Origin of the sequence: Mycobacterium sp., assembly GCF_965277065.1 — a bacterium.
Classification (GTDB): Bacteria; Actinomycetota; Actinomycetes; order Mycobacteriales; family Mycobacteriaceae; genus Mycobacterium.
In genome coordinates this window covers 1-56096 of record NZ_CBDIBT010000013.1, presented here as the reverse complement: position 1 = coordinate 56096, position 56096 = coordinate 1, and the positions used below count along the sequence as shown (strand labels likewise).

Sequence of the window (56096 nt, the reverse complement as noted above, 5' to 3'; positions counted from 1 at the left end):
GTCGTCCTCGTAGGTCTGCCGCATCTGCTTGACCTGCTCTTTGCCTTCGTCGCTCAGCTCATGCGTCTCGGTCTTGCTGTCCTGGTTGTCGTTCTCGTCGTTCTCGTCGTTCTTGGTCTCGGTTTCGGTCTTTTCGTCCGCGCTCATGACTCTCCGTCCTTGTAGCGGCCTCTTTGGCGCTTTGCGGTGCCTACCCGATGACGCGAGGTCCAAACTGCGCGGGTGTCTGCGACACTTTTTGGGTGAGCCGCAGCCGAGTCACGAAGGTCATGTTGACCACTGCGATCGTGCTCGTCGTCGGATCCGCGGTCGGCTTCATCGCGACTCTTTTTCTCGGCGCATTCGTATTCGACAAATACGACGCTTACGGCGAGGTTCCGGTCCCGGGGACGGGCAAGCTGCATTTGCCCGCCGGCCAGATCACCGTCAGCTTCCACACCGTGACGGTCGGCAATTCCTCCGGCGGCGGACTGCCGGTGCCACACCTGGTGCTGGACATCGACCCGCCCGCGGGTGTCGCCGAACCGAAGGTCACCGAAAATATCGGCGGCTCGACGTCGGTCAACAACGACATCCACCGCCGGGTCTGGGTGGCCGACATTGTCGCTGAAGGTAACTACATCATCACTACCAGCGGGGAGACCAGCGGATTCATCAGTCCTCACTTGGCTTTCGGTCACGACAGCTCGAACAATGCGTGGCTCGGCATCTGCGCCGGCGTGTTCGTCATCGGTCTGGTCGGCACGGTCATCGCGTCGGTGCGGCTGTCCCGCGCCAAACGCACAGAGTCGACGCCGTGGCCAATGGCGCCGCCGGCGACACACGCCGAGGGGCCGATAGACGTGCCGACCGATCAGGGAGTCAAGATTGAGCAGCTCAAAACGCTTGCCGCACTGCGGGATTCCGGGGCCCTGACCGAGAAGGAATTCCAGGACGAAAAACGCAGGGTGCTCGACGGCGGCTAGCGGGCCCTCTAGTGCCCTCTGGCTACCCACTCGTCGTAATGCACGATCTCGTCGCCGATGCTGGTGGTGTCGCCGTGGCCGGTGTAGACGACGGTATCGCCGGGAAGGCCGCCGAGCCGGCCGGAAATCGATTCCAGGATCGTCGGGAAATCGGAGAACGATCGCCCGGTCGCGCCGGGCCCGCCGGAGAACAGGGTGTCGCCGCTGAACACGGCACCCAGCTCTGGGGCGTACCAGCACACCGAGCCCGGCGAGTGGCCGGGCGTATGCAGCGCGTGCAATTCGAGACCGGCGACGCCGATTGTCTCGTCGTCAGAGACCGTGCGAAAGCTCTTGTCCGGGTGCGTCATCCGCCACAGCATGTCGTCGGCGGGATGCAGCAGGACCGGCGCGTCGAGCGTCTCGCCGAGTTCAGGCGCAACGGTCACGTGATCGTTGTGGCCGTGCGTGCAGATCACCGCTACCACATTGCGGCCGCGGACAGCGGCGACGATCGGCTCCGCGCTGTGTGCGGCGTCGAAGACCACCACGTCGGATTCATCGCCGACCAGCCAGATGTTGTTGTCGACATCCCAACTGCCACCGTCGAGTTCGAAGGTGCCGGAAGTGACGATGCGCTCGATGTTCGGCATCTACAAGATCACCACCGAACGCAGCACCGTGCCGTCGTGCATCTTGTGGAACGCCTCTTCGATATCGTCCAGGCCGATGCGTTCGGAAACGAACTTCTCCAGGGGAAGGCGGCCCTGCAGGTAGAGGTCGATCAGGGTGGGGAAGTCGCGTTCGGGCAGGCAGTCGCCGTACCAGGACGACTTCAGCGAGCCGCCGTGGGAGAAGAAGTCGACCAGCGGCATGTCGAGTTGCATGTCCGGGGTCGGAACGCCTACGAGCACAACGGTTCCGGCGAGATCGCGGGCGTAGAAGGCCTGCTTCCAGGTTTCCGGGCGGCCCACGGCGTCGATGACCACGTTCGCGCCGAAGCCGTCGGTGAGGTCCTGAACGGCCATGACGACATCGAGTTCACCGGCGTTGACGGTGTGGGTGGCGCCGAACTTCCGGGCCCATTCCAACTTGGTGTTGTCGGTGTCGATCGCGATGATCCGCCTCGCGCCTACGAGCGCAGCGCCGGCGATCGCTGCGTCGCCGACGCCGCCGCAGCCGATGACCGCGACGGTGTCGTCGCGGGTGACCGCGCCGGTGTTGATCGCGGCGCCGAGACCGGCCATCACACCGCAGCCCAGCAGACCGGCGACCGCCGGGTCCGCTTCGGGGTTGACCAAGGTGGCCTGGCCGGCGGCCACCAGTGTCTTGTCCGCGAACGCGCCGATGCCCAGTGCCGGGGTGAGTTCGGTGCCGTCGGTAAGCGTCATCTTCTGCTCGGCGTTGGAGGTGTCGAAGCACAGATGCGGACGTCCGCGCTTGCAGGCGCGGCACTGACCGCAGACCGCGCGCCAGTTCAGTACGACGAAATCGCCTGGCTCGACCAGGGTTACGCCGTCACCAACGGCTTCCACGGTGCCGGCGGCCTCGTGGCCGAGCAGGAAGGGGAACTCGTCGTTGATGCCGCCGTCGCGGTAGGTCAGGTCGGTGTGGCAGACACCGCACGCAGTGATGTCGACGACGACCTCGCCGGCACCTGGGTCGGGAATGACGACGTCGACCACTTCGACGGGTTCGCCTTTTTTCCGCGAGATCACCCCGCGCACTGTCTGGCTCATGGGCTTCAACCTAGCGCTTGGTCAGTAGGCTGCTGCGCCATGGCCGTACTCGACGCAGTTGACGACTGGCCGGTGCCGAATGTGGCCGCTGCGGTGGTCGGGCCAACGAGCGTGCTGGCCACGCATGGCGACACTGAACGGCCGTTCGCGCTGGCGTCGGTGACCAAGCCTCTGGTGGCGCGGGCCGTGCAGGTCGCCATCGAGGAAGGCGCGGTGGAGTTGGACACCGCAGCCGGCCCGCCCGGATCGACCGTGCGCCACCTCCTAGCCCATACGTCCGGGCTGGCGATGCTCGACGGGCAGATCCTGGCCCGGCCGGGCACCCGCCGGATGTATTCGAACTACGGCTTCGCGGTGCTGGCCGAAACCATTCAGGAAGCGTCCGGCATCGAGTTCGCCCGCTACCTCGCCGAGGCGGTGCTGGAGCCGCTCGGGATGACCGCCACCCGCCTCGACGGCGGAGCGCAGACCGCCGGCTACGGGGCGACGTCAACGGTGGCTGATCTCGCGGCGTTCGCGATCGATCTGCTGTCACCCGCGACGGTGTCACCGGAGCTGCACGCTGAAGCGACCAGCGTTCAGTTTCCCGGCCTCGACGGTGTTCTACCTGGCTACGGAGTCCAGCGGCCCAACGATTGGGGCCTGGGATTCGAGATCCGGGACTCGAAAACACCGCACTGGACCGGCGCGCACAACTCGCCGGTCAGCTACGGTCATTTCGGCCAAACAGGCACGCTGATCTGGGCAGACCCGGTCGCGAGGCTGGCCCTGGTGGTGCTCACTGACCGCGATTTCGGCGACTGGGCCGTGCCGCTGTGGCCAGCAATTTCTGACAATGTGCTGAGCACCTACAACTCGGACTAGCGCAACATAGGCCTCACGGGGCACAATAGACACGCAAGGCACATCAATCGTTACACATCGCGTGCTTGTCGGATCTCTACAGGTCGTCGGGGAAGACGTCCCTCGTGGAGCCGAAGGAGCAACAAGATGCGTGCGTCGAATCAGTTCGCTGACGTGACGACAGGTGTGGTGTACCTCCACGCCTCACCCGCTGCGGTATGTCCGCATGTCGAGTGGGCGTTGTCGTCGACGCTGTCCTCCAAAGCCAACCTCAAGTGGACGCCGCAACCGGCCATGCCGGGACAACTGCGTGCCGTTACCAACTGGGTCGGGCCGGTGGGCACCGGCGCCCGGTTGGCCAACGCGCTGCGGTCCTGGTCGGTGCTGCGCTTCGAGGTCACCGAGGACCCCAGTGCGGGCGTCGACGGGCACCGGTTCTGCCACACGCCCCAGCTGGGCCTGTGGAACGGGGCGATGAGCGCCAACGGCGACGTGATGATTGGCGAGATGCGGTTGCGCACGATGATGGCCGCCGGCGCCGACGCGCTGGCCGCCGAGTTGGATTCGGCGCTCGGCACCGCCTGGGACGAAGCGCTCGAGGCCTACCGTGACGGTGGCGACGGCGCGGAAGTCTCCTGGCTCAACCGCGGGGTCGGCTAGGCCTCATCCGGCGAGCAGGCGCAGAATCGCACCGAAACTGCCGCCCTATTCGTGCGAGTCTGCATCTGCTCGCGGCGAAGCCGGCGCCCGCAGAACGTGCAGCGCGCCCGGCACCGCGGAGATCTGAGCGGGCAGCGTGCAGGCGAAATCGCCGTCGGCGTACGCGTTGATGCCCGGTGATTCGACGTCGACGGTTGTCACCCGGGCCGTCGTGACCTCGTCGAGACTGATGTGAGTGCCTTTGTAGACCGTCGGGAAAAGGCGGATAAGCCGGGTCCGCGACGCCGAATTCACCATGGTGATGTCGAGCAGGCCGTCGGTCGGATCGGCGTTGGGGCACACCAGCATTCCGCCGCCGTAGCTGCGGGTGTTGCCGAAGGCCGCGAGCGTGAGGTCGGTGACGATCTCGTCGCGGCCGTCGAGCACGAGTCGGAAGGGCAGCAGCCGCAACTGGGACAGTTCGGCGAGCATCGCGAGGTTGTAGCGCATCCGGCCACGCGGCCACTTCATCCGGTTGGCCCGGTCGGTGACCAGCGAATCGAATCCCGCCGCCGCCACCGTGCCGAACCACTTGGTGGTGCCGCCGCGGTCCCGAATGCGTCCCAGATCGATTGTCTCGGTACAGCCGTCGGCGATGATGTCGGCGGCGGCCACCGGATCTTTTGTCGGCAAACCGAATTCGCGCGCATGGTCGTTGCCGGTGCCAGCGGGGACGATACCCAGCGGAATGTCGGTGCCCGCCAGCGCTTGCAGGGCGTCGGCGATCACGCCGTCGCCGCCGACGACCACCAGCGCGTCGGTCCCGTTGTCGACCGCTGTGTACAGCAGGCGTCGCGCATGGTCGGCGTCGCTGCCGACAATGGCCACCACGTCGACGCCGCGCTGTTGCAGTCGAGTGATTGCCTTTCCGGCGGCGTGCGGGGCGTTGCCGTGTCCTGACGCCGGATTGGTCAAGACGGTCACTCGGCCAATCTGGCGCCGCTCCTCCTGGCCCTTACGGATCGCACTGCCCCGCTTATCGTCGCGACGCGTCACGGGATCAGCTTGCCCGGGTTGAGAATTCCCGCCGGATCCAGTGTCGCCTTGACCGCGCGCAACACCTGGACACCCAGGTCGCCGACCTCGTCGCTCATCCAGGGACGATGATCGGCGCCCACGGCGTGGTGGTGGGTGATCGTCGCGCCGGCAGCGACGATCGCGTCGCTCGCGGCGGTTTTGGCGGCGCGCCACTGCTCGATCGGGTTGCCGCGCTGCCCCGCGACGACGGTGAAGTACAGGCAGGCGCCGGTGGCATACACGTGCGAAATGTGGCACAGCACCAACGCCGGCGTCCCGGATTCGGCCAGTGCCGTCGTCAGCGCCTCGGTGACGGCGGCTTTCAGCGCGGGGATGTTCGACCAGTCGGTGGCCGTCTCGAGGGTCTCGCAGAGCGCGCCGTTGGCCAGCAGCGCGTCGCGCAGGTACGGCGCCCCGAATCGTCCGCGCTCCCATGCTCGGGCGGGGTCTTCGCCCAGCGATGTACCGCCCTGCGCGGTCATCAGCGCCCTGGTCTCGGCGTGCCTGCTCTCCGCGTGTGCCTGCGTGCCTTCGAACACCGTGATCGCCAGGCAGCCGCCCGTGGTCTGGGTGTCGCCGATGGATTCGGTGGTGGCCAGGTTGACCCCGGTTTCGGCCTCGTCGGAAAGCCGGATCACGGTCGGCCCGGCACCGGTCTGGGTGACCGTGCGCAACGCCGCAGCGCCGGTGGAGAAGTCGGGGAATGACCACGCTTCATAGCGGGTCGCCTGCGGTGCGGGGTGGACCGCCACCCGCACCCGGGTGATGATGCCGAACACGCCCTCCGAGCCGATGACCAGTTGCCGTAGATCCGGGCCGGCCGCCGACTGCGGTGCCCGGCCGAGATCCAGCACCCCGGCGGGCGTGATCACCCGCAGCCCGCGGATCATGTCGTCGAACCGCCCGTAACCCGAAGAGTCCTGCCCCGACGAGCGGGTCGCGGCGAAGCCCCCGAGGGTGGCGAACTCGAAACTCTGTGGAAAGTGGCCCAGCGAAAACCCTTGCGCACCAAGGAGTTCTTCGGCGCGCGGTCCGGTGACACCGGCACCGAACTCCGCCTCGCCGGACACCTCGTCGAAGTCCGACAGTTGGTCGAAGCGTCGTAGATCCAGCGACACGGCCGCGGCGAAGTCGCCGCGGATCGGATCGAGCCCGCCGACCACACTGGTGCCGCCGCCGAACGGGACGACGGCGATACCGTGCTGCGAGCAATACCGCAGGATCCCGGCCACCTCGTCGTCGGAGCCGGGCAGCAGCACCGCATCGGGAGCGTCTTGCGGGCCGGAGTCCCTGCGGCGCAACAGGTCCAGTGTGGACTTGCCGCCGGCGCGCAACAGGCGATCTCTGTCTTCGACGCGGACATGATCCGGCCCGACGATCGCGGCCAGCGCCTCGCGGTGGTCCGTCGCCAACTCGGACGGCCGCAGCCGCACCTGGTCGGCGTCGAGTTCGGGTTCGGCTGAGGCCGTGACGCCCAGAGCCTGGGTCAACAGTGAGCGGATGCCGTCGGAGAGCGGCTTGGCGTGATCGGGGTCGCCCCAGGCATTCCACTTCATCGGGGGGAGCAAGTCGGCAGACATGCGTTACAGTATTACACATGCTGTCAATCAGTAACGCACCGGTGCAGGATCGCATTCTGGCGGCCGCCGCAAGCTGCGTGGTCGATTTCGGCGTCGATCGTGTGACGCTGGCCGAGATCGCGCGGCGGGCGGGCGTGAGCCGCCCGACGGTGTATCGCCGCTGGCCGGACATCCGTTCAGTGCTAGCCGCGCTGCTGACCAGCCACATCACCGAGGCCGTGGCCGAAGTGCCGGTGCGCGGACGCGATCGTGCGGCCCTGGTCGAGCGGGTGGTCGCGGTGGCCGAGCGGCTCCGGGGTGACGACCTGGTGATGGCGGTGCTGGGCTCGGAGCTGGCGCTGGTCTACATCGCACGGCGGTTGGGCAGCAGTCAGCAGATGCTGATCGACGCGCTGGCCGAGGAGCTGTCGGTCGCCCAGCGCGCCGGCAGCGTGCGCGCCGGTGATCCTCGGCAATTGGCCGCGATGGTGCTGCTGATCACCCAGTCGACGATTCAGTCCGCCCAGATCGTCCGGCCGATTCTCGACGCCGATGCGCTGGCCGCCGAACTCGCCTACTCGCTGAACGGATACCTGTCGTGACGTCGACCGCCCTCAATGCCGCCCGTCGCAGCGCCGACCTCACCGCCCTGGCGGATGGCGCTCCCATCGACGTCGTCGTGATCGGCGGCGGCATCACCGGTGTGGGCATCGCATTGGACGCGGCATCGCGGCACCTGCGGGTGGCGCTGGTGGAAAAACACGACCTTGCCTTCGGGACCAGTCGATGGAGCTCCAAGCTGGTGCACGGCGGGCTGCGTTATCTGGCGACCGGCAATGTGGGAATCGCCCGGCGCAGCGCCGTCGAGCGCGGAATCCTGATGACCCGCAACGCCCCTCACCTGGCCCGAGCGATGCCGCAGCTGGTTCCGCTGCTTCCGTCGATGAGCCGGGCGAACCGGGCATTGGTGCGCGCCGGGTTCCTGGCCGGCGACGTGTTGCGCAGGACCGCGGGCACGCCCGGGTCCGTTTTGCCGGGCTCGCAACGTATTTCGGCGCAACGCGCGATCGACCTGGCCCCGGTCGTTCGGCGTGAGGGTCTCGACGGCGGTCTGCTGGCTTACGACGGACAGCTGATCGACGACGCCCGCCTGGTCGCCGCTATCGCGCGGACCGCGGCGCAGCGCGGTGCCCGGATTTTGACCTACACCGCCGCATCGCAGGCTACCGGCACCTCGGTTACGCTGACCGATCAGCGCACCGGCGAATCGTTCGACATATCCGCGCGCGCGGTGATCAATGCCACCGGGGTGTGGGCGGGGGAGATCGACTCGTCGCTGAAGCTGCGCCCCAGCCGCGGCACCCATCTCGTCTTCGACGCCGAGACTTTCAGGAATCCCATAGCGGCGCTGACCATTCCGATCCCCGGCGAGCTCAACCGGTTCGTCTTCGCCATGCCCGAACAGCTCGGACGGATCTACTTGGGCCTGACCGACGAAGAATCACCCGGGCCGATTCCCGATGTGCCACAACCGACATCGGGGGAGATCGCCTTTCTACTGGACGTGGTGAACACCGCGCTGGGCATCACGTTGGACCATGACGACATCATCGGCTCGTATGCGGGGCTGCGGCCGCTGATCGACACCGGCGCCGGCCACACCGCCGACATCTCGCGCGACCACGCCGTTGTCGAGTCGGCGTCCGGGTTGATCAGCGTGATCGGCGGCAAGCTCACCGAATACCGGCACATGGCCGAGGATGTCCTGGACCGCGCAATCGAATTGCGCAGTCTCGACGCCGGCGCGTGCCAGACACGAAACCTGCCGTTGGTGGGCGCGCCGAGCAACCCGGGGTCGACGACCGCGCCGATGGCCGGGCTGCCCGAGTCGCTGGTGCTTCGGTACGGCGCCGAGGCGGCGAACGTCCTCGCCCAGGCCACCTGCGAGCGTCCCGCCGACGCGGTGGCCGACGGCATCGACGTCACGCGCGCGGAATTCGAGTACGCCATCACCCACGAGGGTGCGCTGACCGTCGACGACATCGTCGACCGGCGCACCCGAATCGGGCTGGTGGCCGCCGATCGCGAAAGGGTCACCTGTACGGCCGAGGAGCTGCTGGGCCAGACGTAACCGTGCCGCAGGACCACGCGGTATCCCACGAACGTAACGCCACTGCGATTTGCCCCCTAGCATTTCGCAGTGGCGTTACGCTCGCGCGGAAAAACGTGCGGCTTACAGCGGGATGTTCTTGTGCCGTCCGCGCCGGGCCGGTGCTTCAGCCAGCGCTTCGGTGATCCGGCTGCGGGTGTGGGCGGGGTCGATCTTCTCGTCGACGACGCCGATCTCGATCGCGTTGTCCACACCACCGGCGATCCGCTCGTGCTCCGCGGCAAGCTCCTCGTGCAGCGCCTCGCGCTCGTGATCCTCGGCGGCGGCCAGCTTCTTCTTGTGCAGAATGCCGACAGCCGCCTTCGCGCCCATCACGGCGACTTCAGCGTCCGGCCAGGCGAACACCTTGGTAGCACCCAACGAACGCGAGTTCATCGCAATGTAGGCCCCGCCGTAGATCTTTCGGGTGACTAGCGTGACGCGCGGGACGGTGGCCTCACCGAACGCGTGTAGGAGCTTGGCCCCGCGGCGAACGACGCCGCCCCACTCCTGGTCCACGCCCGGCAGGTACCCGGGTACGTCGACGATGACGACCAGCGGGATGCCGAAGGCGTCGCAGAGCCGCACGAAACGTGCTGCCTTCTCGGCGCTTTCGGAGTTCAGGCAGCCGCCCAGGCGCAACGGGTTGTTAGCCAGCACGCCCACCGAGCGTCCCGACAAGCGGCCCAGGCCGACCACCATCGACGGGGCCCACTTGGCCTGGAACTCGTCGAACGGTGCATCGGCATCGAGCAGCGCGTTGACCAGCGGGTGCACGTCGTAGGCGCGTCGCGGTGACTCAGGCAGCAACGCGTGCAGGTCGGTCTCGTGCGCTTCGGCTTTGCTGCGGTCGAAATGCCCCTGCTGGCAGAACAATCCGATCAGCCGGCGACCACGCTGGTAGGCGTCGTCCTCGTCGTCGGCCACGATGTGGCACACGCCGGACTTCTTGTGGTGGGTGTCCGGGCCGCCGAGGGAGGCCATGTCGACGTCTTCACCGGTGACGCTGCGGACGACGTCCGGCCCGGTGACGAACACCCGGCCCTCCGGCGCCATGACGACGACGTCGGTCAGCGCCGGCCCGTAAGCGGCGCCACCGGCGGCGAAACCGACCACAACGGAGATCTGCGGGACGTACCCGGACGCCCGGATCATCGCCTCGAACACCAATCCGACTGCATGCAGGGCCTTTACGCCCTCAGCCAGCCGCGCCCCTCCGGAGTGCCAGATGCCCACGATCGGGCTCTGCTCCTCGATCGCGGTGTCGTAGGCGTTGACGATGTGGGTGCAGCCCTCGAGTCCCATGGCGCCGCCCATCACGGTGCCGTCGGTGGCAAATGCGATGGCGCGCAGGCCATTCACGGTTCCGCCTGCGGCGAGCACGCCGGAGCGGTCGCGCTCGTGCAGCAGTTCGATGCTGCCGTCGTCGAAAAACCTGCTCAGTCGCAGCAGCGGGTCGCGCGGGTCGAGCGATTCGTCGATTGCCTCAGGGGCCAGTGTCGTCATCGCAGGTCTCCTCGTGTCATTGCCGTTCGCGGATCCGGGATCAGTAACGGCCAAATGCCAACGCCACGTTGTGCCCGCCGAATCCGAACGAATTGTTGATCGCGTACTGGTAGTTGCCTTCTCGCGGCTTACCCGCCACCACGTCCAGGTCGACCTCGGGATCGAGGTTCACCAGGTTCAGGGTGGGCGGGATGATCTGTTCGCGTAGCGCCATCACAGTCAGGATCGACTCCACAGCGCCGACCGCTCCGACGGAGTGGCCGAGGGCTGACTTAGGTGCGTAGACCACGGCGTTGCCGCCGTGTGCACCCAGGGCCCGGTTGATGGCTTTGCCCTCAGCCAGGTCGCCGACCGAGGTGCCGGTGGCGTGGGCGTTGATGTGGTCGATGTCGCCCGGGGTGAGGCCGGCGAGCTGGATCGCCCGCGTGATCGCGTGCCCGGCGCGTTCGCCGTTGGGGTCAGGAGCCACCATGTGGAAGCCGTCGGAGGTGACGCTCGCCCCCATAATTCTTCCCAGGATCTTGGCTCCGCGCGCTTTGGCGTGCTCTTCGGTCTCGATCACCATCAACGCGCCGCCCTCCCCGAAGACAAAGCCGTTGCGGTCTTTGTCGAACGGTCGGCAAGCGCCGGCCGGGTCGTCGTTGTTCTTCGACAACACGATGCGCATTGCGGCGAACGACGCGATCGGCACCGCCTCGATCTTGGTCTCGACGCCACCGCACACGGCGATGTCGGCCTCACCGAGCACGATCTGCTGCCAGGCACGGGCGATGCCCTCCGAGCCGGAGGCACAGGCCGACACCGGTGTCATCACCCCGGCCTTGGCGTGGCGTTCCAGACCCACCGCCGCCGATGCGCCGTTCGGCATGTACATCTGCACGCCCAGCGGGTTGACACCTCTCATGCCGTGTTCGCGCATTTTGTCGTACCCGAGAACCAGCTCCTCGCTCGAGCCCATTCCGGTGCCGATGGACACCATCAACCGGTTGGTGTCCACCTCGGGCGAGCCCGCGTTTTCCCACACCCGCCGGTTCAGCACGGTGGCCATCCGCTGCAGGTAACCCAGCCGGCGGTTTTCGATCCGAGTCAGCTGGCTGTCGAATTCCTCGACGAGGTGCCCGCCGATGCGGACCGGTAGGTCAAAGGCCTCGACGAACGGGTCGTCGAGCGTACGAATCCCACTTTGTCCGTCCAGCAGCAGTTTCCACGTGGTTTCCGCGTCAGATGCGAGCGCAGTCGTCATGGCGAACCCGGTGACGACCACATTCGGGAAACCGTTCCCGGTAGTCAAACTTGACGATGTTGTCATGCGAGCTACGTCCGCATCCTTTCCTGCTTGTGTACTTGTCCGGCATCATCGCCGGACGCCGTGCTCAGTAACGCCCGAAGGCCAACGCGACGTTGTGTCCACCGAAGCCGAACGAGTTGTTGATGGCGTACTGGTAGTCGCCGTAACGTGGCTCGCCCGCAACAACATCGAGGTCGATTTCGGGGTCAGGCGTTTCGTAGTTAAGTGTCGGCGGGATCACGCCATCTCGCAGCGCAAGCACCGTCAGGATGGACTCCAGCGCACCCACCGAGCCGATGGAGTGACCAAGCGCGCCCTTGGGCGCATAGACCGCGGCATGCTCGACACCGGCGACCCGGATGGCGTTGGCCTCAGCGGTGTCGCCGATCGGTGTCGCAGTGGCGTGGGCGTTGATGTGGTCAACGTCCTTGGGAGACAAGCCCGCAAGCTCCAGCGAGCGGGACATCGCCCGTCCGGCGCGTACCCCATCGGCGGCCGGGGCCACCATGTGGAACGCGTCCGAGGTGATGCCGGCACCCATCAACCGGGCCAACGGCTTGGCGCCACGGGCCTTGGCGTGCTCCTCGGTTTCAAGGATCATCAACGCGCCGGCCTCGCCGAACACGAAGCCGTCACGGTTCTTGTCGAACGGCCGCGACGCCCTTTCGGGGTGTTCGTTATTGGTCGACATGGCCCGCATCATCGAGAACGCCGCGATGGGCAGCGCCTCGATGTTGCCCTCGACACCACCGCAGACCGCGAAGTCCGCGTCGCCCATGACGATCTGCCGCCATGCGTGCGCGATGGCCTCCGATCCGGACGAACATGCCGACACCGGCGTCATCACCCCGGCGCGAGCGCCGAGCTGCAGGCCGACGACGGCCGCAGCCCCGTTGGGCATGATCATCTGCACGGCGAGCGGGGACACCTTGCGGGGCCCGCCCTCGTTCATCAGGTCGTAGCTCTCGACGATCTTCTCGGCGCCACCGAGCCCGGTGCCGACCACGACCGTGAACCGATCGGGGTCGACCTCGGGGCTGCCGGCGCTCTCCCAGAGCTGACCGCTGAGGTGCTTGGCCAACCGTTGGACATACGACATACGTCGCAGGTCCAGCCGGCCCATGTGGTCGTCGATGGATTCCTTGAGGTGCCCGCCGATTCGCACCGACAGGTCCCACTTGGTGACGAACTCGTCTTCGAGGACGCGGATGCCGCTTTCGCCGGCCAACAGACCCTTCCACGTGCCTTCGACGTCCGGCGCGATTGAGGTTGTCGCCTCGACGGCGGTTACCACAACGTTGGGGTAGCCGCCGTTAGCAGTGGAAGGTTTGGTCACTTTTGGTCGACCGCCGCGGAGGAGTCCGTCTCGAACTTGGCGCGCAGTGCCTGAGCAGCTTCGGGGTTCTCTTCCTCGAGCTTCTGGATGTAGTTGACGACGTCACCGACGGTGCGCAGACCGGCGAGGTCTTCGTCGGGGATCTTCACGCCGTACTTGTCCTCGGTCTGCACGGCGATCTCCACCATCGACAGCGAGTCGATGTCCAGGTCGTCGACGAACGACTTCTCCGGGGTGATCTCCGAGGGCTCGATACCGGTGACCTCTTCGATGATCTCGGCGATACCGGCGATGATTTCCTGCTGGCTGACGGACACGTTGTGTTTCCCTTCGTAATGTGTTGAGTACTGCTTGTTGACGTGCTTTGTGCGGTTGTAACAGTGAACGGGTTCGTAGCTTCGGCCTGGTGGCCAACTTTTTGGGGGTTACAGCTCTCCCAAACCGTCGAGGTCTGCGGGGGTCTTGACGGCGTGCGTCGGTGTCCCGCGGAGTTCACGTTTGGCGATGCCGGATAGAGCCCCAGCCGGTGGGAACTCGACAATCGCCGTCACACTGCGCTGACGCAGCGTCTCGGAGCACAGGTCCCAGCGCACCGGCCGGGTCAGCTGTGCGACAAGCTTTTCCATCGCGTCGGCGGCCGAACTCACCGGCTGGCCGTCGCGGTTGGACAGGAGAATAGCGGTCGGCTCGGAGGTCGCGACATCATGCGCGGCCGCAGCGTAACCCTCGAGGGCCGAGCCCATGAACTCGGTGTGGAAGGCGCCGGCGACGCCCAGCGCGCGCACCCGGGCCTTCTCCGGTGGGTCTTCGGCGAGCTTGTCCAGCGCGCTCAGTCGGCCGGCGGCCACGATCTGGCCTGCCGCATTGCGGTTGGCCGCGACCAGGTCGAGTTGTTCGAGACGTGCCAGAACCTCGGCCTCGTCGCCGCCGAGAACCGCCGACATTCCGGTCGGCTCGTTGGCGCACGCCTTAGCCATCTCGGCACCGCGGGTGGCGGCCAGTGCCACGGCGTCGTCGGCGGACAGCACGCCCGCGATGGCATAAGCCGCGATTTCACCGACCGAGTGCCCGGCCACTACACGCTCTTGGTCGGCGAGCAGACCGCGCGTCGTCAGCTCCTGGTACGCGAGCAGCGTGGCGGCCACGATCAACGGCTGGGCGATCGCAGTGTTGGTGATTTCCTCAGTCGAGGCGGTGGTGCCGAGCCGCGCGAGATCCAGCCCGCTGGCCGTGGACCACGACGCCAGGCGGTCTGCGGCGCCGGGCAGTTCCAGCCACGGCGACAGCATCCCTTCGGTTTGCGACCCTTGTCCGGGCGCTAGCAACGCAATCACGTTATTAAGGGAACACTGTGAAGACGTCTTTGGGCCGTGTAACAGATTATGAACCTTGTCTTATGTTTTTGTGGAAACTCCACAAAACAGCACGCGATGCGACGTGTTCGATATCGCGCCGCAATCTGTCAACCGGCTTCGGCGGTATCCGTGGGCGTGATCAGGTCCTTCTCTGCCCGGCGCGTGACGGGAGTCACGATGGCACTCCCAGCGCTGGACTGCTGCGCCTGGTAAGTGAGGTGGCCGACGGTCGCTGCCACCCGCAGGACGTACGCGTCGCGCGGGATGGTCGGATCGCGGCCGGTGAAGTCGGCGATCCGGCGCAGTCGATAGCGCACCGTATTTGGATGAACGAACAACTTGCGAGCACACGACTCGATCGCCCCGCCGCAGTCGAGATAAGCGTCCAGGGTCTCGGTGAGAGTCGGGCCGGCGTCGGCGAGCGGTCGCATCACGTCGGTGTGCAACGCCGCGATGGCCGAGGGATCGCCCATCAGAGCCCGCTCCGGTAGCAGTTCGCGCGCCAGGACGGGCCGCGGCGCACCCCGCCAACCCGTCACGGCATTCATCCCGGAGATGGCCTCGCTGGCACTGTGGTACGCCGCGGTCAGCATCGGCGCTGTCGGGCCGATCACCACGGGTCCGTCGGAGAAGGCGTCCAGCAGGGCGCCGTGGACCTTCTCGGTCTGGGTCAGCTGTCCGGACACGATGGCCACCAAATACGTGCCGTGTACGTCGGTGAGTGCGGCGCGTCCGTGACTGGCTGCAATGTCGCGAACATCCTGGCTGGCTTGGCTTTCCCGGCCCGGCGGCGGGGTTCCCACCACCACGGTCGCCGGGGCGGTGGTGTCCCAGTTCAGTGCCGCGGCCCGGGACAGCAACTCCGGGCCGGTGTCGCCGCGCACCACGGCGTCGACGACGCTGGCCTCCATCCGGCTGTCCCAGTTCCCGCGGGCCTCGGCGGCGTCGGCGTAGGCCGTGGCGGCGCTGAACGCGAGATCCCGGCTGTATTTCAGGATCCCGACCGTCATCGCGGTCAATTGTTCTTCGGAGCGGGCCACCAGCGGAACCACTTCTTCGAAGAACTCCATCGTGACCCGCAGCATGTCGACCGAGTGCCGCAGCGCGATCTGCCGGGTCAGATCCTGCGGCATGAGCTCGAAGGCGCGCGCGGTGTAGTTGATGTTGCTGCCGGGATCGGCCATCCACTCCACGAAGTTGACGACCGCGGTCTGCACGACCAGCGCCAGGCTGGCCCGCTGGGAGGCTTCCAGCTCGGCGAAGAACGGCAACCGGTCCTGCATGGCGTTGACCGCTTCGGTCGACAGCCGCCCGGAGTACTGCTTCAGACTGCGCAACAGCGACTCGGGGACGCTGTCCAGCAGATCCAGCGTCGTGCGGGGCGTCGGGAACTGCTTGTCGCTCATCCCTAAAAGCTACGCCGCTTTTATGGATGATTCCGCTAAACGCGCCGCGTCAACCCGGCCTCAGGCCCCCGGACCGGGGTCGGAGGTCTGCGCGGGCGCGGCCTGCACGTCGTCGATACGGTACTGCCGCACAGCTGCCACCGGCACCGACGGGTCGATCTCGCCATCGCGGGCCAGCGCTTCCAGCACCGCCACGACCTGGGACTCGGCATCGGTATTGAAATAGCGGCGGGCGGCGGGCCGGGTGTCGGAGAAGCCGAACCCGTCGGTGCCGAGCGTGACGTACCTGCCCGGCACCCACGGCCGGATCTGCTCAGGGACAGCCCGCATCCAGTCCGAGACGGCGATAAACGGGCCGGTCGATGCTGACAACGCCTGTGTCACGTAGGGCTCGCCCGCCGGCTGATCGGGATGGCGTAGCCGCTGCGTCTGGATCGCGACGCCGTCACGGTTGAGTTCGCTCCAGCTCGTCACCGACCACACGTGGGCGGCGACATCCCATTCGGCGGCCAACATCTCGGCGGCCCGCAGCGCCGCCGGCATCGCCACCCCGGAGGCCAGGATGTTGGCGGTGCTGGTGCGGTGCTCGGTGGCCGGCCGGTAGCGATAGATGCCGCGCAGCACACCCTCGGGGTCGAAGTTCTCCGGCTCGGGCGGCTGCACGTAGGGCTCGTTGTAGATGGTCAGGTAGTAGAAGACGTTCTCGGCGTTCTCGCCGTACATACGGGCCAGCCCGGCTTCGATGATGTGGGCGATCTCGAAGGCGAACGCCGGGTCATAGGAGAGCACCGCCGGGTTGGTGGCGGCCAGCAGCAGCGACTGACCATCGGCATGCTGGAGGCCTTCGCCGGTCAGCGTGGTGCGCCCGGCGGTGGCCCCGAGCAGAAAGCCGCGGGCCATCTGGTCGGCGGCCGCCCACAGCCCGTCGCCGGTCCGCTGGAAACCGAACATCGAATAGAAGATGTAGATCGGGATCATCGGCTCGTTGTGGGTCGAATACGACGTGCCGGCGGCGGTGAATGAGGCGACCGACCCGGCTTCGTTGATGCCTTCGTGCAGGATCTGGCCGATCTCACTTTCCTTGTAGGCCAGCATGAGGTCGGCGTCGACCGCGGTGTACAGCTGGCCGTTGCGGTTGTAGATCTTCAGCGACGGAAACCACGAGTCCATCCCGAACGTGCGGGCCTCGTCCGGGATGATCGGGACTATCCGATTCCCAATCTCTTTGTCCCGCAACAGTTCTTTGAAGGTTCGGACCGTCGCCATCGTGGTGGCGACCTCTTGGTGTCCGGATCCCTTTTTCAGCGGTGCGTAGATGTCGCGACCCGGCAGCCGCAGCGTCTTGGTCTTGGTGCGCCGCTCGGGGACGAAGCCGCCCAGTGCGTGGCGCCGCTCGAGCAGGTAGCGGATCTCCGGGGCCTCCGCGCCGGGGTGGTAGTACGGCGGCAGGTAGGGATCCTGTTCGAGCTCCTCATCGCTGATCGGGATCCTGATGGCGTCGCGGAAATCCTTGAGATCCTGCAGCGCAAGCTTTTTCATCTGGTGGGTGGCGTTGCGGCCCTGGAAGTGCGCACCCAGCGAGTAGCCCTTGATGGTCTTGGCCAGGATCACCGTCGGCTGACCGTGGTGATCGACCGCGGCGCGGTACGCGGCGTAGACCTTGCGGTAGTCGTGGCCGCCGCGCTTGAGGTTCCAGATCTCGGCGTCGGTCATCTGCTCGACCAGCGCCTTGGTGCGCGGGTCGCGGCCGAAGAAATGGTCGCGAACGTAGGCCCCGTCGTTGGCCTTATAGGTCTGATAGTCGCCGTCCGGGGTGGTGTTCATCAGGTTCACCAGGGCGCCGTCGCGGTCGGCGTGCAGCAGCGTGTCCCACTCGCGGCCCCAGACCACCTTGATGACGTTCCAGCCCGCGCCGCGGAAGAACGACTCCAACTCCTGGATGATCTTGCCGTTGCCGCGCACCGGGCCGTCGAGGCGCTGCAGGTTGCAGTTGACCACGAAAGTCAGGTTGTCCAGCGCCTCGTTGGCGGCCACCTGAATCAGACCGCGGCTCTCCGGCTCGTCCATCTCGCCGTCGCCGAGGAACGCCCATACGTGCTGATCCGAGGTGTCCTTGAGGCCGCGGTCGTGCAGATAGTGATTGAACCGGGCCTGGTAGATGGCGTTCATCGGGCCCAGGCCCATCGACACCGTGGGGAACTCCCAGAAGCCAGGCATCAGCCGGGGATGCGGGTAGGACGGCAGCCCGCCGCCGGGATGGCTGTGCTCCTGCCGGAAGCCGTCGAGTTGGTCGGCGGTCAGCCGGCCCTCGAGGAAGGCCCGGGCGTAGATGCCGGGGGAGGCGTGCCCCTGAATGAACACCTGATCGCCGCCGCCCGGATGCGCCTTGCCGCGGAAAAAATGGTTGAACCCGACCTCGTAGAGCGCCGCCGAGGACGCGTACGTCGAAATATGCCCGCCCACACCGACTCCCGGGCGCTGCGCGCGATGCACCATGATCGCGGCGTTCCACCTGATCCAGGCCCGGAAGCGACGCTCGACGTCCTCGTCGCCGGGAAACCACGGCTCCATCTCGGTCGGGATCGTGTTGACGTAGTCAGTAGATGTCAGCGCCGGCAGCGCCACCCGCTGTTCACCGGCCCGCTCCAGCAACCGCAGCATCACATAGCGCGCCCGCGCCGGCCCCGAGTGCTCCAACAACTCGTCGAAGGATTCCAGCCACTCGGCGGTTTCCTCCGGATCGATGTCAGGCAGGTAGGACGCGACGCCTTCGCGGATCACCCGCACCCGGTCGGGTTCGCTTGTGCCGGTTGGATTCTTGGCCAGATCGTGGCGGACGAACTCGGTGGTCAACGCACTACTCCTTTGTAGGCGGCCGACCGGCTTGTGGCTGATCGAGCCGTCGCGGATTGACGTCTTGGCTTGTGTCTCGGTGCTGCGGCCCCTATGGGGGATGCTCCTATCGTGCCGCACCGGATGTCGCGCCGCGCAGTCCCTGGGCAACCCAGTCCACGGCGCCACCATCGCGGCGGCCGACGGCGCGCGCCGATGTCACCCGGTAACGTCTGAACCTGTGCGGATCGGATGGCTTGGCTGGCCCGGATGGCCTGCTGCTGCGCGGGCGGCGGGTGGTGTCGCGGCCGTCCTGATCGCCGTCGTCGGGTGTACGACCGTCACCGACGGCTCACCGGGCGCCGATGACGCTGTCGCCCCCGCCTACCGGACGTCGGTGTCTGTCTCGGCTTCCGAGTCGTCGGTCACCTCGAGCATCAAAGAATCGCGGCATCAGCAGTCGCTGACCACGCAGGCCATCTTCCAGGTGTGCAAGGCGTTTGCCGACAGCAGCAAAGAAGCGGTCGACCGAGTCAACGACTATGTCGCCGCCACCAATCAGGGCCGCGACACCTCGGGCACCGAGCAGCCGGCGATCGATGCCCTCAACCACAGCGCCGAGACCGTCGCGGGGGACAACAACGGCCCGGTGTCGCAGCAACTGCGGGAGGCGCTCAACGCGTACAACGACGCCGCACGTGAGGTCGCGAGCGCGATTCGGGCGCACGCCGGGATCGACCAATTCAATCAGCGGGTCAACCAGCTCAACGACACCAAGACCACAGCGGTCAAGCTTTGTCGGGCGTCCCTTTGACACGGCTGATGTGCAACGCTTCGTGCTATGCGACGATTAAATGCATCGCACGGCGTATTTGACGCTCGAGTGGCTTGGAACTGACAAGGAGGTCGAACGGTGGTGGCCGCGGATGACGCCCCGAGCTTTGCCCGCAAACTGGGCATCCAACCAGGGCAGGTTGTCCAGGAGTGGGGTTGGGACGAGGACGCCGACGACGATATCCGCGGGGATGTCGAAGATCTAACCGGCGGCGAGATGCTCGACGAAGACACCGATGAGGTGGTGGACGTCGTCTTGCTGTGGTGGCGCGACGACGACGGCGACCTCGTGGACACACTGATGGACGCGATCGCCTCGCTGGCCGACGATGGCGTGATCTGGGTGCTCACGCCCAAGACCGGCAAGCCGGGCCATGTGCAGCCCGCTGAGATCGCGGAATCGGCGCCCACCGCGGGGCTGATGCCGACCTCGTCGGTCAATCTCGGCGACTGGAGCGCCAGCCGTCTGGTGCAACCGAAGTCGCGAGCGGCCGGACGTCGCTGATGCTGCCGGTCGGTAGCACCGCACCGGACTTCACGCTGCACGACCAGAACCGACAGCCCGTCACCCTCAGCGACTTTCGCGAAGCCAAAGACGTGCTGCTGGTCTTCTTCCCGCTGGCCTTCACCGGCATCTGCCAAGGCGAACTCGACGGTGTGCGTGACCATTTGCCCGACTTCGAGAACGACGACCGCGTGGTGTTGGCGGTCTCGGTCGGACCCGCGCCCACCCACAAGGTGTGGGCCACTCAGAGCGGGTTTTTGTTCCCGGTGCTCTCGGATTTCTGGCCGCACGGGGCCGTCAGCCAGGCCTATGGCGTGTTCAACGATGCCGCTGGCGTTTCCAACCGGGGCACGTTCGTGATCGACCGGTCCGGAACTATTCGGTTCGCCGAGATGAAGCAGCCCGGTGAAGCCCGTGACCAGCGGCTGTGGGTCGACGCCCTGGCGGCCCTAAACGCTTGAGTCGTCGATCCGCGTTTTGGGCGCCGAGTGGTCGGGGCGGTATCTTTGCCCGGCACGGGCGCGTAGCTCAGTGGTAGAGCTCTGGTTTTACACACCAGCGGTCGGCGGTTCGATACCGTCCGCGCCCACCGATGTTTGCGCAGTTCACCTCATATGACGGTCTTTCGCTGAGCCGGGCCACCTTCGCTCAGCCGTTTTTGATCAAGGTGAACTGGCACACGTCGGTGTAGCCGTCGCGGAACAGGTCGGCGCAGCCCGTGAGGTACTTCATGTAGCGCTGGTAGACCTCTTCGGATTGAACCTCAATGGCCTGCTCCCGGTGGCTCTCCAACGTCGCTGCCCAGATGTCCAGCGTTCGAGCGTAATGCGGCCGCAGCGGCTGGATGCGGGCCACCCGAAAGCCGGCGTTGACCGCGTGCTGCTCGACTTGGGCAACCATGGGCAGGTCCCCGCCGGGAAAGATCTCATCCATGATGAACAAGATGAAGCGCAACAATTTTGCCGGCAGCTGTAGCCCTCGTTTCCGGCACTCCTCGGGGCTGGCTTTGACGATGGTATGCAGCAACATCACGCCATCGGCGGGCAGCGCGGAGTGGGCCATGGTGAAAAAATCCCGGTAGCGCTTCTGGCCGAAGTGCTCGAACGCGCCGATCGACACGATCCGGTCGACCGGTTCGTCGAACTCCTCCCAACCCGCCAAATACACCCGTCGGCTGAGCGTGCCGTCCATCGCGCGGAATAACTTGTCAACGGCGATAGCCTGGTTTTTGCTCAGCGTCAGGCCGACGACGTTGACATCGTATTTCTGGACAGCACGCCGCAGCGTAGCGCCCCAGCCGCACCCTATGTCGAGCAGCGTCATGCCAGGTTGTAGCCCCAATTTGCCCAGCGCCAGGTCGATCTTGGCGATCTGGGCTTGCTCCAGCGTCATGTTGTCGGACTCGAAGTAGGCGCAGCTGTAGGTCTGGGTCGGATCGAGGAAGAGCCGGAAGAACTCATCGGACAGGTCGTAGTGAGCCTGGACATTGTCGAAATCCGGTCTTAGGCCAGTCTTCTCCCGGCCCGCAGGCACCGAGGTCATAGTGCGAGGTTATGCGCCCGCCCGCATCGTCGCAATCGCGGCCGGAGCGCTGGACGAGATACACCTCGCCCATCCCCAAAGCGGGCGCTCACAAGCTTCTGTACCCAGCGAATGTCTGACCTTTAGTAAACGGCGTGCGCGTCCATGGACGCCAGGATCGGACAGGCAATCACTCCGCTGGCTCGTCTGCCCCTGCGGCCGGCCAATTCGTCAGCGGCGCTGCCGAGCGGATGCGTCTCCTCGCCGGTGGCTGCGTCGCGGGCGACAAACGACACCAGTTCCCATCCGCCGAGCACCGCATCACGTAGCGTCACGATTTCCCTACTCGCCGTTGGTGGTGCTGGCCGTCACCCCATCGGGCGACGTGAACTCGAGATGGTCCTCGCGTGACGGTTCAGCGTGCGCCAGGTCGGCATGCTCGGCGCACGCTATGAATCTACGGTGACCAATCACCATGTGAATCTGACCCCGCAGGAAAATTCGTTGATCGACGAGAGTGACAACGAGGCTCTCGAGCGAATGGACGAAAAGCAGCTCAAGGATTTGCAGCACCGGCTGAGGACCGCGCGCGAGAAGAACTTCAGCCTGCTGAGGCGCCTCGGCGCGGCCCGCGTCGAGGCCGAAGGTGCTCGCGGCGCCGCCCAGCCGGCCAACGAACGACGCAGTGAAAAGGTAAAGGTGTTCGACGAGGCGCTAGCCCGGGTGGCTCAGCACCTCGATGCCGTCTAGGGGTGTCGCATAGACGGGATCGTCGCGTTCGCCGGTGCCGGCTGACCAGCACGACCTAGAGTCGAACGACGGATGATTGCGTCGCCGTCGAACCGCGTGAGGAGCCGATCGTGAGTTCGTGGCTGGTGAACAACATCCCTTCCGGGGCACTGGCCGTCGGCCTCATCGTGGTCATCGCGGGCGGAGCGGCGTCGATTCAGCGGTACGTGCGTCGGCGCTTCCCGCTTCTCAAAGGTGACGCGCACAACGACGGAACCAAGTTCACCTATGGCTTTATCGGGTTCTTTTACGCGTTCTTCATCGGATTCGTCGTCAACTCGCTGTGGGGCCAGAACAACGCCGCCGATGGCTATGCACGCGCCGAAGGCGCCGCAGCGGTGCAAATGGCAAGCGATGCAGCGGTTTTCGAGGCACCAGAGCGAGACCGGATTCGGCAGAGTCTGCTGACATACGAACAGGCCGCCATTGCCGAGTGGTCACACGCTGAGAACGGTCGTTCAGCAGATGCCGACGCCGCCCTGGACCGCCTGTACAAGGTCTACGACGGGACAGCCGCGAAGACCGGTGCGCAGAAGACTCTGCTCTCGATGTCCTTTTCCAACCTCGACAAGATCAGCCAGGCGCGCACCGTGCGCCTGATGACCGCCCGCGAAGACGCCGGACTGCCGTGGTCACTCTGGGCGGTCATCTTCCTGACAAGCACCATGGTGCTCGGCATCGTGATCATCTACGGCGTCGAAAATCCCATCCTGCACTACCCGATGGTGGCGATCGTGGCCGTCATCGTCGCCACCAATCTCTGCCTCATCCTGCAACTGGCACACCCCTACGCCGGCGAGGTGGCGACCACCTCGGACCCGCTGCAGCAAGCAGTCGCTGTGCTGTCCCACCCTGTTCCCTGAGCACTGGCACTCGGGGACGGGTTCAGGGCACCAACACGACCTTGCCGACGTTTTCTCGCGCCGCCAGGATCCGGTGTGCCTCAGGGGCATCGGCGAACGGCACGGCGGCGTGCACGACCGGAGACGCGGTGCCGTCGGCCAGCGCCGCCGACAATGGTCCGATCCAGGGCTGCAGGGTGCCGCGGTCATCCCACAGCCGCAGCATGTTGATGCCGACGACGGTCTTGGAGTCGCTGATCTGGGAGATCAGACTGAGCCCGCGCAGCATCGCCAGCGCGTGCGGCGCGGCGCGCAGAAGCGACCGCTTCTCGCCCTGCTGCAGCGCCGAAAGGCCGTATGCGACAAGGCGTCCACCCGGACGCAGCAGAGCGAACGACCGCTTCAACGACGTGCCGCCGAGCCCGTCGAGCACCATGTCGTAGGTGCCCAAGCCTTTCCACCAACCGTCGCGGCGATAGTCGATGGCCTTGTCGATCCCAAGCGCCGCGAGCTGCGTGTGTTTGCCGGGCGACGCGGTGCCGTGCACGGTCGCACCCGCCGCCTTGGCGAGCTGTATCGCGGCGATGCCCACACCGCCGGCTGCAGCGTGCACCAGCACCTGCTCGCCAGCCCGCAGCGAGCCGTAACCCAGCAGCGCCGCCCACGCCGTCGCGTAGTTGACCGGGACCGCAGCGCCCTGCTCGAAGCTCATCGAGTCCGGCAGCGGGACAGTGTCACTGGCTCCCGCGTTGACGATCTCGGCGTAGCCGCCGAATCGCGTTCCAGCTAGCACGCGCTGGCCCACCCGCGCGGGATCGACGCCGTCGCCGACCGCCTCGATTGTCCCGGCCACCTCGTAGCCGACGACGCTGGGAACTTTGGGTGCGTCCGGGTACAGCCCGACCCTGGCGAGGTGGTCGGCGAAGTTAACGCCCGCCGCGCGCACTGAAACGCGCACCTGTCCGGCCGCGGGAGGCGGCGGATCGGGTCGGTCCTGCACCTGCAGGACCGACGGGGGGCCGTGCTTGGTGATGACGACCGCGCGCACGGCTACACCCGACTTGCGGCGAAAGTCGCGGCTTGGGCCGGCATTTCGGAGTTCGGATAGGAAAGGTGCGCCGGAGACGACAGTTCGTCGTGCGTCGGGACCGTGAACAGCGCGCCCGGAGTGCAGATCGGGTCGGAGGGGATATTGGGACAGCTGGTGGCCACCGTTTCGACGTGGGCGTTCGCATCGACAGCACCGGCGTTCGCCGACGGGACCAGATCGTCCGAGGCGTCGTAGTTGACCGGGTACACCGCGATGGACCGGTCGCCGGTGTGCGAGCGCAGCGAATCGACGAATGGCTCGCCGACCGTGCCGATTCCGGGCGGCTCGGAAGTGCCCCGAGCGAACGTCACCTCGACGTCAGGGCAGGAATCGGCGGAGGCGGTGCCGAGGTTGATCGGCGGGACCAGCATCGCCGACCAGGTGGTCATCCTCACGGATCCCAGGCAACAGGCGATGTTGCGCGCGCTCATTCGCTCATGCTGACATATCGGCAATCCGGACGGGGCGCTCTTGCCCGTCAGCGCGGAGGTGCGAAGAACTCCAAGGCGATGCCGTCCGGATCGCGGAAGCTCAGCCCGGAGCCGTAGGCCGCGTCGATGATTCCGCCGTGCTGGATGCGGAGCTCGCCGAGTCGCTGCACCCAGGTCTCGAGCTCGGCCCGGTTGGCGCAGCCGAAACCGACATGGTCCAGGCCCACCCGGAACTCGCTGAAGCGCTCGTCGGGAGCCGGGTGTTCGTGTTTGTGAATTCCGAACAGGGTGCCGCCGTCGAGCGTCCACACCAGGTGCCGAAACCCAGCGGCGGTGTGTTCGTCGACCACCGGGTCGGTGTCGAAAAGGCGGCGATACCAGGGGCCGCTGACGGCCATATCGCGGACGGTGAGTGCGACGTGGTTGAGTGCCGGAAAAGCCATGTCTGTCGTTCCTTTCTGGCGGGCCCGCGCCGCGCCTACCGTCGGCGGGGCGATCCAAGTGTGACGTACGTCGCATTTTGCGCGTGAGGGTGGCGAGCGCCACATTTACTTCGTCTGCCTAATTAGTCATGCTTGCTACATGACCTCCCAGCTGACTCCCGACCGCACCGAATCCGACGTTCTGCCCAAGGACTTCGACGCCGTCACCGGACCGATCTGGTTGCAGCCGTGGTTCTGGCTGGCCATCGTCGGCGTTGTCGGCATGGTCGTGCTCACCATCCTCATCTAGGCCTACACGACCCGCCAGCCTCGGCGGGCGCGGAAGCGCATGTCCCACAGGTAGAGCCGGCACCCGATGATCCACGCTTGGTGTGGAATCAGTCGATCGGCCAACCGCAAGCCGGTCAGCAACCACTCGAATCGCCGCTGCTGGGATTCTGACCACCCCAACCGCATCAAGGTGCGGAACTCCGGGGGCAGAAAACCCGTCGTCGCGAACAGATTGAACGGTCCGGCGATTGCGCGCAGTGGCCACGGCAGAAACGCCATGGCCGCCACGCCGCGCAGATGCTCGCGGACCGGGGGATCGATTCGCAGTTCCTCCAGCGTTCGCTTCCAGTAGTCGTCAAACGCCACCCGGTCCAGCGGCCCCATCGCTTCGCGCACCTGCAGGGTGGTGCCCATGGCGCGCCGCTTCACCGGGGACGGCCCTGGTCGCCAGGCTGCATCAGCCGAGTAGACCAGGTATGAGACGCTGCCGGAGTGTTTGGCACCTCGCGGCGTACCCGGGCGATGGGTGTGTTGGTGGGATACCTGGCCGATCTCGTGCTGGCCGACCCGCGGACGGGGCATCCGGTGGCGGGATTCGGCGCAGCCGCAGCGTCGCTGGAGCGATGCAGCTATCGCGACACCCGGGCCGCGGGTGCGGTTCATGTCGTCGTCCTGGTCGGCGCGGCGAGCGTGATCGGTGCTGCGCTGCTCCGGCAGGCCCGCCGGTTTGGTGCGTGTGGGTCGGTCGTGGCGACGGCTCTGGCGACTTGGGTCGCGCTGGGGGGAACATCGCTGGCGCGCGTCGGATCGGAGATGGGCGAGCTGCTGGGCCGCGATGATCTCGAGGGTGCCCGCCGGCTGCTGCCGTCATTGTGCGGACGTGATCCGGCGACGCTGGATGCTTCGGGTTTGACCCGGGCGACGGTGGAATCGCTGGCCGAGAACACTTCTGACGCGCAGGTGGCACCGCTGCTATGGGCGGCCGCGGGCGGTGCGCCCGCCGTGCTTGCGTATCGCGCCATCAACACCCTGGACTCGATGATCGGCCACCGCTCCCCGCGCTATGCCCGATTCGGTTGGGCTGCAGCCCGATTGGACGATGTGGCGAATTATTTCGCCGCGCGACTGACGGCAATGCTGACCGTGGTGTGTGCCCCGGTGGTCGGCGGCTCGCCGTGGAGGGCGGTGGCCGCATGGCGTCGCGATGCCGGGCAACACCCCAGCCCCAATGCCGGGGTGGTCGAAGCGACATTCGCCGGCGCACTGGGTCTGCGACTCGGCGGCCCCACCCAATATCACTACGAGTTGCAGATCCGACCGGCTCTCGGCGAAGGTCTACCGCCGACGGTGGCCGACATCCGCCGCGCCGTCCGCCTTTCCCGGGCGGTGCAGACGGCCACGGTGGTGGTTGCCGGTCTCAGCGTCGCCGGCCGTAGCGGTTGGTGAGCTTGTCTTCGACGGTCGTGGGCACCGGCTTGCCCGCGGGTGGCGTTGCCCGCACCTTCTCGGCACGGCGAGCCTGAACCTCGGAATACACGAAGTAGCCCAACAGAATCGGCGCGATGACGCCGAACGTGATCCACTGGATCCCGTAGGACAGGAAGGGGCCTGCGTCCAGGTGCGGCAGCTCGATGACGCCGAGTCCGCCGGGCTGGTTGTCGACCAGCTGCAGGTACGAGCCCGTCAACGGCACGTTGATCAGCGTCGAAATCTGGCTGGTGCTGATCGAATATACCTGTCGCACACCATCACTGACGAAGGATTTCTTGTCCAGCACCGGTCCCTCGGAGTCGCGCAGACGAGCCGTGATGGTCACCGCCCCAAGCGGCGGGGCAGCGACCGGCGGCACCCGCGACCCCGGAAGTGGCCGCACGTAGCCGCGATCGACCAGCACGGTCGGGCCGCCGTCGACGACGAACGGCAGCAGCACCTCCATGGCCTGGTCACCTTCGGCTACCCGGAGCCGGGCCACCACCTGCTTGTCCGGCAGGTAATGCCCGGTCGCGGTCACCCTGCGCCATCGCCCGTCGGGGGCCGACGAGTCCTGCTGCGGCAACAGCATTTTCAGCGGCACCGGCTCGGTCGTCAGCGAGTGCTGAATCTGCGCGTTCTCCCGCGACGTCTTGGTGTTCTTTCCGAGCTGCCACGGCGCGAGCACGCTGAAGCACAGGTAGGTGAACGCGATCACCACCACGGCCAGCGCGATCCAGCCCGGCCGCAGCAGGGAGGCCAGACGGCGCATCAACCGGGCCCGCCCTGGGCGAGCTGCTCGTCGACCCAGCTGTGCAGCCCGGGCAACGACGCCTCGATCGCGGCGAAGGTGATCTCGAAGTCGTGGTTGTCGCCGTAGTACGGGTCGTCCACGTCGAGAACGTAAGCCCCGGAACGGGGGTCGAACGAGCGCAGCATTCGGATTCGGTCGGCGCCGATGCCCAGCTGCTGAAGCAGCGGCACGTGGTTGCGGGCCAGCGCGATCACCAGGTCGGCGTTGATGTGGTCGATGTCGACCTGCGCGGCGCTGTGATCGGTCGGGTAACCGTGTGCGCGCAGCACCCGGTTGGCCCGCTGGTCTGCCGACGCACCGATGTGCCAGCCGGCGGTACCCGCACTGGTCACCCGCACGGCGCCGGCCAGTCCCCGGTCGCTGATCTGCTGCGCGAACATCTTCTCCGCCATCGGCGAACGGCAGATGTTGCCGGTGCAGACGAACGTGATGTGCAGTTTCGAGTCAGACACCCAACGCCCTCCGCAGTTCGTGGATTGTCTCGACATGCCGAACGCCATTCGGCGCAGCGTCATGCGCGAAATCGGCCCGGCCGTATCCCCAGCCGACGACGAGGGCATCGATGCCGTGGGCGGCCGCGCCCTCGACGTCATGGCGGCGGTCGCCGACCATCAGCACCCGCTCGGGCAGCGGCTTCAGTTGCGCCAACGCGTGCGCGAGCACGTCGGCCTTGGTGGCTCGAGTGCCGTCGACGCTGGCGCCGGCGATGACGTCGAAGTACCCGTCGAGGCCGAAATGTTCCAGGATGCGCAGCGCGGTGGGCTCCGCCTTGGAGGTGGCCACCGCCAGACGCACGCCCGCGGCGCGCAGGTCGCTCAGCAACGGCCCGATACCGTCGAACAGCGTGTTGATGGCCCAGCCCCGGGTGGTGTAGTCGGCGCGGTAGGCCGCGATCGCGGCGTCGGCGTGCTCACCCAAGCCCATGGCCGAGAAGGTGTGATGCATCGGCGGCCCGACGATCCTGCTGGCCAGATCGCCATCGGGCACGTCGACGCCGATTTCGCCTAGCGCGTAGCGGAAGCTGGACACGATGCCGTCCGCGGAGTCGGTGAGCGTGCCGTCGAGGTAGAAGATCACCAAATCTGCCACGACGGTGCCTGTCACGGTCCCATTGTCCTCGATGCCGCTGCCCGCCGGCGATCGTGTCCCGATACCGGGCGTCCGAGCGAAGTCGTTACTGTTTCAGATGTGGCGAGTCTGGATTCGAGCGCGTCGATTCCGCTGGCTGCGGCGCGCTATCACGGCGATCAGGCCGCCGAACCCGGGATGCTCGATTTCGCGGTCAACGTCCGCCGGGTGCAGCCTCCTGCCTGGCTGCTGAATCGGCTGGCGGCCCGGCTTCCCGACCTGGGGCGATACCCGAGTGCCCACGATGAGAGCCTGGCGCTCGAGGCCGTCGCCGCCCGGCACGCACGTTCGGTCGATCAGGTCGCGCTGCTCGCCGGCGCCGCCGAGGGATTCGCCTTGCTGGCGAACCTGCGCCCAGCGTTGGCGGCGGTGATCGCGCCGTCGTTCACCGAACCCGATGTCGCACTGCGGTCGGCCGGCGTCGCTGTGCGGCACGTGGTGCTCGATCCGCCATTCGGGCTCGACGGTGCCCAGGTGCCCGACGAGGCCGACCTCGTCGTGGTAGGCAACCCGACCAACCCGACCGCGGTCCTGCACACCCGCGACCAGATCCTGGCGTTGCGGCGGCCCGGCCGCATCGTCGTGGTGGACGAGGCGTTCGCCGACGCTGTCCCCGGCGAGCCGGAATCGTTGGCCCACGTCGCGCTGCCGGACGTCCTGGTGTTGCGCAGTTTGACCAAGACATGGTCGCTGGCCGGGCTTCGGGTGGGTTATGCGCTCGGCGAGCCGGAATTGCTGGCCCGGCTGACCGCCACCCGGCCGCACTGGCCGATGGGCACCTTGCAGCTGATCGCCGTCGCCGCATGCTGTGGCCCCGCCGCGGTCGAGGAAGCCGAGGCCGGCGCCCGGAAGCTGGCGTCAACGCGGGCAGCGATGGTCGCCGCGCTGCGGTCGGTCGGCGTCGAGACCGTGGACGGGGTCGCCCCTTTCGTGCTGGTCACCGTCCGCGATGCCGCATTGATGCGAAAATACCTGCACGGCAACGGAATTACCGTACGACGATGCGACACCTTCGTTGGCTTGGACGGGGAGTATCTGAGGGCCGCGGTGCGACCGGAATGGCCGGTGCTCGTCGAGGCGATCGCTGCCAGCGGGGTGGCGCGATGACGGTTCGGTTGGGCGCGGTGATCGAGGCGTTGGACGCGGCGTACCCGCCGAGGCTCGCGCAGTCCTGGGATTCGGTGGGTCTGGTCTGCGGTGACCCCGACGATGTCCTGAGTTCGGTGACCATCGCGGTCGACGCCACCACGGCGGTGATAGACGCGGTTCCTGACGGCGGCCTGCTGTTGGCACACCACCCACTGCTGTTGCGCGGGGTCGACACGGTCGCCGCCGACACCCCGAAGGGTGCCCTGATCCACCGGCTCATTCGTTCCGGGCGTTCGCTGTTCACCGCGCACACCAACGCCGACTCGGCGTCGCCAGGTGTGTCCGATGCGTTGGCGGATGCGCTGGGGCTGACCGTCGAGGCCGTCCTGGAATCTGCGCCGGCGAACCAGGAGTTGGACAAGTGGGTGATTTTCGTTCCGCCGGAGAATGCGGATGCGTTGCGGGCGGCGATCTTTGCGGCCGGGGCCGGATACATCGGCGATTACTCGCACTGCGGCTGGTCGGTCACGGGTACCGGTCAATTCCTGCCCGAGGACGGCGCGACGCCGGCGATTGGCAGCGTAGGCGCGGTGGAACGCGTGGTCGAGGATCGGATCGAAGTCGTCGCATCCGTCCGGGTGCGGCATCAGGTGCTTGCGGCGATGCATGAGGCGCACCCGTATGAAGAGCCGGCGTTTGACGTCGTAGCGTTGGAGCCGCTGCCCGGTAACGCCGGGCTCGGACGAATCGGTTCGCTGCCGCAGCCAGAACCATTGAGCGCCTTCGTCTCCCGAGTAAAAAGCTCGCTGCCGCAGACCTCGTGGGGGGTGCGTGCCGCGGGCGATTCGGACGCGATCGTGTCGCGGGTCGCGGTGTGCGGCGGCGCGGGCGACTCGCTGCTGAGCGCAGCGGCGGCGGCCGACGTGCAGGCCTACCTGACGGCGGATCTGCGCCACCACCCGGCCGACGAGCACCGCCGCTCTTCTGACGTGGCGCTGATCGACGTCGCGCATTGGGCCAGCGAATTCCCCTGGTGTGAGCAGGCTGCCGGCGTCTTGCGATCGGCATTCGGTGCCGCGCTATCGGTCGACGTGTGCCGGATTCGCACCGATCCCTGGAACATCGACAACCCCTGCGGGGGAGAGGACGCATGAAAGCTGAAGTCGCACAGCAGCGCTCGCTGCTCGAAATCGCGGAGCTCGACGCTGAGCTGTCCAAGATGGATCACCGATCCGGCCGGCTGACCGAGCGTGCCGACATGCAGCGGATCCAGACCGAGCAGGTCGCTGCCGGCGATCGGCTGGGAGCTCTGCAGATTGCGTTGGAAGACTTGGACACTCAGGTGTTGCGTTTTGAGTCGGAAATCGACGGGGTGCGGCAGCGCGAGGATCGGGACCGATCGTTGCTGCAATCGGTCGCGGATTCCAAGCAATTGTCAGAGCTGCAGCACGAGTTGGAGACGCTGCAACGGCGTCAGGCCAGCCTGGAGGATTCGCTGATCGAGGTGATGGAGCACCGCGAGCAGCTGCAGAACCAGCGGGCCGCAGAGCAGGCCGTCATCGAGGGGCTGCAATCCGATCTGGCGGCCGCGCAGCAGGCGCTCGACATCACGCTTGCCGATATCGATCACCACCGACGCGTTCACACGTCGCGCCGCGACGTACTCGCCGCCGAACTGGCTCCAGACCTGTTGGCGCTCTACGAACGACAGCGCTCCGGCGGCGGCCCCGGAGCAGGGCTGATGCAGGGCGGGCGCTGCGGCGCGTGCCGGATAGAGATCGACCGCGGTGAGCTGGCGCGGATCTCCGCGGCCGCAGATGACGAGGTGCTGCGGTGCCCCGAATGCAGTGCAATCCTGCTGCGGCTCAAGGGCGTCAGCCGGTGAAAGTCGTCGTCGAGGCCGACGGGGGCTCGCGCGGCAACCCGGGCCCGGCCGGCTACGGGTCGGTGGTGTGGAGCGCCGACCGGTCGATAGTGCTGGCCGAGAGCAAGCGGGCAATCGGTCAGGCTACCAACAACGTCGCCGAATACAAGGGCCTGATAGCGGGTTTGGAGGAAGCAGCGAAGCTGCACGCCAGCGAAGTTGCGGTGTCGATGGATTCCAAGCTGGTCGTCGAACAGATGTCCGGACGCTGGAAGGTCAAGCATCCTGAGCTTGCCGAGTTGCATGCTCAAGCCCGCACGCTGGCGTCGCGATTCGATCGAGTCAGCTACACCTGGATCCCGCGGGCCGAGAACTCCCACGCCGACCGGCTGGCCAACGAGGCGATGGACGCCGCGGCCGAAGCGCCCGCGACACCGGTCGTCAGCGAGACACCGTCGGCGCCGGGGTGGACCGGCGCGCGGGGTGCCGCCACCCGGCTGCTGTTGCTGCGGCACGGCCAGACCGAATTGTCGGTGCAGCGGCGCTATTCGGGCCGCGGCAATCCGCCACTGACCGCGCTCGGCCGGCAGCAGGCCGACGCGGCCGCCAGTTATCTGGGGGCGCGCGGCGGAGTCGCGGCGGTGATCAGTTCGCCGTTGCAGCGCTGTCACGACACCGCGGCGGCGGCAGCCAAACGGCTGGGCCTGGACGTCGCGGTCGACGACGATCTGATCGAGACGGATTTCGGCGCGTGGGATGGGCTGACGTTCTCCGAGGCCGCCGACCGTGATCCCGAACTGCATCGACAATGGTTGCGCGACACCAGCACCGAGCCCCCCGGCGGGGAGAGCTTCGACCAGGTCAACCAGCGGGTCTCGCGGGCGCGGGACCGCATCATCGCCGAGCACGGCGGCAGCACGGTATTGGTGGTGTCGCATGTGACCCCGATCAAGATGCTGCTGCGGGAGGCCCTCGACGCCGGACCGGGCATCCTTTACCGGTTGCACCTGGATCTGGCGTCGTTGAGCATCGCGGAGTTCTATCCCGACGGCGCCTCGTCGGTCCGGTTGGTCAATCAGACCGGATATCTGGGTTAGAGATCGCCGGCATCCGGGTAGTTGGCCAACCGTGGAGTGGTTAGCGTCGCACGCCCTCGCGATCGGGTCAGCGTTGCTGGCTGCCCTGTTCGCCGCGGTGGGCATCGTCGTTCGGCAACGCGCGATCCAGACCGGCGCCGACGCTGCTGAGGACGCGGGCGCGATCGTGACGTCCTGGATTCGCCAGCCGTCGTGGTGGTTGGGCACGGTGGGGGCGATCGGCGGATACGTGTTCCAGGCGCTTGCGTTGGCGCACGGCTCGCTGCTGCTCGTCCAGCCGCTGCTGGTGTCGTCGCTGCTCTTCGTGCTGCCGCTGGGTGCACGGTTCTCCAAACAGCATGTGCGGGGGCGTGATTGGTGCTGGGCGCTGGTGTTGACGGCGGCGCTGACCGTCTTCGTTTTGGTGGGCCAGCCGCGCGAAGGCCATTACCGCGCGCCGGTGCCCGCGTGGAGTGTCGCATTGGGCACCTCGGTGCCGGTGGTGATCGTCTGCGTGCTGGTGGCGCGCCGCACGGTCGGTCGGCGCCGCGCCACGCTGCTGGCCGGCGCGGTCGCGGTGCTGCTCGGCATGGTCGCGGTGTTGACGAAGGTGAGTACGCACCGCCTCGCACTGCATGGTTGGCACGGGTTGTTGACGGTGCCGGCGCCGTATCTGCTGGTGGCCCTCGCGGTCACGGTAACTGTCTTGCAGCAGTCGGCATTTCATGCCGGTGCCTTACAGGCTTCCGTACCGATCATGTTGGTCGGCGAGCCGATCGTCGCGGTGCTGTTGGGTGTGGTGATACTCGGTGAGCATCTGGTGGTTCGCGGCGCCGGGACGGTGATCTTGGCGGTGGCCATCGGTGCGATGACGGCGGCGACGATCGCGCTAGGGCGTGACTCGGCGCCTCTCGGCCGGGCGGTCGAAACGTCCGAACATCCGGAAGTAGCTCGAAATTAAGCTGTGAGAAGCCTAAAATCACCAGCTCGGGGTGTCCTTGTGTCAAGAAAGCGGCGAAGGATGTTGACTAGCACCACTCACACGCGGGCTGAGGACACCGTCATTCGGCTGTCCGGCGTCCTGAACGTGCGCACCTACCTTCAGGTGCGCGACTTGCTCGTCAAGGTCGCGATCGACAAGTGCAACGCAGTGATCGTCGACATCAACGATCTCGAGGTGCGCGACGAGCAGAGCTGGGCGGTCTTCACCAGCGCCCGGTGGCACGTCCAGCAATGGCCGGAAGTCCCGATCGCGCTGGTATCGGGCGACCCTGGTGTCCGTACGCGCTTGCATGATCGGTTGGTAGCCCGCTACGTGCCGGTCTACGACACCGTGGCCGCCGCCAGCGACGCCATCGGCGGTGGACGGTGCCGCTACCGCCATCGGGCCCGCGAAGTGTTCGGCCGGTGCCCGTCCAGTGTTAATTTCGCGCTGCTCTTCGTGCACGACCACCTGGTGGCCTGGTCGATGTCGGACAAGATCCCGGTAGCCAGCACGGTGGTAACGGTTTTCGCCGAGAACGCGCTGAGTCACACCGAGGATGGATTCGATGTGCGCCTCGAGGGCAGCGCCGAAGAGGTCGTCATCGCGGTATCGGATTTCAGCACTGCGGCGGCGATTCGACGGGAGCGCCCGCGGGGAAGTTGCCCTGCGGGATTGGACATCGTCTCTGCGCTCTGCCATCGCTGGGGCAACGCCCCGACGTCCGTAGGCAAAACGGTGTGGGCCCGTATCGGCAGTAACGACACCTTCGCCGGCCTCACCGGACGACGGCTCTGAGTCGCTTTACGCGGCGTCGTGAAAGATCAGCCCGAGCGCGTAACGCTCGCCGGACCGCACCACGGACAGGCCGTGGCGTACCGCGGCCGCCGACCATCCGCGTGCGGATGAGACAGGCCGGTCGCGGGTGGTGAACAGGTAGCCGTGGCCCTGCGGCAATTGTGTTGCGGTACCACGTGACTGGGCCCGCGCGCGTTGTTCGACAAGAATGAACTCGCCGCCGCTGAACTCGGTGGCGGGGTCGCTCAGGTTGATCACCACCTGAAGTGGAAACACCAAGTCGCCGTAAAGGTCTCGATGCAGGGCGTTCCAGTCGTCGGTTTCGTATCTGAGCACCAGCGCCGTCGACTTCGTCTGGCCGGCGGCATGGCAGATGTCCAGCCACTCGTCCAGCGTGTCGGGCCAGGGTGCGTCACGGCCCAACTTGGCCCACCAATCCCGGGCGATCGGCAACAGCCGCGGATACAGCGCCTGCTTGAGCTGCTCGATCGGCCCTGGGTAGGGGGCGTGGAAATAGCGGTACCTACCGGAGCCGTAGCGACGGGGACCCATGTCGACGGTGGAGCGGAACAGATCGTCGTCGGTGAAGAGCTTGCGCAGCCGCCGGGCCTCGGTGGGCGTCAACAGGCTGGGCAGCAGCGCGCCGCCGACGTCGCTGACGGTGGCGGCGATGGTGGCCCAGTCACCCGCGTCGACGCGCTGTGACCATCGATTCGGCGGCATCGGTGCCGGTCTCCCTTCGTTGCTTTGTAGACGATAGGACTGCCGTGAATGTGAGATCAATGTCGGAGGTCTCAGCTACTATCGAATGCATGTTCGAATCATTCGCGGTGATCGATCCGTCGTACTCGGAATCAGCCCTGGTCGAGCGAATTGCCGAGTTGGAGCGGATCAAATGCGCCGCGGCGGCCGGTCAGGCTCGGGCGGCGGCTGCGCTGGATGCCGCCCGGCGCGCTGCCGAGGCGGCGGCTGGAATGCCGACTGCACGGCGGGGGCGCGGAATCGCCAGTGAGATCGCGCTGGCCCGGCGGGATTCGCCGGCACGGGGCAACCGGCACCTGGGTTTTGCCAAAGCCTTGGTGCACGAGATGCCACACACAATGGCTGCCCTGGAGACCGGAGTATTGACGGAATGGCGGGCCACACTGATCGTGCGCGAGAGTGCATGTCTCGAGGTCAAGGACCGACGAACGCTGGATGCCGAATTATGTTCTGACAGAAGCAGTCTGGAAGGAGTGGGGGACGCCCGGCTGGCTGCTGCGGCAAAAGCGATCGCCTACCGGCTCGACCCGCACGCGGTGGTTGACCGGGCCGCGAAGGCGGAAACCGAGCGCACGGTGAGCATCCGACCCGCACCTGACACCATGACGTATCTGACCGCTTTGTTGCCGGTGGCGCAGGGAGTTTCGGTGTACGCGGCGCTGCGACGGGCGGCCGACTCCTGTGCTGACGGACGCTCCCGGGGCCAGGTCATGGCCGATGTGTTGGTTGAGCGAGTCACCGGCCGGAGCGCGGCAGCGGCGACGCCGATCGCGGTCAACCTGGTGTTGTCCGATGAAACCCTGCTGGGCGGGTCCAATGCGCCCGCCGACATCAGCGGTTACGGTCCGGTCCCGGCGGCGGTCGCGCGCGAATTGGTCTCGCGCGCGGTCGGTGACGAGCGGTCGCGGGCCACATTGCGCCGACTCTTTGCGCGTCCGGCCTCTGGGGCCCTCGTGGCCATGGAGTCCAGAGCCCGGCTGTTTCCTCGCGGGCTGGCGGCCTTCGTCAGGTTCCGGGATCAGCGCTGCCGCACGCCATACTGCGATGCGCCGATCCGCCATCTCGACCATGCCCGGCCGCGGGCGGCCGGGGGGCCGACCGACGCGGACAACGGGCTCGGACTGTGCGAACGCTGTAATTACGTCAAAGAGGTCGCCGGCTGGGTCGTCAGAACGAAAGTCGACGGAACAGCCCGGCACGCAGCGGAATTCACCACCCCCACCGGGAAGGCTTACCGTTCGGGAGCACCGCCGCTACCGGGACCACGGATGCGGATGGACATCAGCGAAATGGAAGTCGCCGTCGAAATAGCGCTATCCGGCCTCCATGCCGCATAACTGGCCGTTGGCCTGCGCATTCCGCAACGAGTACGGTATTAGCGCGGACGAGTTGGCTGGGCGGCCGCGGCTCGGGCTCTGGTAGCGCCGAGTCGAGGAAAGTCCGGACTTCACAGAGCAGGGTGATTGCTAACGGCAATCCGAGGCGACTCGCGGGAAAGTGCCACAGAAAACAAACCGCCACCCTCGCGGTGGCAAGGGTGAAACGGTGCGGTAAGAGCGCACCAGCATTCCGGGTGACCGGAGTGGCTAGGCAAACCCCACCCGAAGCAAGGTCAAAAAGGCCGCACCACGGTGCGGTCGCGCAGGTGCCCGAGGGCTGCTCGCCCGAGCCTGCGGGTAGACCGCTCGAGGCACCCGGCAACGGTGTGCCCAGATGGATGGTCGCCGCCGTGTTACCTGGTAACGCGGAACAGAATCCGGCTTACAGGCCAACTCGCCCGCCCTGCCCCTGTGACAGTTTAGGTGTGCGGCGGAGGCCGAATTATCTGCAGTCGTGCGTGCGCGGAGCTTCTCCGCGTTACTCTTTGCCGATGATCGCGGGCGAGCGGGCGCCTGACTTCACCCTGTACGACCACACCGGTCGGCCTCGGACACTGTCCGCGTTCCTTGCCGACGGGCCGGTGGTGTTGTTTTTCTTCCCGATCGCGTCCTCACCGATCTGCACCGCCCAGGCGTGTCATTTCCGGAACCTCAGCGATGAATTCGCCCAGGTGGGTGCCCAGCGGGTCGGCATCAGCACCGACACCGTCGACAAGCAGGCCCATTTCGCCCGACAGCGCTCGTTCGACTACCCGCTGCTTTCCGACGCGGACGGTGTGGTGTCCGAGTTGTTCGGGGTCCGCCGGGGCAGGCTCGCCACGCTGCGTGGATCCGCTGTCGAGCGTGAGACGGGCCGGCGTGGTCGGCACACTCGGCGCCGTGGGCTGCTGGCCCGGATCTGGCCGGTCCGGCGGACCACATTCGTGATCGACACCGACCGCACCATTCTCCGGGTCGTCGCCAGCGAGGTGCGCGCATCGGTGCACGCTGACCAGGCGTTGTGGTTCCTGAAAAACCGCTCGGTGCCGCATGGTCCGCCACCGGAGGACATCGACGAGTCGAGCGGCGACTGGTTCACCGCACCGGAGACTGCCGACGAGCCGAGCCTGGTTCGGCCCTACACGTTGACGGCAGGCGGCGGCTCCGTTGTCGATCTGGCACTCGAGGCGCCGATCGAAGCGCTTGACACCACAGTGAAGCCGCCGCGCTGGCGGAGAAATGACGTGCGGGGACAGATCCTGACGTCGTGCGTGAACAACCCGTCGGTCGCGGAGATCGCCTCTCGTCTGTCGTTGCCGCTCGGTGCGACGCGTTTTCTGGTCGACGACCTGGCGGCACAGGGCTATTTGCGGGTGCACGCTCCGCTGGGTGATGCGATGACCATCGATGAAAGACGTGAACTGATCAGCAGGACCCTGCGCGGCTTACGAGCACTTTCGGCTCAGCCCGACAGCTTGCGCACTGCCTTGTAGAGCTTGCTGAGCTTCGGCTCGAGTTGTCGACGGCTCTCGACCGCTGCGTTGGCTTCGCGCTGGTAGAGCAGCCCGTAGGTGAAGGTGTCCTCGCCCGCGGCGTGCGCCTGCTGTGCTTGTTGCACCAGGTGCTCACGGCTGACCACGCTGTCCTGATGGTCACCGAGCAACGACTGGAGTTTCTTCGCGCGCTTGGACACCTTCTCCGCGCCGGTCGCATCCGCAGTGTAACGAAGTCGCTTCGCGCGCTTACGGATTCGGTGGATCGCATCGTCGCGGTCGTCCGCGCCACGAGCCTCCCGCGCGGCTTTCGCCGCCTTGCGGACCCTCTTGCCGGCGGCGGCGACGGCCGCCGGTGCGGGCTCGCCACCGGTGGTTGGCGTTTTAGCGGACACCGCATCCAACACGTCGAGCAGGCGGAAGTAACGCGGTAAGCGCATGGCGGCCAACGCATGTCGGAGTCCGATGCGGTAATGCTGATCAGCGCCGTCGACCAGACGCTCCCGCACGGGGCCGCGGACCAGCTCCGGCGGTAGGTCGTCGAGAGCGTTGCGGTAGCGCTCGGCCAGTACCTCGGCGTCGCGGGCGACTCCCAGCACATTGCCCAGCTCGCGCAGTTCGCCGACGACTGGCGCATCGTCGGCGAGTCCGAACGAATCCGGTGACGACTGCAGCAGGCTGCGGATCTTGCGGGCGCTCACCCGCATCTGGTGGACCGCGTCGTCGGCGTCGGCGCGCACCGCGCGATCCCACGCCAGCAGTTCACCGATCTGTTCAGCCAGCGCCCGATGCAGCGGGTCGGCCGGTAGGTCCGTCGGCGACGTGTCGAGCACTCGCGCCAGCTTGGAGCCATGGCCCGCCGGTTTCGCCCCCGCGTCCAGCAGACGGCCGCAGGCCCGGTCCATCAGCTCGGCGTCCGCGCCGTCATTCACGAGCTCGAGTTCCCACTCCCGCCAACGCTGTTCGGCCTCATCACCACCGGCACCCCGACCCGCGATGACCTGATCGTCGCAAAACTCGGCGACGACGGAGTCATCGGCGCCGTGCAGCAGCTGTACCTGCCGAGTGGTGCTGATTCGCGCCACCGGGCTGACCGGACGATCGCGCACGATGGCCAGCACCACGTCCAGCAGTTCGGCCGGAGGGTCGCTGCCGTCCAGTGGTGCTCGCACCTCCGTGCGGGCGTCCGAGCCTGCCGGCAACTTCAGATGCCAGCCCGCGTCGAGGCCACCGGTGCGCCGGCGCAACGTGATTCGGTGAACGGCCAGATCACGCTCGGCCGTATCGAAGTACACGGCGTCCAGAGACTGCGTCTCCGCGCATTCGACGCGGGCAATCCCTTCGAGACCATCGAATGACGGCGGCTGCGTGGACGCATCGACGTCGAACTTGCGCTCGACCTCGAGGTGAGGCGATGCGCCGTCAGCGGACATTGCCCTCCTAGCGTGCCACGTCGCGCGTACCGCCAAACGAGAGGTTCAGAAACTGTGCTCGTCGTCGGGGAATGTTCCCGATGCGACCTCGTCCGCGTACTGCGTTGCCGCGCGGTGCAATTCACCGCCGACATCGCCGAATCTCTTTACGAACTTGGCGGTCTTGCCGCTAGTGAGACCAGCCATGTCCTGCCAGACCAGCACCTGCGCGTCGCAGTTGCGGCCCGCGCCGATCCCGACTGTGGGGATGGTCAACTTGCCGGTGATCTGGGTGGCCAGCTCGGCGGGCACCATCTCCATCACCACGGCGAACGCGCCGGCCTCGGCGACGGCGATCGCATCGTGGATGGTTTGCTCGGCGGCATCCCCGCGGCCCTGCACCCGGAAGCCGCCCAGGGTGTTGACACTCTGGGGGGTGAAGCCGATGTGGGCCATCACCGGAATGCCGGCGGCCGAGAGAGCGGCAACCTGCGGGGCGACCCGCTCGCCACCCTCCAACTTCACCGCGTGCGCACCGGCTTCCTTCATGAAGCGGATCGCGGCGTCGAGTGCGGCCGCGGGGCCGGCCTCGTAGCTGCCGAACGGCAGGTCCGCGATAACCAGCGCATGCGGTGCCCCGCGCACGACGCCACGCACCAGGGGAATCAGCTCGTCGATCGAGACCGGCACCGTGGTGTCGTAGCCGTAGACGACGTTGGCCGCAGAATCGCCGACCAACAGCACGGGTATTCCGGCGTCGTCGAAGACTCGGGCGGTGGAGTAGTCGTAGGCCGTCAGCATCGACCACTTCTGGCCCTCGGCCTTCATTTTCTGCAGGTGATGAATGCGGGTCTTGGTCCGCGGCTCGGCGTGCGAAGAAGAGAGGGCGCCATAAACAGTCTGTTCAGACATCATTGTCCCTAGTGGTGGTCGGTTCGATCCTCGAGGCCCGTCGGGGTCCCCGGGTTCGTCTGACCCGACCAGTGTGCCACTTCAGGTCGCTCATGTGGACAGCAACCCCAGTGGATTTCCTCACACCGTGGCCCATCGGGCGATTCCGGTACCGCCTACCGGCGGCGGACATACCATCGGCGCATGCAGCGCCTCAGCGGCCTCGACGCCAGCTTCTTGTACCTCGAAACTCCAACACAGCCATTGCATGTCTGCTCGATCCTGGAGCTCGACACGTCGACGATGCCGGGCGGCTACACCTTCCACAGCCTGCGCGACGAACTGGCGCTGCGCATCAAGGCGATGCCGCAGTTCCGCGAAAAGCTGGCCGACAGCGCCTTCAATCTGGACCATCCGGTGTGGGTCGACGACAACAACTTTGACGTGGCCCGGCATCTGCACCGGATCGGCCTGCCGCCGCCGGGCGGGCGCACCGAGCTGGCCGAGATCTGCGGGCACATCGCCTCGTTGCCACTGGACCGCACCCGTCCGCTGTGGGAGATGTGGGTGATCGAGGGCGTGGCGGGCACCGACGCGCAACACGGCGGTCGCCTGGCCGTGATGACCAAGGTGCACCACGCTGCCGTGGACGGCGTGACCGGCGCCAATCTGATGTCCCAGCTCTGCAGCACCGAGGCGGACGCACCCGCCCCGGACCCGGTCGAGGGCGTCGGCGGTGCCAACGACTTCGAGATCGCGGTCACCGGTGCACTCAAATTCGCCGCGCGCCCGGTGCGTTTCGCCAACGCGCTGACCGACACTGCATCGTCGGTGGTCAAGACGGTATTGCGGGCACGCAGCGGCCAGACGATGGCACCGCCGTTTGCGGCTCCGCGCACGGCGTTCAACGACAGCATCACCGCCCACCGCAACGTCTCCTTCGCGCAGTTGGACCTCGAGGACATCAAGAAGGTCAAGGATCATTTCGGCGTGAAGGTCAACGATGTGGTGATGGCGCTGGTGTCCGGTGTGCTGAGGCAATTCCTGCTCGACCGCGGCGAACTGCCGGAGTCGCCGCTGATTGCGATGGTGCCGGTGTCCGTGCACAACAAATCGGATCGGCCTGGGCGCAACCAGGTTTCGGGCATGTTCTCCAGCCTGCAGACCCACATCGCCGACCCGGTGGAACGGATCAAAGCCATCGCTGACGCGAATTCGGTTGCCAAACAACACAGCTCGGCGATCAAAGCCACGCTTCTGCAGGACTGGTCACAGTTCGCCGCGCCCGCGGTGTTCGGCATCGCGATGCGGGCCTACGCCCGCACCAGCCTCACCAAACGCATACCGGTGCACAACTTGGTGATCTCCAACGTCCCGGGCCCGCAGCAGCCGCTGTATTTCCTGGGCAATGAGGTCAAGGCCATGTACCCGCTGGGGCCGATCTTCGAGGGCTCGGGGCTGAATATCACCGTGATGTCGCTGACGGGCAAACTCGACGTTGGGATCATCGCCTGCCCGGAGCTGTTGCCGGACGTGTGGGAACTGGCCGACGACTTCGCGGTAGGCATGGAAGAACTGCTGCTCGCGACACGGTAGACGCCCCGGCGACCCGGGCACCCCGCCGACGCATGGCAGCATGTGTGGCATGGGGACCCCTCGCGGCGGCAAGTTCGCGCGCACGATGCTGCTCTGGACCGTCATGGCGGTTATCGCGGCGACAGTGGCCAGCTGCACTCAGGTCGTCAGAGGGCGTGCGGTGCTGGCCGGTCCTAGAGTCGGCCAGCCGGTGGAGTGGGGACCGTGCCGTGTCGCCGGAGATGGCGACGTGCCGGCGAAGCTGCCCAGCGGCGTGCAGTGCGGCAAGCTCGCCGTGCCCGTCGACTACCGGCACCGCAGCGGCGACGCGACAACGCTCGGGCTCGTTCGCTTCCCCGCGACCCGGGACAAGATCGGCTCGTTGATCATCAACCCCGGCGGCCCGGGGGAGTCGGGTATCGAGGCTGCCGTGGGACTGGTGCAGTCGTTGCCGCCGCAGATCCGGGAGCGGTTCGACCTCGTCGGGTTCGATCCGCGCGGGGTGGCGACGTCGCGGCCGGCGATCTGGTGCAACTCCGACGCGGACAACGATCGGCTACGCACCGAAACGCAGGTCGACTACAGCCCCACCGGCGTGGCGCACATCGAGGACGAGACCAAGGAATATGTCGCCCGCTGCGTGACCAAGATGGGCAAGAAATTCCTGGCGAACGTCGGAACCGACAATGTGGCGCGCGATCTGGACGCCATCCGCGAAGCGTTGGGTGACAGCAAGCTGACGTTCCTGGGCTACTCCTACGGCACCCGGATCGGCGCCGCCTATGCCGAGGCTTTCCCGACGAACATCCGGGCGATGATCCTCGACGGTGCGATCGACCCCAACGCCGATCCGGTCGAGTCAGATCTACGGCAGGCCAAAGGCTTTCAGGATGCATTCAATGGTTACGCCAAAGATTGCGCCAAGTCGCCGACCTGCCCGCTGGGCACCGACCCGGCCAAAGCCGTCGACGTGTACCACGATCTGGTCTATCCGCTCGTCGACAAGAACAACCCCACGCGCAGTAAGCCGGCGCGCACCAGAGATCCCCGCGGACTGAGCTACAGCGACGCGATCATCGGTACCATCATGGCGCTGTATTCGCCGACCTTCTGGCACCACTTGACCAGCGGTTTGACCGAGCTGTCCCACCATCGGGGCGACGTGATGCTCGAGTTGGCCGACCTCTACATGCGCCGCGACAAGCGCGGCCGCTACACCAACTCCACTGACGCCCGGGTCGCGGTCAACTGTGTCGACCAGCCACCGGTCAAGGACCGGGCCAAGGTCATCGACGAGGACCGCCGCTCGCGCGAAGTCGCGCCGTTCATGAACTACGGCAAGTTCACCGGCGACGCCCCGCTGGGCACGTGCGCATTCTGGCCGGTGCCGCCGACCAGCAAGCCGCACTCCATCTCCGCGTCCAACCTGACCCCGACGCTGGTGGTGTCGACTACCCACGACCCGGCGACGCCGTATCAAGCGGGCGTCGACTTGGCGAATCAGCTCAAGGGTGGACTGCTGACGTTCGACGGCACCCAGCACACGGTGGTCTTCCAGGGCAACTCCTGCATCGACGACTACGCGACGGCCTACCTGCTCGCCGGGACGGTGCCGTCCAAAGGGGCCAAGTGCTAGCTCCGGCATGGCCCGGGCACGAATCGTCAATCCGCGCAGCGAATAACGAGACCAAGGTGTGACCAATGGGATCACGGCCTGTGGCCGACGCATGCAACGATTAGCCCCCATGTGGCGCATGAGGGTGGTGGTGTCTGCGCTGTTGTCTGTGTCGCTGACGGCGACGGCAGCCGGCGCCTGGACACCGGTGACGAACGCGGCCCCGGGCTATGACACCGGGCCGACACCGGCTGCGCCGCAGCCGGCGTCGACACCACTGCACTGGGGAAGCTGCGGTCAGGTCATCAAAAGCCCCGGCGACCTTCCCAGTGCGCAATGCGGAACCGTCGCGGTACCGGTCGACTACGCGAATCCCGCTGGCGCGCAAGTACAACTCGCGGTGATCCGGGTGCCGGCGACCGGCCCGCGGATCGGAGCGCTGCTGATCAACCCGGGCGGTCCAGGGGCATCGGCGGTCGACATGGTCGCCGCGATGGGTCCTGAACTCGCGGCCTCCGAAGTCAGCCGTCGCTTCGATCTGGTCGGCTTCGACCCGCGCGGCGTCGGCCACTCCACACCCGGCGTGCGCTGTCAGACCGATGCCGAGTTCGACGCCTACCGTCGCGAGCCGATGGTCGACTACAGCCCGGAGGGTGTGGCGCACATCGAACAGGTCTACCGTCAGATCGCTCAGCGGTGCGTCGCCCGGAACGGATCGGCGTTTCTGGAGAACGTCGGAACCGCGTCGGCCGCCCGCGACATGGACACGGTGCGCCAGGCACTCGGCGATGACCAGATCAACTACCTCGGCTACAGCTACGGCACCGAACTGGGGACCGCCTACATCGAGAAGTTCGGCGACCACGTCCGGGCGATGGTGCTCGACGGTGCGATCGACCCGAGCATCGGCCCGATCGACGAGTTGATCAACCAGGAGCAAGGGTTCCAAACGGCGTTCAACGACTACGCCGCGGACTGCGCCCAATCGGCCGACTGCCCGCTGGGGACCGACCCGAATCAGTGGGTCGGTCGCTACCACCAGTTGATCGATCCGCTGGTGACCAAACCTGCGCCGACCTCAGAAGGACGCAGCCTCGGCTACGCCGACGCCACCACCGGCACCATCAACGCGCTCTACACCCCGCAGTTCTGGAAATTCCTCACCAGCGGCCTGTTGGGTCTGCGGCGCGGTGCCGATCCCGGCGACCTGTTGACATTGGCCGACGAGTACTACGGACGGGACTCCAAGGGTCACTACAACAGCTCGCAGGATGCGTTCAATGCGATCCGCTGCGTCGATGCCCCCGAGCCGACGGACCCGGCCGCGTGGGCTGACGCCGATCGGCACATTCGCCAGGTCGCACCGTTCACGTCCTACGGGCAATACACCGGACATGCGCCGCGTGACCTGTGCGCGCTGTGGCCCGTTCCCGCGTCGTCAACCCCGCATCCCGCGGCGCCGGTGGCCCCGGGCAAGGTCGTCGTCGTCTCCACCACGCACGACCCGGCCACGCCGTATCAAGCCGGTGTCGATCTGGCCCGCCAACTCGGGGCCGACCTGATCACCTTCGAGGGCACCCAACACACGGTGACCTTCAACGGAAATGACTGTGTCGACGGCGCTGTGACCCGTTACTTGGTCGACGGCGTCGCGCCTGGAAACTTACGGTGTTAAGCAGCGCCGGTAACACAAATTTAACGGTACGTGCATACTCTTCCAGGTATGGATCGACAAAAGGAATTCGTGCTTCGCACGCTGGAGGAACGGGACATCCGATTCGTCCGGTTGTGGTTCACCGATGTGCTCGGTTTCCTCAAATCTGTCGCGATCGCGCCCGCTGAGCTCGAGGGCGCGTTCGAAGAAGGCATCGGCTTCGACGGGTCATCGATCGAAGGCTTCGCCCGGGTTTCGGAGTCCGACACCGTCGCCCATCCGGACCCGTCGACGTTCCAGGTGCTGCCCTGGACCACCCGCACCGGCCACCATCACTCTGCGCGGATGTTCTGCGACATCAAGATGCCCGACGGCTCGCCGTCGTGGGCCGACCCCCGCCACGTGCTGCGCCGTCAGCTAGGCAAGGCCAACGATCTGGGCTTCTCCTGCTACGTGCATCCCGAAATCGAGTTCTTCCTGCTGGAATCCGGCCCCGAAGACGGATCGGTGCCCATTCCGGCCGACAACGCCGGCTACTTCGATCAGGCCGTGCACACCGCCTCCAACTTCCGCCGGCACGCCATCGACGCGCTGGAATCCATGGGCATCTCGGTGGAGTTCAGCCACCACGAAGGCGCGCCCGGCCAGCAGGAGATCGACCTGCGTTTCGCCGACGCGCTCTCGATGGCCGACAACGTGATGACGTTCCGCTACCTCATCAAAGAGGTCGCGCTAAACGAGGGGTCGCGGGCGACGTTCATGCCCAAGCCATTTGGCCAATACCCCGGCTCGGCCATGCACACCCACATGAGCCTGTTCGAGGGCGAGGTGAATGCTTTCCACAGCCCGGACGACCCGCTGCAACTCTCCGACGTCGCCAAGTCGTTCATCGCCGGGATCCTCGAGCACGCCAGCGAGATCAGCGCCGTCACCAACCAGTGGGTCAACTCCTACAAGCGGTTGGTGCTCGGCGGCGAAGCGCCCACCGCGGCGTCGTGGGGCGCGGCCAACCGTTCAGCGCTGGTGCGTATCCCGATGTACAGCCCGAACAAGACCTCGTCGCGACGCATCGAGGTACGCAGCCCCGACTCTGCCTGCAACCCGTATCTGGCGTTCGCCGTACTGCTGGCAGCCGGGCTCCGCGGAGTGGAGAAGGGCTACGTCCTTGGTCCCCAGGCCGAAGACAATGTCTGGAATCTCACCCCCACCGAACGCCGCGCCATGGGTTACCGCGAATTGCCGTCCAGCCTCGACGAGGCGCTGCGGGCGATGGAGGGCTCTGAGCTCGTCGCGGAGGCGCTCGGCGAGCATGTCTTCGACTTCTTCCTGCGCAACAAACGCACTGAGTGGGCGAACTATCGCCGCCACGTCACGCCTTTCGAGCTGAAGACCTACATCTCGCTTTGATTGGTACCGGTGGTTAGGACGCAGGCAGATCGAAAGACATCTGCGCTACCGTCAGTGAGGTGAACCAGCCAGTGACGGAACGGCGTAAGGTCCCCGGCCTCGGTCGCCTCGGACTGGTCGACGACCGCGCCGGCGCCAACTTGGCGCAGCTTGGCTGGAACAACGAAGAGCACATCGAGGTGCTGTGGTCGCTGTCGCGGGCACCCGACGCCGATGCCGCCCTGTCCGCGACGGTCCGGCTGGCCGATGCGCTCGGCGACGCGTGGGGTGAGCTCAACAAAGCACTGGCCTCCGACCGCTGCCTACGCGGCCGGCTGTTCGGCGTGCTCGGGTCGTCGCTGGCGCTGGGCGATCACCTGGTCGCCAATCCGCAGGCGTGGCATCTGTTGCAAGGCAACGTGAAGCTGCCGTCGACCGAACAACTGCGCGCGATGTTCGCCGAGTGCGTCGCCGAACCCCCAACTGCCTCGGGATCGGTGGTGTGGCGGCTGCGTGCGCTGTACCGAAACCGCTTGCTCGTGCTGGCCGCGATGGATTTGGCGCCGATCGTCGAAAACGAGCCGGTGCTGAACTTCCCGGAAGTGGGCGCGCACCTGGCCGATCTGGCCGACGCCGCGTTGGGGGCCGTGCTGTCGGTCGCCGAGACCGTCGTCTGCCGAGACGAGACGCCGCCGCGGCTGGGTATCATCGCGATGGGCAAATGCGGTGCGCGCGAACTGAATTACGTCAGCGATGTCGACGTGATCTTCGTGGCCGAGCCGGCCGATCCGGTGTCCGCGCGGATCGCCGGCGAGGTGATGCGGCTGGCTTCGGACGCCTTTTTCCAGGTGGACGCCGGACTGCGTCCGGAGGGTCGTCACGGCGAACTCGTCCGCACTCTGGAATCGCACATCGCCTATTACCAGCAGTGGGCGAAGACCTGGGAATTTCAGGCGCTGCTGAAGGCGCGACCGGCCGCCGGAGACGCCGAACTGGGCAAGCAGTACATCGAGACGATCATGCCGATGGTGTGGAATGCCTGCGAGCGTGCGGATTTCGTGCCGGAAGTCCAGGCCATGCGGCGACGCGTGGAGCAGCTGGTGCCCGCCGACGTCCGAAGCCGCGAACTCAAGCTCGGCAGTGGCGGCCTACGTGATGTCGAGTTCGCGGTACAGCTCTTGCAGCTCGTGCACGGTCGCACCGACGAGGCGTTGCACGTGGCGTCGACGGTCGACGCGCTGGCGGCCTTGGGGGCCGGCGGCTACGTCGGCCGCGACGACACGGCGAATCTGACCGCTTCGTACGAGTTCCTTCGGTTGCTGGAACATCGACTGCAATTGCAACGCCTCAAGCGCACCCACATGCTGCCGGCGTCGGACGACGAAGAGGCGCTGCGCTGGCTGGCGCGGGCAGCTCACGTGCGACCCGACGGCAGCCGCGACAGGCTGGGCGTGCTGCGTGACGAGCTGAAGCGCCACCACATGAGGGTGTCGCGGTTGCACGCGAAGTTGTTTTATCAACCATTGCTGGAATCGCTTGCGCCAGAGGGCTTGGAGTTCTCGCAGGGGATGACGCCGGCGGCAGCGGAACGGCAGCTGTCCGCTCTGGGCTACGAATCTCCGCACAGCGCGCTGACCCACCTCGGCGCCTTGATCAACCAGAGTGGCCGGCGCGGCCGGGTGCAATCGGTGCTGTTGCCGCGGCTGCTGGATTGGCTTTCCGACACCCCTGATCCCGATGGCGGGCTGCTGGCCTACCGACGGCTCAGCGAGGTGATGATCTCGCAGCGCTGGTATCTGTCCACGCTGCGCGACAAGCCGTCGGTGGCCAAGCGATTGATGCATGTGCTGGGGACCTCGGCCTATGTGCCGGAGCTGCTGATGCGCGCACCGGAGGTGGTCCAGAACTACAGCGACGGGCCGTCGGGGCCCAAGCTGCTCGAGGCCGAGCCCGGCGCGGTGGCCGGGGCGCTGGTGGCCTCGGCAGGCCGGCAGACCGACCCGGTTCGTGCGATTGCGATCGCGCGCTCGCTGCGACGCCGTGAATTGGCTCGCATCGCGTCGGCCGACCTGCTGGGCATGCTCGACGTCACCGATGTGTGCGCGGCGCTGACCGAGGTGTGGGTCGCGGTGCTGCAGGCCGCGCTGAACGCGGTGATGCGGGCCAACCTGCCCCAGAGTGGCGACGCCCCGGCCGCGATCGCCGTCATCGGGATGGGCCGGCTCGGCGGTCGCGAGCTGGGCTACGGCTCCGACGCCGATGTGCTGTTCGTCTGCGAGCCCGCTGAAGGCGTGCAGGATTCGGATGCGGTGCGCTGGGCCGTGACGGTGGCCGAGCAGATCCGTGCGCTGCTGGGCACGCCTAGCGCTGACCCGCCGCTGGAAGTTGACGCCAATCTGCGCCCGGAGGGCCGCAGCGGCCCGCTAGTCCGCACGCTCGCGTCCTACGCGGCGTACTACGAGCAGTGGGCTCAGCCGTGGGAGATCCAGGCGTTGCTGCGCGCCGATGCGGTCGGTGGCGACGAGGAGCTGGGCCGACGATTTCTGCACATGGCCGACAAGACCCGTTACCCGTCCGGTGGGGTGTCCGCCCAAGCGGTCCTCGAGATCCGGCGGATGAAGGCCCGCGTCGACTCCGAGCGTCTTCCGCGCGGCGCTGACCCCACCACCCACACCAAGCTGGGTCGCGGGGGACTGGCCGACATCGAATGGACCGTGCAGCTGCTGCAGCTGCGTTTCGCCAGTGAGATCGAGGCGCTCCACAACACCACGACGCTGGAGAGCCTGGATGCGGCCGCCGACGCCGGACTGATCACCTCCGAGGACGCGGACCTGCTCCGTGAGGCGTGGCTGACCGCGACCCGGGCCCGCAACGCTCTGGTGCTCGTCCGGGGCAAGCCCACCGATCAGCTACCCGGACCCGGACGCCTGCTCAACACCGTCGCGGTCGCCGCCGGCTGGGCCAAGAATGGCGACGGCGGCGAATTCCTGGACAATTACCTGCGGGTCACCCGGCGCGCAAAAGCGGTCGTGCACAAGATTTTCGACGAATGAGTCGGCCCCGGCCGCGGTATGTCGTATGCCTCGGTGTTAGTAAAGAGGCGTGATACTCCCCTATGAGGTGATGAGCGCCGACGAATATGATCGCCTCGCGGCGATCTACGGCCCGCTGACCGAGGACGTGCGTGAACTGATCGAGGTGGCGCTGCGGAGCGAAGCTGAGCCCGAGGCCATCGAGGCCGCCCGGTCGGAGATCCGGTCCGCGACCGCCGTGCTACGTAGCCGGCAACGTGACGAGGTTCGGGTAGTGCGCCACGCGGTCGGGGGACGGCCGGTGGTGTGGGGCAACGCGGTCATCGGCTTGCGCAACGCGATCGCGCCGCCATTGACCATCCAGCACGACGATGACGCCTCGCACTGCTGGAGCGAGTTCACGCTCAACGCTGCCTACGAAGGTCCGCCGGGCTGGGTGCACGGTGGCGTGTGCGCGCTGGTGCTCGATCATGTGCTCGGCGAGGCCGCCAGCGCGGGCCTGACCAAACCGCTGTTCACCGGTACCCTCACGCTGCGGTTCGTCCGCGGCACTCCGTTGGGCAGGCTTCGCGCCGAAGCCGCTGTCGAGCGCACCGAGGGCGTCAAATCCTTTGTCTCCGGCCATCTTTCCGATGCCGACGGCGTCACGGTCGAAGCCGAGGGAATCTTCATCACCCCGTCGTGGGCGCGGGCCGCCGAATGAAGTTCTACGTCAGCAGTGCATTTCTCGATACTCGGGAGATCGTCGAGGTCGCCAGAGTGGCCGACGACCTCGGCTACGACGGCATGGCGATTCCCGATCACATCGTCAACCTCGAGACGTTGAGCACCCCGTACCCGTACACCGAGGACGGCCAGCGGCGCTGGCAGCCGTTCACCGAATGGCCCGACCCGTGGGTTCTGGTCGGCGCGCTGGCGCAAGTGACGACTCGGCTGCGGTTCGTCACCACGGTCTACATTCCGGCGATGCGCAATCCGTATTCGGCGGCCAAAGCCATTGGTACCGCGGCATATCTGGCCGACGGCCGCGTCGAGATGGGTATCGGCGTCGGCTGGTGTGAAGAAGAGTTTGACCTGATGGAGCAGCCCTTCGTCAAGCGGGGCAAACGCACCGACGAAATGCTCGACCTGATGCGGACGCTCTGGTTGCCCGACTGGACAGAGTTCGACGGCGAGTTCTATCAGACACCGCGGCTGGAAATGCAGCCCACGCCGCCGCGGATACCGATCTATGTCGGGGGGCTCAGCGACATCGCGCTGCGTCGCGCAGCCCGATACGACGGCTGGATCGGCGACCTGATCAACACCGAGCAGGCGACCGCGGCCGCCGACCGGATTCGCCAGTTTCGGGCCGAAAAAGGTTTGAACATGGATGATTTCACGATCCTCACGCCGCTGACCGACGCTCTCACCACCGCTCACTACCAGCGCGCGGAGGACGCCGGCATCACCGGGATTCTGACCATGCCGTGGATGTTTTACTCCGGGCCAGACGCGACGCTGTCGCAGAAGGTCGACGGCATGAAACGGTTCCGTGAGGACCTCGCCCTCGACACTTGATCGCCTGCCTGCATGATGAAGGCTATGTCGGAAATCAGGCCGTATCGCATCGACGTTCCCGCCGCTGTTCTCGATGATCTGCAGGAGCGCTTGACGCGCACCCGGTGGCCGGAGTCCGAGACCGTTGACGACTGGACCCAAGGCATCCCGTTGGCGTACACCAAAGAGCTGGCCGCGTACTGGGCCGACGGTTACGACTGGCGCGCGCGGGAAGCCGCATTGAACACATTCGATCAGTACCAGACCGAAATCGACGGGCTGGACCTCCATTTCATCCATCAGCGGTCGCCGCACGAGGACGCGCTGCCGTTGGTGTTGACGCACGGCTGGCCGGGATCGGTGGTCGAGTTTCACAAAGTGATCGAGCCGCTGGTCAACCCGCCGTCGGGGCGGGCCGAGGACGCCTTCCACGTCATCTGCCCGTCGCTGCCCGGCTACGGTTTCTCAGGCAAGCCGACCGGCACCGGCTGGGGTGTGGAAAAGATCGCCGAGGCCTGGGAGACGCTTGCGGGCCGGCTCGGTTACGACCGTTACGGCGCCCAGGGCGGCGACTGGGGTGCCGCGGTGACGACCCAGATCGGCCGCAACGGCGGACATTGCGTGGGTATCCACCTGAATATGCCGATCGCCAAGCCGGTATCCGGTGGCGAATTCTCCGAGGACGACCAGCTGGCCCTGGCTGCTTACGTCGAGCACCGGAAGTGGGGCACCGGCTACTCCAAGCAACAATCCACCCGGCCACAGACGCTGGGTTACGGGCTGGTCGACTCCCCGGTGGGTCAACTGGCGTGGGTCGTTGAGAAGTTCTGGGCTTGGGCCGACTGCGACGGCCACCCCGAAAAGGTGTTCAGCCGTGACGAATTGCTCGACAACGTGATGATGTACTGGGTTACGGGAAGCGGCGCCTCGTCGGCAAAGCTGTACTGGGAGAGCTTCAATAAGTTTGTCAGCGATGGCCGGGTGGCGCTGCCCACCGGGGTGGCCTCGTTCCCGAAGGAAATCTTGCGAACCCCGCGAAGCTGGTGCGAGGAGGCCTACAACATCACGCACTGGACGACGATGCCGCGCGGCGGGCACTTTGCTGCATTCGAGCAGCCGGAGTTGTTTGTCGACGACGTTCGCACGTTCTTCGCGACGGTGCGTTAAAACCTAGCGCCGCAATCGACTTCGGCGGGTCAAACCGCCTCGACGCTTGGGCCACTGCCCACGCCGGCTATCCACGGCGTACAGGCCGGGACCGGCGAAGACCAGCAACAGGAAGGCGAAGCAGTACATCACCGACGCCTCGCCGTGGTTGTTGATCGGGAAGAAGCCGTTCGGAAGGTGGACGGTGAAATACGCGAACGCCATCTCGCCCGAGGCCAGGAACGCGGCGGGCCGGGTGAACAGCCCCACGGTGATCAGCGCGCCGGTGACCAGCTCGATCCAGCCGGCGTAGAAATCCGGCCACTGTCCAACGGGCGCAACATGACCCGCCGCCGGCCAGCCAATGACCGAGCACAAACCGTGGCTGAGGAACAGCAGCCCGAAGATCACCCGAAACACCGACAAGGCAGTCGGCCAGTACGAGTTCAGCCGGGCCTCGAGATTTTGCGCCATGCGCAGACGATACGGCTTACAGCTGAGCCCAGACCGACTTTGACTTCAAGTAGATGTCAAGGCCTTCCTTGCCGAACTCGTGTCCCCAGCCGGACTGCTTGAAGCCGCCGAACGGCACATCGGGGTCGAAGACCAACTGGCAGTTGATCTGCACGCTGCCGGCCTTCAAGCGCTTCACTATGCGGTGCGCCCGGCCGACGTTTTCGGTGTAGACGGTGGCGGCCAGGCCGTAGGTCGTGTCGTTGGCCAGCGCCACGGCCTCGTCTTCGTCGTCGAAGGGCAGGATGCTCACCACCGGCCCGAAGATCTCCTCCTGGAATAGCCGCATCGCCGGGTCGACGTTGGTGAGCACCGTCGGGTGCACGAAGAAGCCCTTGCGATCCAGTCGGTGGCCACCGGTGACCACTTCGACGCCGTCGCTGCGGCCCTCGTCGATGAAGCCCATGACGCGGGTGAGTTGCTTCTGGCTGATCAGCGGGCCGCTCATGCAGCCCTCTTCAGCGGGAGCCCCGAGTTTGAACGTATTCGCCATCATCGCAATGCCTTCCACGACGCGGTCGTACACGCCGCGCTGCGCGAAGATCCGCGACCCGCACACGCAGCCCTGGCCGGAGTGCACGAAGATGCCGATGGAGGCCCGGAATATGGCGTTGTCCAGGTTCGCGTCGTCGAAGATCAGTACCGGCGACTTGCCGCCGAGTTCAAGTGTGACCTTCTTCAGGTTGTCGGCCGACGCCCGCACGATCGCTTTGCCGACCTCGGTGGATCCGGTGAAGGCCACCTTCTCTACGTCGGGGTGCGCGGTGATCGCTGCGCCGGCGGTGTGTCCGTATCCGGTCAGCAGGTTCACGACGCCCTCGGGAACCCCCGCCTCGTGAACCAGCCGGTCGAGCAGAAGAGCCGAAAGTGGCGTCTCCTCAGCCGGTTTGACCAGCAGGCTGCCGCCGGCGGCAAGCGCGGGCGCGAGTTTGGCAGCGGCGTTGAAGATCGGGCCGTTCCACGGGAAGATCAGCCCCACCACGCCGTAGGGCTCTTTGAGGGTGTAAGCGTGCATGTCGACGTAGCTGTCGCCGGCGATCCCGTCGGTCTTCACGTCGTACGCGGTGCCGTTGATCTTCGAACACCAGCCCGCGTAGTAGCGGAAGAACTCCGAAACCGTCGACATCTGCAGCGTTGCCTGCATCAGCGGCATGCCGGTGTTGAGCGAGTCGAGCTCGGCGAACTCTTGGGCATGTTGATCGATCAGATCCGCGATGCGCCAGATGACTTTGGCCCGCTCACGCCCCGGCAACGCGGACCAGACGCCAGATTCAAAAGACGCCTTCGCGGTCGCGACGGCGTCGTTGACGGCATCTTCACCGCAGTCGGTGAATTCGGTGATCGTTTCTTCGGTCGCGGGATCGATGACGGCGATGACGTCACCCGAGCCGGGTCGCTTACGGATGTCGTCTAAAACCGCCTGCAGCGCCATCTGATCCCTTCCATACCGTGCGCATCGAATGCTGAGCACCTGCTTAGCATCGCAGACGATACTCGGTCAAGATAAGTCGGTACCAGGGCTCAGGAAGGGCTCAAGCGTCGAGCGCTTTGGTGAGCAGCGCCGTGAGTCGCTTCTGCTCAGGGCTGTTCAGCCGATCGGTCAGCGGCTGGATCCGGTCGCCGACGGCGCCGGTGATCTCGGGTACCAACTCGCGAGCCGACTCCGTCAGCGTGACGCGGACCGAGCGGCCGTCGTGCGGGTCGGCGATTCGCCTGACCAGCCCACGGGCCGCCGCGCGGTCGATCAGCCCGCTGATCGTGGAGCGCTCCAGGCCGGTGTGGTTCGCCAAGTCCGCCATCGTGGGCTCGCGATCGCGCAGGATGTCCAGCACCCGCAGCTGGGTCAGCGACAGGTCATGCTCTGCGGCGACTTCGGTGAGGACGGCCATCAGCGCAAAAGACATCTGCGCCAACGCATCTCGCAGCTCATCGAGACGGCCCGCACGGTCAACGGAAGGCATCGCCGATGACGCTATCAAATAGATGGTAATGCGAACTAGATGCCGGCCAACGCGAGTCGGGGCTCCCTCGAAGCACTGGTCGCCGGTCGCAGCGCTCCGACAAAAGCTTTTTCCAAGATTTCACTGTTGTACATGTGTTTACGGGCCTGAACTCGCACACTGAGGGGATCATCGCTGCCGACAACGAAGGACGCGCATCACATGACCTCACCTCGCTGGCTGGCCAGACTCACCATTCCGATGCTCGCCGGTGCTGCCGTTATTGCCAGCGTCGCGACTGCGAATGCCGATCCTCGGGATGACGGATACCTCGATCAACTGCGTGGCGCCGGCCTCACCTGGCCGCCGGGCCACGAGGAGGCGCTCGTCGGAACGGCCTATCTCATCTGTGACGATCTCGGGTGGGGTTGGACGCCACAACACATCGCCAACAGCATCCACGCCAACTTGGACCAGGATGGCATCGGCGTGGGCGACGTCGGGTCCATGGTGAACATCGCGCGTGCGGTCTACTGCCCCAACCAGCGGTGCTGGGCCGCTCACTGCTAAATCTCGCTCGAATCTCCTGAGTACGCCGCAGTAGAGCGGCAACGCTGAACTATCAGATAGCTCAGCGTTGCCGCTTTTCTCGCTGGCCGTGGCCGGGTCGCGCCGCAACGCGCCCGGCGACCTGTCACGCCTGCGTGCCCGGAGTGGCCGGCGCGAAGGGCCAAGCCGCCGCCGTCTGAATCCCGTGCGCCACGAATGTGTTCGCGCCGAGCCCGTTGAGCCGTCGCGAAACCACCGCGCAGCGGACAGAAACACCCCACCGATCACACAGTCAGCCTTAAGTCCACATGTCTAATATATGAACGAGAGTGGGCTTTAAGATTAACAAAAAGTGAACAGAGGTTGATCGTGATCGGAAAAGTGCTTGTCGGCGCCGTTGGTGCCGTCATCTCCTTCGGGTTGGCCGCGCCCGCCGTCGCCGACCCGGCCACGACGGTCGGCGCCGCCCAGCCATCGCAACCCGGTACACCGCAGGACTTCTTGGGCGCCGCCCGTGTGGCGGGCGTGACCGGAACTGATCCGGCGATGCTGGCCGACGGCTACGACGTGTGCTGGCAGCTGTGGAATCAGCACGCCCAAGGTGTTCAGGTG

The 56096-nt window shown here is 66.4% G+C and carries 55 protein-coding genes, 1 tRNA gene, 1 other RNA gene and 2 pseudogenes (1 of these 59 running past the window's edge); 32 read left to right on the top strand and 27 right to left on the bottom strand.

The window, feature by feature from the left end:
- A protein-coding gene (locus ACQY5A_RS02325) for a hypothetical protein (protein ID WP_428338758.1) crosses the window boundary here: on the bottom strand, positions 1-147 show its 5' portion. The gene continues 240 nt to the left of window position 1, outside the view; 147 of the gene's 387 nt are visible here — the first part of the coding sequence; the start codon lies at positions 145-147; its stop codon lies off the left edge, out of view.
- A gap of 95 nt (positions 148-242) precedes the next feature.
- Here ACQY5A_RS02325 and ACQY5A_RS02320 point away from each other — a divergent pair, with 95 nt between their 5' ends.
- Positions 243-965: an SHOCT domain-containing protein gene (locus tag ACQY5A_RS02320; RefSeq protein WP_428338757.1), complete on the top strand. Its 723-nt coding sequence runs from the start codon at positions 243-245 to the stop codon at positions 963-965.
- 8 nt (positions 966-973) lie between these two features.
- Here ACQY5A_RS02320 and ACQY5A_RS02315 read toward each other — a convergent pair whose 3' ends face one another.
- On the bottom strand, positions 974-1597 hold the full coding sequence (locus ACQY5A_RS02315; protein WP_428338756.1) for an MBL fold metallo-hydrolase: 624 nt from the start codon (positions 1595-1597) through the stop codon (positions 974-976).
- Positions 1598-2683, bottom strand: coding sequence for an S-(hydroxymethyl)mycothiol dehydrogenase (locus tag ACQY5A_RS02310; protein WP_428338755.1), 1086 nt, complete (start codon positions 2681-2683; stop codon positions 1598-1600).
- A 39-nt stretch (positions 2684-2722) separates the two neighbouring features.
- Between ACQY5A_RS02310 and ACQY5A_RS02305 the strand changes: the two genes are divergently transcribed.
- Both ACQY5A_RS02305 and ACQY5A_RS02300 read left to right on the top strand, forming a co-directional pair.
- Positions 2723-3547, top strand: a complete 825-nt coding sequence (locus tag ACQY5A_RS02305) for a serine hydrolase domain-containing protein (protein WP_428338754.1) — start codon at positions 2723-2725, stop codon at positions 3545-3547.
- 126 nt (positions 3548-3673) lie between these two features.
- Entirely contained in the window at positions 3674-4186 is a 513-nt protein-coding gene (locus ACQY5A_RS02300) for a DUF3145 domain-containing protein (RefSeq protein WP_428338753.1), read from the top strand.
- Positions 4187-4231: 45 nt separating this feature from the next.
- Here the strand turns inward: ACQY5A_RS02300 and ACQY5A_RS02295 are convergent, their stop codons facing one another.
- Both ACQY5A_RS02295 and ACQY5A_RS02290 read right to left on the bottom strand, forming a co-directional pair.
- Complete coding sequence (locus ACQY5A_RS02295; protein WP_428338834.1) at positions 4232-5188, bottom strand: diacylglycerol kinase; 957 nt, start codon at positions 5186-5188, stop codon at positions 4232-4234.
- Between the two features lie 29 nt (positions 5189-5217).
- Positions 5218-6798: an FAD-binding oxidoreductase gene (locus ACQY5A_RS02290; RefSeq protein ID WP_428338833.1), complete on the bottom strand. Its 1581-nt coding sequence runs from the start codon at positions 6796-6798 to the stop codon at positions 5218-5220.
- 41 nt (positions 6799-6839) lie between these two features.
- On the opposite strand from ACQY5A_RS02290, the gene ACQY5A_RS02285 reads away from it, so the two are divergent.
- Both ACQY5A_RS02285 and ACQY5A_RS02280 read left to right on the top strand, forming a co-directional pair.
- Positions 6840-7403, top strand: a complete 564-nt coding sequence (locus ACQY5A_RS02285; RefSeq protein WP_428338752.1) for a TetR/AcrR family transcriptional regulator — start codon at positions 6840-6842, stop codon at positions 7401-7403.
- Positions 7391-8932 carry a glycerol-3-phosphate dehydrogenase/oxidase gene (locus ACQY5A_RS02280; RefSeq protein ID WP_428338832.1) on the top strand — a complete coding sequence of 514 codons (1542 nt, stop codon included), beginning with the start codon at positions 7391-7393 and terminating at the stop codon, positions 8930-8932. Before ACQY5A_RS02285 ends, ACQY5A_RS02280 begins: the two co-directional genes overlap by 13 nt.
- 102 nt (positions 8933-9034) lie before the next feature.
- On the opposite strand, the gene ACQY5A_RS02275 is transcribed toward ACQY5A_RS02280, so the two are convergent.
- The 7 genes from ACQY5A_RS02275 to aceE form a co-directional block, all read right to left on the bottom strand.
- Positions 9035-10456, bottom strand: a complete 1422-nt coding sequence (locus tag ACQY5A_RS02275) for an acyl-CoA carboxylase subunit beta (protein WP_428338751.1) — start codon at positions 10454-10456, stop codon at positions 9035-9037.
- A 40-nt stretch (positions 10457-10496) separates the two neighbouring features.
- Positions 10497-11765, bottom strand: coding sequence for a 3-oxoacyl-ACP synthase KasB (gene kasB / locus ACQY5A_RS02270; RefSeq protein ID WP_428338750.1), 1269 nt, complete (start codon positions 11763-11765; stop codon positions 10497-10499).
- Between the two features lie 64 nt (positions 11766-11829).
- On the bottom strand, positions 11830-13080 hold the full coding sequence (gene kasA / locus ACQY5A_RS02265) for a 3-oxoacyl-ACP synthase KasA (protein WP_428338749.1): 1251 nt from the start codon (positions 13078-13080) through the stop codon (positions 11830-11832).
- On the bottom strand, positions 13077-13397 hold the full coding sequence (acpM, locus tag ACQY5A_RS02260) for a meromycolate extension acyl carrier protein AcpM (RefSeq protein WP_428338748.1): 321 nt from the start codon (positions 13395-13397) through the stop codon (positions 13077-13079). Before acpM ends, kasA begins: the two co-directional genes overlap by 4 nt.
- 108 nt (positions 13398-13505) lie before the next feature.
- A complete protein-coding gene (locus ACQY5A_RS02255; protein WP_428338747.1) occupies positions 13506-14414 on the bottom strand; it encodes an ACP S-malonyltransferase in 909 nt (302 codons plus the stop codon).
- Between the two features lie 128 nt (positions 14415-14542).
- Entirely contained in the window at positions 14543-15841 is a 1299-nt protein-coding gene (locus tag ACQY5A_RS02250; RefSeq protein WP_428338746.1) for a PucR family transcriptional regulator, read from the bottom strand.
- Between the two features lie 60 nt (positions 15842-15901).
- Positions 15902-18694: a pyruvate dehydrogenase (acetyl-transferring), homodimeric type gene (aceE, locus tag ACQY5A_RS02245; protein WP_428338745.1), complete on the bottom strand. Its 2793-nt coding sequence runs from the start codon at positions 18692-18694 to the stop codon at positions 15902-15904.
- Positions 18695-18914: 220 nt separating this feature from the next.
- Here aceE and ACQY5A_RS02240 point away from each other — a divergent pair, with 220 nt between their 5' ends.
- From ACQY5A_RS02240 to ACQY5A_RS02225, 4 genes are all read left to right on the top strand, one after another.
- A complete protein-coding gene (locus ACQY5A_RS02240; protein WP_428338744.1) occupies positions 18915-19487 on the top strand; it encodes a hypothetical protein in 573 nt (190 codons plus the stop codon).
- A 99-nt stretch (positions 19488-19586) separates the two neighbouring features.
- The gene (locus ACQY5A_RS02235) at positions 19587-20012 is read left to right on the top strand and encodes a DUF3052 domain-containing protein (protein ID WP_428338743.1); all 426 of its coding nucleotides are present in this window, start codon (positions 19587-19589) and stop codon (positions 20010-20012) included.
- A complete protein-coding gene (locus ACQY5A_RS02230) occupies positions 20012-20473 on the top strand; it encodes a peroxiredoxin (RefSeq protein WP_428338742.1) in 462 nt (153 codons plus the stop codon). Before ACQY5A_RS02235 ends, ACQY5A_RS02230 begins: the two co-directional genes overlap by 1 nt.
- Before the next feature lie 56 nt (positions 20474-20529).
- Positions 20530-20601: transfer RNA gene (locus ACQY5A_RS02225), tRNA-Val, on the top strand.
- A gap of 59 nt (positions 20602-20660) precedes the next feature.
- On the opposite strand, the gene ACQY5A_RS02220 is transcribed toward ACQY5A_RS02225, so the two are convergent.
- Complete coding sequence (locus ACQY5A_RS02220; RefSeq protein ID WP_428338741.1) at positions 20661-21554, bottom strand: cyclopropane mycolic acid synthase family methyltransferase; 894 nt, start codon at positions 21552-21554, stop codon at positions 20661-20663.
- 122 nt (positions 21555-21676) lie between these two features.
- Positions 21677-21868: a hypothetical protein gene (locus tag ACQY5A_RS02215; RefSeq protein ID WP_428338740.1), complete on the bottom strand. Its 192-nt coding sequence runs from the start codon at positions 21866-21868 to the stop codon at positions 21677-21679.
- A gap of 85 nt (positions 21869-21953) precedes the next feature.
- Between ACQY5A_RS02215 and ACQY5A_RS02210 the strand changes: the two genes are divergently transcribed.
- Both ACQY5A_RS02210 and ACQY5A_RS02205 read left to right on the top strand, forming a co-directional pair.
- Positions 21954-22283, top strand: a complete 330-nt coding sequence (locus ACQY5A_RS02210; protein ID WP_428338738.1) for a hypothetical protein — start codon at positions 21954-21956, stop codon at positions 22281-22283.
- A gap of 110 nt (positions 22284-22393) precedes the next feature.
- Positions 22394-23185, top strand: a complete 792-nt coding sequence (locus ACQY5A_RS02205; RefSeq protein ID WP_428338737.1) for a hypothetical protein — start codon at positions 22394-22396, stop codon at positions 23183-23185.
- Between the two features lie 22 nt (positions 23186-23207).
- On the opposite strand, the gene ACQY5A_RS02200 is transcribed toward ACQY5A_RS02205, so the two are convergent.
- The 3 genes from ACQY5A_RS02200 to ACQY5A_RS02190 form a co-directional block, all read right to left on the bottom strand.
- Positions 23208-24212 carry a zinc-binding dehydrogenase gene (locus ACQY5A_RS02200; RefSeq protein ID WP_428338736.1) on the bottom strand — a complete coding sequence of 335 codons (1005 nt, stop codon included), beginning with the start codon at positions 24210-24212 and terminating at the stop codon, positions 23208-23210.
- 2 nt (positions 24213-24214) lie between these two features.
- Positions 24215-24643, bottom strand: a complete 429-nt coding sequence (locus ACQY5A_RS02195) for a cutinase family protein (RefSeq protein ID WP_428338735.1) — start codon at positions 24641-24643, stop codon at positions 24215-24217.
- An 89-nt stretch (positions 24644-24732) separates the two neighbouring features.
- Positions 24733-25128 carry a VOC family protein gene (locus ACQY5A_RS02190; RefSeq protein ID WP_428338734.1) on the bottom strand — a complete coding sequence of 132 codons (396 nt, stop codon included), beginning with the start codon at positions 25126-25128 and terminating at the stop codon, positions 24733-24735.
- 139 nt (positions 25129-25267) lie between these two features.
- Between ACQY5A_RS02190 and ACQY5A_RS02185 the strand changes: the two genes are divergently transcribed.
- Entirely contained in the window at positions 25268-25417 is a 150-nt protein-coding gene (locus ACQY5A_RS02185; protein WP_428338733.1) for a hypothetical protein, read from the top strand.
- A 2-nt stretch (positions 25418-25419) separates the two neighbouring features.
- Here ACQY5A_RS02185 and ACQY5A_RS02180 read toward each other — a convergent pair.
- Positions 25420-25818: pseudogene (locus tag ACQY5A_RS02180) on the bottom strand (oxygenase MpaB family protein); the annotation flags it as partial.
- A 102-nt stretch (positions 25819-25920) separates the two neighbouring features.
- On the opposite strand from ACQY5A_RS02180, the gene ACQY5A_RS02175 reads away from it, so the two are divergent.
- Positions 25921-26844, top strand: coding sequence for a cobalamin biosynthesis protein (locus ACQY5A_RS02175; protein ID WP_428338831.1), 924 nt, complete (start codon positions 25921-25923; stop codon positions 26842-26844).
- On the opposite strand, the gene ACQY5A_RS02170 is transcribed toward ACQY5A_RS02175, so the two are convergent.
- Genes ACQY5A_RS02170 through ACQY5A_RS02160 form a run of 3 tightly spaced genes read right to left on the bottom strand, consistent with a single transcriptional unit; the run spans position 26816 to position 28786 of the window.
- Entirely contained in the window at positions 26816-27640 is an 825-nt protein-coding gene (locus ACQY5A_RS02170; protein WP_428338732.1) for an SURF1 family cytochrome oxidase biogenesis protein, read from the bottom strand. The genes ACQY5A_RS02175 and ACQY5A_RS02170 overlap by 29 nt on opposite strands.
- Positions 27640-28134: a low molecular weight protein-tyrosine-phosphatase gene (locus ACQY5A_RS02165; RefSeq protein ID WP_428338731.1), complete on the bottom strand. Its 495-nt coding sequence runs from the start codon at positions 28132-28134 to the stop codon at positions 27640-27642. Before ACQY5A_RS02165 ends, ACQY5A_RS02170 begins: the two co-directional genes overlap by 1 nt.
- A complete protein-coding gene (locus ACQY5A_RS02160) occupies positions 28127-28786 on the bottom strand; it encodes an HAD-IA family hydrolase (RefSeq protein ID WP_428338730.1) in 660 nt (219 codons plus the stop codon). Before ACQY5A_RS02160 ends, ACQY5A_RS02165 begins: the two co-directional genes overlap by 8 nt.
- Before the next feature lie 84 nt (positions 28787-28870).
- Here ACQY5A_RS02160 and cobC point away from each other — a divergent pair, with 84 nt between their 5' ends.
- Genes cobC through ACQY5A_RS02130 form a run of 6 tightly spaced genes read left to right on the top strand, consistent with a single transcriptional unit; the run spans position 28871 to position 34619 of the window.
- Positions 28871-29917, top strand: coding sequence for an Rv2231c family pyridoxal phosphate-dependent protein CobC (cobC, locus tag ACQY5A_RS02155; protein WP_428338729.1), 1047 nt, complete (start codon positions 28871-28873; stop codon positions 29915-29917).
- Complete coding sequence (locus tag ACQY5A_RS02150) at positions 29914-31053, top strand: Nif3-like dinuclear metal center hexameric protein (protein WP_428338728.1); 1140 nt, start codon at positions 29914-29916, stop codon at positions 31051-31053. The genes cobC and ACQY5A_RS02150 overlap by 4 nt, the downstream gene beginning before the upstream one ends.
- A complete protein-coding gene (locus ACQY5A_RS02145; protein WP_428338727.1) occupies positions 31050-31784 on the top strand; it encodes a zinc ribbon domain-containing protein in 735 nt (244 codons plus the stop codon). Before ACQY5A_RS02150 ends, ACQY5A_RS02145 begins: the two co-directional genes overlap by 4 nt.
- Entirely contained in the window at positions 31781-32860 is a 1080-nt protein-coding gene (locus tag ACQY5A_RS02140) for a bifunctional RNase H/acid phosphatase (RefSeq protein ID WP_428338830.1), read from the top strand. The genes ACQY5A_RS02145 and ACQY5A_RS02140 overlap by 4 nt, the downstream gene beginning before the upstream one ends.
- 31 nt (positions 32861-32891) lie before the next feature.
- A complete protein-coding gene (locus ACQY5A_RS02135) occupies positions 32892-33800 on the top strand; it encodes a DMT family transporter (protein WP_428338726.1) in 909 nt (302 codons plus the stop codon).
- A 60-nt stretch (positions 33801-33860) separates the two neighbouring features.
- Positions 33861-34619 (top strand): STAS domain-containing protein, encoded by a 759-nt coding sequence (locus ACQY5A_RS02130; protein ID WP_428338725.1) that lies wholly within the window; start codon positions 33861-33863, stop codon positions 34617-34619.
- 6 nt (positions 34620-34625) lie between these two features.
- Here the strand turns inward: ACQY5A_RS02130 and ACQY5A_RS02125 are convergent, their stop codons facing one another.
- Positions 34626-35342, bottom strand: coding sequence for a 2OG-Fe(II) oxygenase (locus ACQY5A_RS02125; protein ID WP_428338724.1), 717 nt, complete (start codon positions 35340-35342; stop codon positions 34626-34628).
- A gap of 89 nt (positions 35343-35431) precedes the next feature.
- Here ACQY5A_RS02125 and ACQY5A_RS02120 point away from each other — a divergent pair, with 89 nt between their 5' ends.
- From ACQY5A_RS02120 to ACQY5A_RS02110, 3 genes are all read left to right on the top strand, one after another.
- On the top strand, positions 35432-36718 hold the full coding sequence (locus ACQY5A_RS02120; RefSeq protein ID WP_428338723.1) for a DUF222 domain-containing protein: 1287 nt from the start codon (positions 35432-35434) through the stop codon (positions 36716-36718).
- Positions 36719-36766: 48 nt separating this feature from the next.
- Positions 36767-37161, top strand: an RNA gene (gene rnpB / locus ACQY5A_RS02115) — RNase P RNA component class A.
- Between the two features lie 90 nt (positions 37162-37251).
- The gene (locus ACQY5A_RS02110) at positions 37252-38232 is read left to right on the top strand and encodes a redoxin domain-containing protein (protein ID WP_428338722.1); all 981 of its coding nucleotides are present in this window, start codon (positions 37252-37254) and stop codon (positions 38230-38232) included.
- On the opposite strand, the gene ACQY5A_RS02105 is transcribed toward ACQY5A_RS02110, so the two are convergent.
- Positions 38202-39665: a CHAD domain-containing protein gene (locus ACQY5A_RS02105; RefSeq protein ID WP_428338721.1), complete on the bottom strand. Its 1464-nt coding sequence runs from the start codon at positions 39663-39665 to the stop codon at positions 38202-38204. The two genes, ACQY5A_RS02110 and ACQY5A_RS02105, sit on opposite strands and share 31 nt — an antisense overlap.
- 45 nt (positions 39666-39710) lie before the next feature.
- On the bottom strand, positions 39711-40556 hold the full coding sequence (panB, locus tag ACQY5A_RS02100) for a 3-methyl-2-oxobutanoate hydroxymethyltransferase (RefSeq protein WP_428338720.1): 846 nt from the start codon (positions 40554-40556) through the stop codon (positions 39711-39713).
- Between the two features lie 183 nt (positions 40557-40739).
- Here panB and ACQY5A_RS02095 point away from each other — a divergent pair, with 183 nt between their 5' ends.
- The 8 genes from ACQY5A_RS02095 to ACQY5A_RS02060 all read left to right on the top strand — a co-directional run bounded on the left by ACQY5A_RS02095 (position 40740) and on the right by ACQY5A_RS02060 (position 52503).
- Positions 40740-42131, top strand: a complete 1392-nt coding sequence (locus ACQY5A_RS02095; protein WP_428338719.1) for a WS/DGAT/MGAT family O-acyltransferase — start codon at positions 40740-40742, stop codon at positions 42129-42131.
- Between the two features lie 40 nt (positions 42132-42171).
- On the top strand, positions 42172-43746 hold the full coding sequence (locus ACQY5A_RS02090) for an alpha/beta hydrolase (RefSeq protein ID WP_428338718.1): 1575 nt from the start codon (positions 42172-42174) through the stop codon (positions 43744-43746).
- A 109-nt stretch (positions 43747-43855) separates the two neighbouring features.
- Positions 43856-45400, top strand: a complete 1545-nt coding sequence (locus ACQY5A_RS02085; RefSeq protein WP_428338717.1) for an alpha/beta hydrolase — start codon at positions 43856-43858, stop codon at positions 45398-45400.
- 48 nt (positions 45401-45448) lie between these two features.
- Entirely contained in the window at positions 45449-46786 is a 1338-nt protein-coding gene (gene glnA, locus ACQY5A_RS02080) for a type I glutamate--ammonia ligase (RefSeq protein ID WP_428338716.1), read from the top strand.
- 59 nt (positions 46787-46845) lie between these two features.
- Positions 46846-49818: a bifunctional [glutamine synthetase] adenylyltransferase/[glutamine synthetase]-adenylyl-L-tyrosine phosphorylase gene (locus ACQY5A_RS02075; protein ID WP_428338715.1), complete on the top strand. Its 2973-nt coding sequence runs from the start codon at positions 46846-46848 to the stop codon at positions 49816-49818.
- A 70-nt stretch (positions 49819-49888) separates the two neighbouring features.
- Positions 49889-50500, top strand: a complete 612-nt coding sequence (locus ACQY5A_RS02070) for a PaaI family thioesterase (protein WP_428338714.1) — start codon at positions 49889-49891, stop codon at positions 50498-50500.
- Complete coding sequence (locus ACQY5A_RS02065; RefSeq protein WP_428338713.1) at positions 50497-51357, top strand: TIGR03619 family F420-dependent LLM class oxidoreductase; 861 nt, start codon at positions 50497-50499, stop codon at positions 51355-51357. The genes ACQY5A_RS02070 and ACQY5A_RS02065 overlap by 4 nt, the downstream gene beginning before the upstream one ends.
- A 33-nt stretch (positions 51358-51390) precedes the next feature.
- Positions 51391-52503, top strand: a complete 1113-nt coding sequence (locus ACQY5A_RS02060; RefSeq protein ID WP_428338829.1) for an epoxide hydrolase family protein — start codon at positions 51391-51393, stop codon at positions 52501-52503.
- Between the two features lie 3 nt (positions 52504-52506).
- Here the strand turns inward: ACQY5A_RS02060 and ACQY5A_RS02055 are convergent, their stop codons facing one another.
- The 3 genes from ACQY5A_RS02055 to ACQY5A_RS02045 all read right to left on the bottom strand — a co-directional run bounded on the left by ACQY5A_RS02055 (position 52507) and on the right by ACQY5A_RS02045 (position 54956).
- Entirely contained in the window at positions 52507-52956 is a 450-nt protein-coding gene (locus tag ACQY5A_RS02055; protein ID WP_428338712.1) for a DoxX family protein, read from the bottom strand.
- A 16-nt stretch (positions 52957-52972) separates the two neighbouring features.
- Positions 52973-54427 carry an aldehyde dehydrogenase family protein gene (locus ACQY5A_RS02050; protein WP_428338711.1) on the bottom strand — a complete coding sequence of 485 codons (1455 nt, stop codon included), beginning with the start codon at positions 54425-54427 and terminating at the stop codon, positions 52973-52975.
- Positions 54428-54527: 100 nt separating this feature from the next.
- Positions 54528-54956 carry a MarR family winged helix-turn-helix transcriptional regulator gene (locus tag ACQY5A_RS02045; protein ID WP_428338710.1) on the bottom strand — a complete coding sequence of 143 codons (429 nt, stop codon included), beginning with the start codon at positions 54954-54956 and terminating at the stop codon, positions 54528-54530.
- Between the two features lie 201 nt (positions 54957-55157).
- Between ACQY5A_RS02045 and ACQY5A_RS02040 the strand changes: the two genes are divergently transcribed.
- Positions 55158-55505: a DUF732 domain-containing protein gene (locus tag ACQY5A_RS02040; protein WP_428338709.1), complete on the top strand. Its 348-nt coding sequence runs from the start codon at positions 55158-55160 to the stop codon at positions 55503-55505.
- Positions 55506-55853: 348 nt separating this feature from the next.
- Positions 55854-56096 (top strand): annotated as a pseudogene (locus tag ACQY5A_RS02035) (hypothetical protein); the annotation flags it as partial.

Bases quoted from the DNA above. Each gene is read 5' to 3' on its own strand.
- ACQY5A_RS02315 (WP_428338756.1), bottom strand. From the start codon at position 1,597: ATGCCGAACATCGAGCGCATCGTCACTTCCGGCACCTTCGAACTCGAC.
- ACQY5A_RS02310 (WP_428338755.1), bottom strand. From the start codon at position 2,683: ATGAGCCAGACAGTGCGCGGGGTGATCTCGCGGAAAAAAGGCGAACCC.
- ACQY5A_RS02305 (WP_428338754.1), top strand. From the start codon at position 2,723: ATGGCCGTACTCGACGCAGTTGACGACTGGCCGGTGCCGAATGTGGCC.
- ACQY5A_RS02300 (WP_428338753.1), top strand. From the start codon at position 3,674: ATGCGTGCGTCGAATCAGTTCGCTGACGTGACGACAGGTGTGGTGTAC.
- ACQY5A_RS02290 (WP_428338833.1), bottom strand. From the start codon at position 6,798: ATGAAGTGGAATGCCTGGGGCGACCCCGATCACGCCAAGCCGCTCTCC.
- ACQY5A_RS02285 (WP_428338752.1), top strand. From the start codon at position 6,840: ATGCTGTCAATCAGTAACGCACCGGTGCAGGATCGCATTCTGGCGGCC.
- ACQY5A_RS02275 (WP_428338751.1), bottom strand. From the start codon at position 10,456: ATGACGACACTGGCCCCTGAGGCAATCGACGAATCGCTCGACCCGCGC.
- kasB (WP_428338750.1), bottom strand. From the start codon at position 11,765: ATGACAACATCGTCAAGTTTGACTACCGGGAACGGTTTCCCGAATGTG.
- ACQY5A_RS02250 (WP_428338746.1), bottom strand. From the start codon at position 15,841: ATGAGCGACAAGCAGTTCCCGACGCCCCGCACGACGCTGGATCTGCTG.
- ACQY5A_RS02230 (WP_428338742.1), top strand. From the start codon at position 20,012: ATGCTGCCGGTCGGTAGCACCGCACCGGACTTCACGCTGCACGACCAG.
- ACQY5A_RS02220 (WP_428338741.1), bottom strand. From the start codon at position 21,554: ATGACCTCGGTGCCTGCGGGCCGGGAGAAGACTGGCCTAAGACCGGAT.
- ACQY5A_RS02195 (WP_428338735.1), bottom strand. From the start codon at position 24,643: ATGACCACCTGGTCGGCGATGCTGGTCCCGCCGATCAACCTCGGCACC.
- ACQY5A_RS02190 (WP_428338734.1), bottom strand. From the start codon at position 25,128: ATGGCTTTTCCGGCACTCAACCACGTCGCACTCACCGTCCGCGATATG.
- ACQY5A_RS02185 (WP_428338733.1), top strand. From the start codon at position 25,268: ATGACCTCCCAGCTGACTCCCGACCGCACCGAATCCGACGTTCTGCCC.
- ACQY5A_RS02175 (WP_428338831.1), top strand. From the start codon at position 25,921: ATGGGTGTGTTGGTGGGATACCTGGCCGATCTCGTGCTGGCCGACCCG.
- ACQY5A_RS02170 (WP_428338732.1), bottom strand. From the start codon at position 27,640: ATGCGCCGTCTGGCCTCCCTGCTGCGGCCGGGCTGGATCGCGCTGGCC.
- ACQY5A_RS02150 (WP_428338728.1), top strand. From the start codon at position 29,914: ATGACGGTTCGGTTGGGCGCGGTGATCGAGGCGTTGGACGCGGCGTAC.
- ACQY5A_RS02145 (WP_428338727.1), top strand. From the start codon at position 31,050: ATGAAAGCTGAAGTCGCACAGCAGCGCTCGCTGCTCGAAATCGCGGAG.
- ACQY5A_RS02130 (WP_428338725.1), top strand. From the start codon at position 33,861: ATGTTGACTAGCACCACTCACACGCGGGCTGAGGACACCGTCATTCGG.
- ACQY5A_RS02125 (WP_428338724.1), bottom strand. From the start codon at position 35,342: ATGCCGCCGAATCGATGGTCACAGCGCGTCGACGCGGGTGACTGGGCC.
- ACQY5A_RS02120 (WP_428338723.1), top strand. From the start codon at position 35,432: ATGTTCGAATCATTCGCGGTGATCGATCCGTCGTACTCGGAATCAGCC.
- ACQY5A_RS02110 (WP_428338722.1), top strand. From the start codon at position 37,252: ATGATCGCGGGCGAGCGGGCGCCTGACTTCACCCTGTACGACCACACC.
- ACQY5A_RS02105 (WP_428338721.1), bottom strand. From the start codon at position 39,665: ATGTCCGCTGACGGCGCATCGCCTCACCTCGAGGTCGAGCGCAAGTTC.
- panB (WP_428338720.1), bottom strand. From the start codon at position 40,556: ATGTCTGAACAGACTGTTTATGGCGCCCTCTCTTCTTCGCACGCCGAG.
- ACQY5A_RS02095 (WP_428338719.1), top strand. From the start codon at position 40,740: ATGCAGCGCCTCAGCGGCCTCGACGCCAGCTTCTTGTACCTCGAAACT.
- ACQY5A_RS02090 (WP_428338718.1), top strand. From the start codon at position 42,172: ATGTGTGGCATGGGGACCCCTCGCGGCGGCAAGTTCGCGCGCACGATG.
- ACQY5A_RS02085 (WP_428338717.1), top strand. From the start codon at position 43,856: ATGTGGCGCATGAGGGTGGTGGTGTCTGCGCTGTTGTCTGTGTCGCTG.
- glnA (WP_428338716.1), top strand. From the start codon at position 45,449: ATGGATCGACAAAAGGAATTCGTGCTTCGCACGCTGGAGGAACGGGAC.
- ACQY5A_RS02070 (WP_428338714.1), top strand. From the start codon at position 49,889: ATGAGCGCCGACGAATATGATCGCCTCGCGGCGATCTACGGCCCGCTG.
- ACQY5A_RS02065 (WP_428338713.1), top strand. From the start codon at position 50,497: ATGAAGTTCTACGTCAGCAGTGCATTTCTCGATACTCGGGAGATCGTC.
- ACQY5A_RS02055 (WP_428338712.1), bottom strand. From the start codon at position 52,956: ATGGCGCAAAATCTCGAGGCCCGGCTGAACTCGTACTGGCCGACTGCC.
- ACQY5A_RS02050 (WP_428338711.1), bottom strand. From the start codon at position 54,427: ATGGCGCTGCAGGCGGTTTTAGACGACATCCGTAAGCGACCCGGCTCG.
- ACQY5A_RS02045 (WP_428338710.1), bottom strand. From the start codon at position 54,956: ATGCCTTCCGTTGACCGTGCGGGCCGTCTCGATGAGCTGCGAGATGCG.
- ACQY5A_RS02040 (WP_428338709.1), top strand. From the start codon at position 55,158: ATGACCTCACCTCGCTGGCTGGCCAGACTCACCATTCCGATGCTCGCC.